This is a genomic window from Butyricicoccus pullicaecorum, assembly GCF_002160355.1.
In the GTDB taxonomy this organism is placed as follows: domain Bacteria; phylum Bacillota; class Clostridia; order Oscillospirales; family Butyricicoccaceae; genus Butyricicoccus; species Butyricicoccus pullicaecorum.
Genome location: NZ_NFKK01000003.1, coordinates 1 through 57,671, shown reverse-complemented (window position 1 = coordinate 57,671; position 57,671 = coordinate 1). Strand labels below are relative to the sequence as shown.

Below are 57,671 nucleotides of genomic sequence, written 5' to 3'. Positions count from 1 at the left end.
GCTGCGTCATCCGGCCGCGGCACTTTGGCAAGACCCAACATGATGCGTGTCATTTCCATCATCTGATGCTTATCCGCCTTGCCATATCCAACCACCGACTGTTTGACCTGAGACGGTGTATAGGATACAGGATGCAGTCCCTTTTGCGCGAGTGCCAGCAAAATGACACCGCGTGCCTGTGCGACCTGAATGCCGGTCGTGATATTCTGATTGAAAAATAATTCTTCCACCGCGGCAGCTTCCGGATGAAAGGTATCGATCAGCGTACACAGATCATCGTACAGTTCACACAAACGCAAGTGCATCGGTGCACCAATCTGTGTTGTGATCGCTCCATACTGAATCGGGGTAAACTTCCTGCCGTCATACCGGACAACACCGTAGCCGATGGTTCCATAACCAGGATCAATCCCGAGAATTACCATATTGTACTTGCTCCTTATTCTTTGGAAAGACCTGAATGCAGCACATTTATGTGTTGCTCTCCGGCTATTATACCACAGCTGTCCTTTTCAGAAAAGAAATTTTTCATATTTCCAGTCACATAAAAGGGACTCTGTTTTATTTGCAAAGACCGCTCTGAATCAATTTTTCAGCAGCGAGCAGAATACCGGCCTTACCCGACGGATAGGTCAAACCGCCCTGCATATAGCAGACATAAGGCTCACGCATGGGAGCATCTGCACTCAGCTCAATCGACGCACCCTGCACAAAAGCGCCGGCAGCCATGATAACCGGATCGTCATAACCGGGCATTGCCCAAGGCTCAGGCGTGACAAAGGAATCGACCGGCGCACCTGCCTGAATGCCCTCGCAGAAGCGACGCAGCGGATCGGGTGCACCGAATGCGATGGTCTGGATGATGTCGTAACGCGGTGCTTCGGGTTGCGGATCAACGGTAAAGCCCAGCAGCTGCATGACCTTTGCACAGAATACAGCGGTCTTGACAGCCTGTGCCGTCACATGCGGTGCAAGGAACAGTCCCTGATAGAGCAGACGATTCTGTCCCATCGTACAGCCGCATTCTCCACCGATACCCGGTGCAGTCAGGCGGTAAGCCGCACGCTCAACCAGATCCTTTCGTCCCACGATATAACCGCCCGTGGGTGCCAGTCCGCCGCCCGGGTTCTTAATCAGCGAACCTGCACACATGTCTGCGCCTACCTGAGTCGGCTCCAGCTCTTCGGTGAATTCGCCGTAGCAGTTATCGACCATGATGACTGCATTGGGATTGACACGGCGTACCACTGCACATGCCTCGCCAATCTCAGCGCAGGACAGCGTCTGACGTACCGCATAGCCGCGCGAGCGCTGTAAAAAGACCATCTTGACATCGTCTGCCGCAGCTGCCTTTTCGATCGCCTCCAGATCCAGACGGCCATCCTTTAAATCTACCTGTCGATAGCCAATGCCGTAGCGCTTCATGCTGCCCGGGCAGTCTCCCGTAACCGTGTTGAGCAGCGTATCATACGGTGCGCTGGTCACAGACAGCATAACGTCTCCCGGCTCCAATGCGCCAAACAGTGCGCACGACAGTGCATGGGTGCCATTGACAAAGCCCAAGCGTACCAAACCAGCCTCGGTACCGAACAGATCTGCATAGATCTCTTCCAGCGTGTCGCGGCCATGATCGTCGTAGCCATAGCCAGTCGTTCCGGCAAACATGGTGTCCGACACGCGATGTGCACGGAATGCTGCAAGCACCTTCTGCGTATTATAATCTGCAATCTCATCGATACGGGAGAAATACGGGGTGAGATACTGCTCTGCCTGCTTGCCCAGCTCTACGACCCGCTCCGACAGACCTAAAAAGTTTTCCTTCTTCAATTTACTGATCTCCTCTATTCAAAATACTGTATGCGCACGCGGCGCAAAATAATGAACTCTCTTTTTATGATACAAATACAAATCTATGGCCGGCACAACTCGGTGCCGGCCATAAGACATTAAGCGTCAACAAAAATTGTGTGATTTTGCCCGGGCAGCGTGAACAGATTATCCGCCGGACGCTCCAAACTCAAAACCGAAGTTTGGATAAACTGCGTTCGTGTTCCCTCCTGTGAAAAGCTTGCGCTATACAGCAGGCCGGTCACTGCGGATACGATATACTCTGCCGTGCGGCCATCCTGAACCGCTGTCACACGAATCATCGGCTGACCGGAAAGTTCGGTCAACTCGGCTTCCTGAATCTGGTCTGCCGGAAGCTCGCACACCGTTTCGTAGGTCGGCAGCATAGCTGCCTCTCCGGGAGAAAAGCTGCCAGCCTGACCGCTGTAATACGTGCTGCTGCCCGCATCCCATGCGTAGATCTTTCCATCGTACTGGAGCTGCACTTGCGTAATCACGCCATCCCCATTCAGCGTCTCGACGCGGTATGCGCCATCACGCGCATACTGCCTGCACTGTAAGGTTCCGGCACCGCCATCCCAATACAGGGTGTTGGTGACCGAGCAGCTATACGAACTTGGTCTGCTCAGCGAAGCGATGACCGCCTGTACATTACTGGGATCGACAGTGATCTGCGCAATTTTGCTCTCGTTTTGCTGGGCAAAATCTTCGGTTTGCTCGTCGATCATGCCTTGCTGCTCGGTATCACTCGGAAGTACCAAGGTGGATTTACCATCCTGAAACAAGTTGGACGATAAAATGAAGCTCAGTCCCAAAGTAACAATCATGGCAAACGCACACAGTGCGCCGATCAAAGCCGACTTTTGTTTATTCGGCATACTGTCCTCTCCTGCTCAGTCTTACGGACAAAAAGACTCGGGTGCATCCGCACGCAGACCAAAGTGATGCTCAATCGCCTGTACAATTCTTGCGCAGGTATGGCCATCACCATACGGATTGACCGCGTGCGCCATCTTTTCATACGCCTGTGCATCATCAAACAGCTCGCAGGCCATCTGAAAGATCTGGTCTTCTACGATGCCAGCCAGCTTGACCGTTCCAGCCTCAATTGCCTCGGGACGTTCGGTTTCATGGCGCAGCACCAGAACCGGCTTGCCCAGCGACGGAGCCTCTTCCTGAAGTCCGCCCGAATCGGTCATAATCAGATAGCAGCGCGCCATCAGATTGTGCATCTCATCTACTGCAAGCGGAGCAATCAGATGAACGCGGTCGCGTCCGCCCAAGAATTTCTCCGCAGTCTCACGAACGTACGGGCTCAGATGTACGGGATAGACAAAGTGTACATCCGGATAACGGTCGGACAGACGAGCAATCGCACGACAGATGTTCTCCATCGGCTCACCGTAATTTTCACGGCGATGTGCAGTCACAAGAACGACGCGGTCGTTCTTGAAATCCAGTGCCTGCAATGCAGGGTCACGGAACGCAAAATCATCACGCACGGTCATGTGAATCGCGTCTACCACCGTATTGCCGCAGACCAGAACGCCATCGGTGATCTGTTCACGTGCCAGATTGTCGCGATTGCGTGCGGTCGGTGCAAAATGCAGATCGGCAATCTGGCCGACCAGCTTGCGGTTCATCTCTTCCGGGAACGGAGAGTATTTATCGTAGGTGCGCAAACCGGCTTCTACATGTCCGACCGGGATCTTGTGATAAAATGCTGCAAGTGCACCGGCAAAGGTGGTCGAAGTGTCGCCATGTACCAGAACGATATCCGGCTTGGCCTCTTTCAGCACGGTATCCAAACCATGCAGCGACTTTTCGGTAATGGTTGCAAGCGTCTGACGCTGCTCCATGATATCCAGATCATAGTCGGGCTTGATATTGAAAATATCCAGCACCTGATCGAGCATCTGACGATGCTGTGCCGTTACACAGACAATGCTTTCTGTATGCTCATTCTGCTCCAGTGCGTGAACCAGAGGAGCCATCTTAATCGCTTCCGGACGGGTGCCGAAAACGGTCATGACTTTAATGTTTTTCATGGTCTTCCTGTTCCTTTCTTCCATGCGCGGATTTTTGCAGGCTCCACAGGATACGCCCGCCGACTGCCATCACCAGAATCACGGCCAGAATCAAGATCATTGCCTTAGCCTCGCCGCTGGTCGTCAGGATTACCGCCGTCAGTCCCAGCGTACCCGAAATGGCATACAAAATTGCAACCGCCTGCTTGACATTGAAGCCCATGTCAACCAGCTTATGATGTACGTGACCGCGGTCAGGGCTCATCGGGCTGCGGCCTTCCATCAGACGGCGCGTAATCGCCGAAGCGGTGTCGAAGATCGGCAGTCCCAGAATCAGGAACGGTACTGCAAACGAAATGACCGCATAGAACTTGAAGAAACCTTCAATCGACATTGTTGCCAGCATAAATCCCAGGAACGTCGATCCGGTATCACCCATAAAGATCTTAGCCGGATTGAAGTTGTACGGCAGGAAACCAATGCACGAGCCAGCCAGAGCTGCCATTGTGATAGCAACCATCACTTCGTTGGTCAGCAGACCGACCGCAAGCATGGTCATTGCTGCAATTGAGGATACACCAGCTGCCAGACCATCCAGACCGTCAATCAGATTGACCGCATTGGTAATGCCGACAATCCAAATGATGGTAACCGGAATGGATAAAACACCCAGAGAGAAATACGGGTCATTGGAAAACGGATTGAAACTGGTGAAAAACTCAATCTTCAGTCCACCGATACAAACCGGAATGGCTGCTGCAATGATTTGAATGCAGAATTTAAACTTCGCACCCAGTGCGACGATATCGTCGAAGATACCCAGCACAACGATGATCATTGCACCCAGCAGAATACTGAGCATCTGCGCATCCAGTCTTCCGAAGATCATCAGGGCTGCCATAAAGCCCATAAAAATTGCCAGACCACCCATGCGAGGGATTGGCTTTTTATGCATACGTCTGCTGTCGCGCGGCACATCCATTGCACCGACTTTATGCGCGAACTCACTGACATGCGGTGTCAGCCAGAAGGATAATACACCGGCAAGAATAAATGCGCCCAACACCAGCAGAACTACGATATATTCCTGTGCCATCGCAACCTCGCTTATCGCTTGATGAAACCGACCTTGCGGTATACCTTATCGAGCGTCTTTCTTGCCATGTAGGATGCGCGCTGTGCACCTTCGGTGTAAACCTGCTCCAGATAATCCTTGTTCTTGAGCAGATCCTCGGTCTTTTCACGGATGGGACGGAGCAGCTCGACAACCGCTTCACCGACAGCCGGCTTGAATTCTGCATAGCCCTTGCCAGCGAATGCTTCCTGTGCCTGCTCTACGGTCTGACCGGTAGCCAGTGCGTAGATCTGGAGCATGTTGGATACGCCCGGCTTGTTCTCCCAGTCCATGCGGATGCTGGCATCCGAATCGGTTACCGCACGCTTGAACTTACGCATGATATCTTCCGGCTTATCCATCAGCAAGATGAAACCATTCGCATTCTCGTCCGACTTGCTCATCTTGCGCGTCGGGTCCTGAAGCGACATGATCTTTGCGCCAGTCTTGGGGATATACGGCTCAGGCATAACGAAGGTATCCGAGTAGATGCCATTAAAACGCTGCGCAATGTTTCGGGTCAGCTCGATGTGCTGAAGCTGGTCAACACCAACCGGAACCATATCGGTCTGATACAGCAGGATATCTGCAGCCATCAGGACCGGGTAATCAAACAGACCAGCGTTAACGTTATCTGCATGCTTTGCCGACTTATCCTTAAACTGGGTCATGCGCGACAGCTCACCGAACATCGAGTAGCAGTTGAGTACCCAAGCAAGCTCTGCGTGTGCCGGTACATGGCTCTGGATAAACAGCGTGCTCTTCTGCGGGTCCAGTCCACAAGCAAGGTACTGTGCCAGAACTTCCAGCGTCTGACGGCGCAGATCTGCCGGATTCTGACGCACGGTGATTGCATGCAGGTCAACCACGCAGTACAGGCACTCGTATTCGTCCTGAAGCATGCCGAAGTTTCGGATTGCACCCAGATAATTACCCAGCGTCAGCTTACCAGACGGCTGTACGCCGGAAAAAATTCTCTTTTTCTTTTCGGTCGTTTCACTCATAAAAACTAACTTCCCTTTGAATTCAATTTTAGCGGTTGCAGAACCCGTCCGCAACCGTATATCTAAATGACATGATAGCACATTTTGACCGCGCTTGCAATGAACTTCTCTGCTTTTATCCCTGAATATACCGGATTGCACAGAATTGCGTCTTGGAGTCATTGACATTTTTTTCATTTCTTCGTATCATGAAAGAAAAGCGAGGCTATGTATAGCCACGGGAAATGAGGCGGAAGATGAAAAAATATCTGTTGGCGCTCGACCAGGGAACCACCTCATCGCGCGCGATCTTATTTGATCGAGATCAAAATATTTTAGCCATCTCACAGCGAGAATTGACCCAGATTTATCCGCATGAAGGTTGGGTAGAGCAAAATCCTATGGAGATTTACTCCTCCCAGTATGCAGTCATGGTAGAGGTTCTGGCCTCCTCGGGTATCGACCCCAACGAGGTTGCCGCAATCGGCATTACAAACCAGCGTGAAACCACAATCTTATGGGATAAAGAAACCGGCCGACCGATCTATAACGCTATCGTCTGGCAGTGCCGCCGTACCGCTCCGCTGGTACAGGAATTGCTGGATCAAGGACTTGGCGACCACATCCGCAAGACAACTGGTCTTGTACCCGACGCATATTTTTCCGCGACGAAGATCAAATGGATTCTTGACCATGTAGAAGGCGCACGCGAGCGGGCTGCCAAGGGTGAAATCTTATTCGGCACGGTAGATTGCTGGCTGACATGGAAACTCACTGGCGGCAAGGTGCATATCACCGACGCGACCAATGCCTCTCGTACCATGCTTTACGATATTCACAAACTCGATTGGGATGACACCCTGCTCAAAGCACTGGATATTCCCCGGGCAATGCTGCCCGAAGTCCGCTCTTCCAGCGAGGTTTACGGCTATGCTGCTCTGCCTGATGCACACATTCCCATTGCCGGCATTGCCGGAGATCAGCAGGCTGCTCTGTTCGGTCAGACCTGTTTTGCACCGGGTGATGCGAAAAACACGTATGGTACCGGCTGCTTCCTGCTGATGAATACCGGTACCCGTGCCATTGAAAGTAAAAACGGACTGCTCACAACGATTGCGGTAAAGCTTGGCGACACCGTCCAGTATGCTCTGGAGGGTTCGGTTTTTGTCGGCGGTGCTGTCATTCAATGGCTGCGCGACGAAATGCGCTTCTTTGGAGAAGCCCGGGATGCTGAATACTACGCACAAAAGGTCAAGGACACCGGCGGTGTTTATCTGGTTCCGGCATTTACCGGTTTGGGTGCACCGCACTGGGATATGTACGCGCGCGGCTGCCTCGTAGGCATCACCCGCGGCACAAAGCGTGAACACATCATTCGTGCAGCACAGGAGTCCATCGCGTACCAATCGAACGACCTGCTGCTGGCCATGCAGCGAGATTGCAACACGCAGCTTGCCGAGCTCAACGTAGACGGTGGCGCCAGCCGTGACGCGTTCCTGATGCAGTTCCAAGCGGACATTTCTGGCTGTCCGATTCGTCGTCCAGTCATTCGTGAAACCACGGCACTGGGCGCTGCCTATCTGGCAGGTCTTGCCGTTGGCGTATGGCAGGATCAGGACGAACTCAAGCAGCTCTGGCGCTGTGATACCGTTTTCCAGCCGGAAATGGACGATGCAACCAGAAAAATCAAACTGCACGGCTGGGATAAGGCGGTCGGCCGCAGCCTGCACTGGATGGAACCGGAAAAGGAGTCCTAAATGCCCTGGTGTCCACACTGCAAAACAGAATATCAGGCAGGTATCACAAAGTGCGCTGACTGCGGTGCTGATTTGGTAGATCATTTACCTCAAGAACAGCTAGTGTTTGACGGTCAGCCGGTATTTTTGACCGAAGTTCATCACGATGCCGAGGCGGTTTTGCTCGTACAGTTGCTGCAAGACAACGGCATTCCCGTTTTACAGCATGGATGCAACGAAGCCGACCATCTGTCCATGCTCTATACCGGTGCGACCCTGTGTGGACAGAAGTTATATGTAAGTTCTCATCAGTTGACACAGGCCAAAGAGATCGTACAGGCTTATCAGAGCAAAAAAGGTGACTTTCTCTATGATCCTGATGCGTTCACGCAATCTGATGACAGTGAATCTGTAAATATTGATGGCAAGGATGATAAAAGCAATCCTCACCCGCGCAAGTTGATTCGCCTCGCCATCATCTGCGCCATTAGCTTGCTGATAGGTTTTCAATCTCCTGTACGTGGTATTCTGGTTTTTCTTGTTTTGAGTTGTGCTGCATATCTCTTGTCCTAACGCTACAATCGAAAACTAAAACAGCAGGCAGACATTGAAATGTCTGCCTTCTTCTGTTTATGGATATAAAAAGGCATCCCGCAAGATACGGGATGCCTTCAATATTAGGCCTTTCTTAGCCCTTGATTACCTTATGGAAGGTCTTCTTGCCCTTCTTGATGATGCGCTCTTCTGCAAAATCTGCCACAGACAGCGTCATCTTAAAGTCTGCAACCTTTTCACCGTCAATCGACACGCCGCCGCCCTGAACGAGCTTACGTGCCTCACCGTTGGAAGCTGCCAGACCGCACTTTACAAGCAGAGTCAGCACACCGATGGTACCATCCTGGAAGTCGTCATCGGTCAGTGCCGTAGTAGGCATGTTTTCGCTCGACTGGCCGCCGCCGAAAATGCTCTTTGCAGCATCCTGTGCCTTGTCAGCCTCTTCCTTGCCATGAACCAGAGCGGTCAGCTCATACGCCAGAATCTCCTTTGCACGATTGAGCTGTGCACCTTCCCAAGCGTCCATCTCCTCAATCTGCTCGAGCGGCAGGAAGGTCAGCATGCGGATGCACTTGAGTACATCTGCATCATCGACGTTTCTCCAGTACTGGTAGAAATCGTAGGGGCTGGTCTTGTTCGGATCAAGCCATACTGCACCGGATGCAGTCTTGCCCATCTTCTTGCCCTCGGAGTTGAGCAGCAGCGTGATGGTCATTGCATGCGCATCCTTACCCAACTTACGGCGAATCAGCTCGGTGCCGCCCAGCATGTTCGACCACTGATCGTTGCCGCCAAACTGCATGTTGCAGCCGTAGTGCTGGAACAGGTAGTAGAAGTCGTAGGACTGCATGATCATGTAGTTGAACTCAAGGAAGGACAGGCCCTTTTCCATACGCTGCTTGTAGCACTCTGCGCGCAGCATATTATTGACCGAGAAGCATGCACCGACTTCGCGCAGCAGATCAACATAGTTGAGGTCCAGCAGCCAATCTGCATTGTTGACCATCTGTGCCTTGCCTTCGCCGAACTCAATGAAGCGCTCCATCTGCTTCTTGAAGCAGTCACAGTTGTGCTGAATGGTCTCCGGGGTCATCATCGAGCGCATATCGGTACGGCCAGAGGGATCTCCGATGTAGCCGGTACCGCCGCCAACCAGCGCGATCGGCTTGTTGCCTGCCATCTGCAAACGCTTCATCAGGCAGAGCGCCATGAAGTGACCAACATGCAGGCTGTCTGCGGTGGGGTCAAAGCCGATATAGAAGGTGGCCTTGCCGTTGTTGATCATTTCACTGATTTCCTGCTCGTTGGTAACCTGTGCGATCAGGCCACGCGCTTTGAGCTCATCATATAATTTCATTGGTTTCAAACCCTTTCTATGTTCAAATTGCAGTATATCAGAGAGATATCCTGCATTCAGGGAGCGCGCTCCTTGAAATTTTCATGAAAAATTCTCATGCCGTCCCCTTTTTCAGTGCTTCCGCATGTGCAAGCAGCTCTTGCGCATTGGTTCGTGTATTCTCCGTGATCTCTTCACCGGCAAGCATGCGCGCAATCTCATCTACGCGCTGGCCATCAGCAATCGGAACCACCGAAGTATAGGTGCGTTCCCCTTCCACCGATTTGGAAATCAGCAGATGATGGTCGCCCATCGCGGCGATCTGCGGCAGATGAGTAACACACAGTGTTTGCTTTTGTGCACCGATCTGCTTGAGCTTTTTGGCAATCTTCTGTGCTGCTCGTCCGCTTACACCGGTATCAATCTCATCAAAGATGAGTGTACCAACCGGTTCGCGTGCCGTCAAGACATTTTTCATTGCCAGCATAACACGAGAAAGCTCGCCGCCTGAGGCAACCTTGGACAAAGGCTTGAGATCTTCGCCCGGATTGACCGAAATCAGGAAGGACACGGTATCCAGTCCGCGGATGGTAAGCTTGGTGCCGGTCTCTACCTGAACGGCAAGCCGAACCTTGGCCATGTCCAATTCAGACAGCTCAGCGACAATTCGTTCTTCCAAGCGTGCTGCCGCGTCCTTTCTGCATCTGGAAAGTTCCTGTGCCAATTCCTTGGCCTGAGACAGCAGCTGACGATACTCAACGCGCAGCGCGTCTCTGCGCTCATCCGCAGATTGCAGGGTTTCCAGCTCAGCTCGGCACGACGCTGCATAGGCCAGCACCTCACCAATTGTCGCACCATACTTCTGCTCCAGACGATAGATTTCATCCAGTCGGCTTTCTACCAATTCCTGCTCGCTGGGTGAAAATTCAATGCGTCCCTGCTCTTCTGCAATCGCGTCACGCAGGTCGCAGACCAAATACTTGAGTTCTTCGGCCTTGTCTGCAATATTCTTTAGTCCATCGGACACATCGCCAACATCCAACAGCGTATTGGAAGCCTGCTCCATGAGCGTACACACACCGCTGTCTTCATCATCCAGCGCATCCCGCGCTTCGGCCAGCGCACGCGCCAATCGACCCGCATTGTCAAAGAAGTGTTTACGTTCGGTCAGCGTCTCCTCTTCCCCATCGGTCAGATCGGCCTCTTCAATTTCTTCCAAGTGGAAGGATAACAGGTCGATCCGCTCCAAACGATCGTGCTCACTGCGCTCGAGTTCGTTAATCTGCCGTTTCATTGCAAGCAACTTGTGATAGAGCGGCTGATATTCCGCTAAAATGCTCCCGACCTCGGCAAAGCTATCCAAAAACTCAATGTGATAATCGTCATCCATGAGCTTTTGTCCATCGTGCTGACCATGAATGTTGATGAGATAGGGTGATAACTCTCGCAAAACCGAAACCGATACTGGCTTCATATTGACACGGCATACGGTCTTTCCGTCGGCTGACAGCTGACGCTGAATGTGTACGCTGTCTGGCTCTTCTCCGTCCAGTCCATATTCCTGCAATTTTTCGGTCAGTTCCTGCGGCAGATCGTTGAAAATCGCGCTGACAAATCCTTTTGACGCACCGGCACGCACCAGATCGCGGCTGGTTCTGCGTCCCAAAATCGCACCCATCGAGTCGATGATGATAGACTTACCAGCGCCGGTTTCACCGGACAGCACAGTTAATCCGTCTGAAAACTCGATATCCGCCTGCTCAATGACTGCAATGTTTTCGATGTGTAATAAACTTAGCACCTTCGCCTGTCTCCCCTCAGGACAACATCAAATGTGCTTCCGCACAGAAGCTCTCTGCCGCTTCGTTATCCTTCATTACGATAAATACCGTATCGTCGCCGCCCAGCGAACCGACAACCGCCTTATTGCGCATTGCGTCGATTGCCATTGCAGCTGCCTGACCCAAGCCCGGCAGCGTTTTGATGACCACGATGTTCTGTGCGGTATTGATATCGGTTACGCACTCTTTGAAGATATTGCGCAGACGAGTCGTAAAGCTGCTCTCCACTTCAGAAGATGCGACCGCATATTTGTATTTACCGGTCTCAGCCGAAAGGATTTTGATTAAGCGAAGCTCCTTAATATCACGGGATACCGTCGCCTGAGTGGTGTTGTATCCCATGTTTCGCAGCTGCTCGGACAATTCCTCCTGGGTCTCTATTTCATGTTTATCAATCAGATCCAAAATCTTGGCCTGTCGCTGAAATTTCATTGTTTTTCGCCTCCATCGGAAAGTTTGTGCCGGAGTATCTGATAGAAGTTCCGATTTTTCACCCGAATCAGCCGTGCCGGGTGCTCTGCCCGAACCACAGCAATGATATCTCCCGGGTGCATTTCAAATCCAGGCCTGCCATCGGCAGAAACACAGGACATGCCGCCGTCGACGCCGTATGCCTGCACGGTCAGACGACGCTGCGGAGAAAAGACCAACGGCTTCGCTCCAATCGTAAACGGACAAATCGGGGTAACCGCGATATTTTCAGCAGTTGGTTCAATAATCGGGCCACCAGCTGAATGTGAATAAGCTGTCGTACCGGTCGGTGTGGCTAAAATCAGGCCATCGCCCTTGAAATCGGTCACGATCTCACCGTCCGACCGCAAAACCATTCGGATGATATGGAATGGATGACTCTTGGACACCATTACTTCGTTGAGTGCAGTGCTTTCGTACACGCATTTGCCATCCCGCAAGACCTGTGCAGACAGCATCATGCGGTTGTCAATTTGATATTCTCCTGTGCACAGACGCGACACGAGAGAAATTTCTCCGGGTTCCAGCTCGGTCATAAAGCCGACATGACCCATATTTACACCCAAGATCGGCGTGCCATACTGCGCAGCGAGTCCGGCGATTCGAAGAATCGTGCCGTCACCGCCAAGTACGACCATAGCATCGGCTTCGTCCACGCCGTGCTCTAAGTCCAGATAGCGGATGGGCAGCGCTTCCTCGCCGAGCATCGCAGCTTCTCGCGGCATCAAAACCTCTGCACCATGGGAAGTCAGAATTTCACAGGTCTGCCGCACGGCATCCCCAATTCCTCTTTTTCGCAAATTCGGACTGATCAGAATTTTTGTCATACAACCTCCCGGTTATGCGTCCAACTCCGCATGTGCTTGCTGCACGATGTCATCGATGTCGATTTCGTTCTCTTCCAGTGTCTTACCCAGATAGCCCAAAAACTCAATGTTGCCTTCCGGTCCCTTGATGGGAGAGAACGTCATGTCATGTACATGCATGCCTGCTGCATGCGCGTTTTCAATGAAAGCAGCCAATACCTCGCGATGGATCTCCGGGTCACGGACAACACCCTTCTTTCCAACCTTTCCCTTACCCGCTTCGAACTGCGGCTTGATCAGGCAGGCGATACGTCCGGTATCGTCAAGCAGACCGGCGACGACCGGCAGCACCAGCTTGAGCGAGATAAAAGATACGTCAATGACCGCGAGAGAAGGCGTCTCTTCCAGCATATCCGGTGTCACATATCGAATGTTGGTGCGTTCCATGCACTTGACACGCGGATCAATGCGCAGCTGGTATGCCAGCTGGCCGTATCCGACATCGATCGAATACACCTTTACCGCACCGCGCTGCAGCAGGCAGTCGGTAAATCCACCGGTCGATGCGCCGACATCCATGACAACCAGACCAGCCGGGTCGATCTCAAAATGACCGAGTGCCTTCTCGATTTTCTTGCCGCCGCGCGATACAAACTGCTTGGCATTGGAACGTACTTCGATTGCAGCGTCTTCGGCAACCATCGTACCTGCTTTATCGGCCTTCTGTCCGTTGACATACACCAGACCTTCCATAATGGTAGTCTTGGCACGTTCCCGGGACGGAACCAAGCCCTGTTCAAAAATCAAAACATCCAATCTTTTTTTAGCCAATGGATTCGTCCTTTCCGCATTTCAAGATGTCTGCAAGCGACTGTGCGACGCTTGCGCCATCAATTCCACATAACTGATAAATCTCGCGCACCGAACCGTGCGGCAAGAATTGATTTCCTACGTTATAGCAATGCACCTGACAGGTATGTCCGGTTTGTTCGGCTGCACGTACAATGGCTTCGGAAAAAGAGCCGTTTTGCACGACATCCTCCAGCACCGCAACATGCGGTGCGAATCTGCTGACCAAATCGCTGCATAACTGTTCGGTTTTTGCACTAATTTCGTTAATCTTCCAGAGATCAACCTGATATCCCTGTTGTTTTAAGCTGTCAGCGGCCGTGATCGCTTCGTTAATCAGGATACCATACGTCACGATCGTCACATCCGGCTTGTCCGACTGCCGAATATGGCTCACCCACTCGGCTGCCGTATTCTCCTGAAACGCACCTTCTCCGCCGCGCGGATAGCGAATCGCCATTGCGCCGCCGGTTTCATTGTGGTAAATGGCCCGGGTCATCATCGTCCGCAGTTCGGCAAAATTCGCCGGACAGAGAATGGTCATGCCCGGAATGGTGCGCAGAAACGGAACGTCAAACGTACCGTTATGGGTTGCACCATCTGCACCGACAATGCCAGCACGATCAATGGCAAAGACTGCCGGGATATCTGCTGCGATTGCAACGTCATGAATGAGCTGATCGTAGGCACGCTGCAAAAAAGTCGCATACAGCGCACACACCGGTCTCAGTCCCTGTTTTGCCATACCAGCGGTCATTGCAACCGCATGCTCTTCCGCGATGCCTACATCGAAGAACCGCTCAGGAAATTCTCGGGAAAAGCCAGACAGACCGGTACCTGATGGCATTGCTGCCGTAATCGCACAGATTCGCGCATCTTTCCGCGCTAATTTCGCAAGTTCTGCACCAAATACCGCGGAGAATCCCGGCGTTGAACCGGGCAGCTGTCCAGATACCGGATCGAACTTGGATACACCGTGATACTTGTCCGGTGCATGCTCCGCATAGCTGTATCCCTTTCCTTTTTTGGTCATCGCATGGATCAAAACCGGACATTTCAGCCGCTTTGCCAGCTGTAAATGAAAGGACAGCGCCTGCAAATCGTGTCCGTCTACCGGTCCCATATAAGTAAATCCCATTTGCTCAAACATGGAGCTTGGCAGTACGACCGACTTAATCGCTTTTTTCAGCTTGGTGCCCTTTGCGATCACCGATTTACCGCCCGGAACATGGGAAAGCGTCTTACGCAAGCCATTCTTCGCGCTCAGGTATCTCGGAGACACACGGAGCTTTGCCAAATGGCGTGCCATACCACCAACGTTCTTGTCGATGGACATATTGTTGTCATTGAGTACGACGATCAACGGCTCGCCGCTTGCACCGGCATCGTTAAGCGCCTCATACGCCATACCACCGGTCAGCGCACCGTCACCGATAATGGCGACGACATGATACTTTTCGCCCCGAATGGAGCGCGCGTGCGCCATGCCCAGCGCGACCGATACCGAACTGGAGGCATGACCGGTGACGCACGGGTCTGCGGGGCTCTCATCCGGCTTCATAAAGCCGCAAAGTCCCCCGTACATACGCAGTCGATCAAACGCTTCTTTTCGTCCGGTTAAGATTTTATGGACATAGCACTGATGACCAACATCATAAATCAGTCGATCTTTGTTGGAATCAAATTCCCGTTCGAGTGCAACCGCCAATTCCACGATACCAAGATTAGAAGCCAGATGACCGCCAGTCTCCGAAACATGATCGACGATAAATTCCCGTAATGCTTGGCACAGTTCCTCTTGCAAGTCAAATGACATATCTCGCAGGTCTTCTGCACCCGAAATACGATCTAATATACCGTATCGATTTGTAGTATTATTCACTATGAATTCACCGTTTCTTTTCCAGCGGAAGATGCAGAACAGCCAAAATACGGCCCGCTGTATGAATGATTGCGACACTGTTGGAAATACCAAACGCCTTGCCGGTCGCCTTGCCGCCGATGGTCATGGCAGCAATACAGCCGGTGATGGTCAATGAAATCACCGTTGTCGGCAGAGGCGATAACCCCTGGGTGACGTTTGCAATGATGACCGCACCGGTCGCACCGGAAATGATGCCCGAAATATCGCCTACGACATCGTTACAGATGCTGGCGACCTTTTCGGCATTTCGGGACAGCCACACCGCCTGTTTTGCACCTTTCACCTTCTTTGCTGCCATGGAGTGCAGCTCCTTTTCAGTTACCGAAGTTGCTGCGACACCCACAATATCAAACACGATACCCAGCAGGATGAACAGGAGCAAAATAAAAAATGCGGCGATGTTATTGACCGACGAAAGCGCTTCATTGGATAAGTAGGACATGGAAATCGAGATCAGGAACGATAAAATTGTGATCGTTCCCACCCATTTCCAGTTCACCTTACTCAAAAAACTGGTTTTCTGCTTCTTCCTTTGTTTATCTGTCGCGTCCAATTCTCGTCTCCTCAAAAATCAGGTATGCAAACTGCAAAGAATGCCCGAAACGACAGGTTTCAGGCATTGCATCAAATCGTTAAAAATGTGACAGCGGGGGTGGTAAATCTTGCGGCTTAGGTTCGGTTGGATTTCCCCACAGACTACCGTGCGTCGCCGCCCCGGCGGTTTCCCATTAAAGCCTGTACCGGAGTGTTACCACATCCGGGACCGAATTGCCACTGAGTCCGCACTGCAATCCCACGCCCGCCCTTTTGGGACAGTCTAGGTGATTTCCACGGCAGGTTCGATTCTCTCCTTAGCCTCTTTTGCAGCCATGGTTTCAGAAATCAATGCCCTCGAAGCTATGGCCATAGCCTCTCGGGTGGGTATCTCATCCACCATAACCACGCAAGGCAGGCTACGCTGTACACAGCACGTTGAGGCGCCGCACGGGCCCGACTGGCCGGTCAGTTCCCGCACGTCTTTCGCTGCACCGCATTACAGGTTTCACCCCGGTCCGTAGGACATCCATCAATTCAGAACGAATGCTATAGGTGTCCCACAGAGTCGGGTCTCCACGGCAATCGGGTCGGTATTTCATGCCATTGAAACGCGCCCGAAAGCCTTAACCTCCAGCACCCACCCCAAACTGGGCGTAAGAAGCAAGCACCAGAGACTTCATCGATGTGCCCTTCGATGGCTTTTTAGGTCCATCCTGGGGAGAGATCGCCTGACTAGAATACTGCGTCACACGGATAAGTTACCACAACCGCCTGCTTTTTTCAAGCGGTTGTATGTAAATTTTATGCGAACGCTACAACTTTATTCATTTTTTCCGGCCTACGAGGCTCTCCGCAAGCTGTACAAGGAAGTCTGACTCGGGTAAAGTTTTTACCGCACAAACAGCCTCGTCGGTCAAATCCTGTACCATTTTGCGACAGGTTTCTACGCCCATCAGGCCAGGAAATGTGGACTTTCCGCTTTTTTCATCCGATCCGATCGGTTTACCGAAGATAGCCTCGTCGCCCTCGATATCCAAAATATCATCCTGAATCTGGAAGGCAAGTCCCAAGCGGTTTGCATAAGTTTTCGCTGCTTCCCGTTGTTCCTCGGTCGCATAGCCCAGAACACAACCCATCTCAGCCGCTGCGCGAATCAGTCCGCCGGTCTTTTTATCCTGTAAGTTGACCAGCTCCTCATACGTCAAGGTCTGATGCTCTGCGGCAAGATCAAGAACCTGACCGCCGATCATGCCATAGTATCCTGCCTCATGTGCCAGAATTCCAATCGCCTCGACTGCCTGCTGGGCAGTCACGTCAGACCCATTCATGCCACGTGCTGCGGTCTCGAACGCGTACGTCAAAAGCGAGTCACCTGCCAAAACTGCCAGTCCCTCGCCATACACCTTATGGTTGGTCGGCTTGCCGCGGCGTAGATCGTCGTTGTCCATGCAGGGCAGATCATCATGAATCAAAGAATACGTGTGAATCATTTCCAGCGCACAGGCAAACGGAAGCGCTGCATACGGATCTCCGCCCACTGCTCTGCAAAATTCCATCGTAAGCACCGGACGCAGGCGTTTTCCACCGGCCAGTGCCGAGTAGCGCATAGCCTCGACAATTTTTTCCTGTCCGTTGCATCCAAACGTCATCAAATATTGATCCAACGCCTGTTCAATCTCTTCGACATAGCGACTCAGTCGTTCCTGAAATTGCATTTAGGCATCCTCCTGTACGTCAAAAGGCTGCTCTTCGACCGTTCCATCGGACATCGTCATCATCTGCGTCACCTTCTGTTCGGCCTTATCCAGCTGCGTATGCAGGGATGCCGCAAGCTTTGCGCCCTCTTCAAACAGGTGCAAGCTCTCATCCAGCGGCGCATCGCCTTTTTCCAGCAGTCTGACAATCTCTTCCAAGCGCTGCATGGACTGCTCAAATGTCTGTTTTTTTGCCATAGTTATTTCCTCGATTTCTGCACGGATGTAATCTGAGCCTTTGCTGTGCCCTGCGCAAAGCGCAGCGTCACTGCATCGTCCGTTTGTAAATCCGCACTGTCGGTAATAATCTTGTTCTGTGCATCGGTGACAACCGAAAATCCTCGTGCCAGTACACGCAATGGACTGAGTGCGTCCAGCTGTCCCGACAAAGACTGCAACTTCCCGCGCCGACGTTCTAATAAAACGCTCGGCATATCTCGTAATTTCTTTTCATGGTAAGAAAAGTCAGTCTTCAAGCTGTCGATTTTGCGCAGCTGCGCCAATCGCATCCGCTCGATCAGTTCTTCGGTTCGGCGGCGACGCTCGGCGACGTACTGCGCCGGTGTGCAGCGCGCCAAGCGGTCTTCCTGGGCTTGCAGTCGGTTTGCAAGTCCGTTCAGCCGATTTTCCAGTGCAGTCATCAAACGTTCCTGCTCTCGGTCAATCAAGATGCTCAGCTCTCCCCGATCAGGTACGGCAAGCTCAGCCGCACCTGACGGTGTCGGTGCACGCAGATCGGCCACGAAATCGGCAATCGTGACGTCAGGTTCATGACCAACCGCCGAAATCACAGGAATTTTGCTGTTATAAATCGCGCGTGCTACGATTTCTTCATTAAATGCCCACAGATCTTCGAGCGATCCACCGCCGCGTCCAACGATCATCACATCCGCCTGTCCGTGCGCGTTGACACGCGCAATCGTTTTGGCGATGTCTGCCGCTGCATTTTCGCCCTGCACCAATACAGGCCACAGCTGCACCTCGGCAAGCGGGTACCGTCTGCCCAAAATGCGAATCATATCACGCACGGCTGCACCGGTCGGTGAAGTCACAAGTGCGATGGTACGCGGCATGCGCGGAATTTCCTGCTTGTGAGACGGGTCAAACAGCCCTTCGGCGTAGAGCTTTGACTTAAGTTGCTCAAACGCAAGATGCAGCGCGCCGGTTCCGTCCGGCATCAAATCAGCCAGGTACAGCTGTACCTGGCCGGTCTTCGGAAAAGAACTTACCCGTCCACGCGCAATCACTTTCATACCGTTCATCAAGCGAAAGCGCAGCCGTGCGGCATCGGCGCGGAACAATACCGCGCTGATGGCTCCGTCCGCGTCCTTGAGCGTCATGTAGTGATGCCCTGACGTATGCTGCTTATAATTGGAGATTTCACCCTGCACAAAAATATTGCGGAAACTCGGGTTGCTCTCCAGCATTCCCTTGATCTGCTGATTGAGTTGTGTGACTGTGTAAATCATAACAGTGTTTCTCCATGCTGCACCGCAGCGAGTACCGCAGCGCCAACTGCGTTATCTCCCGAAAGAACGGGTTCTGCAAAGCGGGCACCAAATCGCTCGTGCATACGGCGCTGAATCAATCGATTGCTCATCACACCGCCCGCACACAGCACAGGCAATTTTTTGCGTTCCATCGCTTGTGCGGTTGCCCGCTCGACTGCTGCACAGATCGTACGCACGGTAAACGATGCGACATCCTCAGGTGCCGTACCACGCGCACAAAGATCACGGATCTTGTTTTCCATGCCGGAAAGCGAGAATCGGCAGTCGGTGACCTTGGGCTGGAAGCGTTCTTTGCTCTGCGACTGTTTGGCGAGCTGCTCCAATGCTTCTCCTGCCGGGAAATGCAGTCCTAAGAGCGCACCGGCACGATCGACCAGCTGTCCAGCTGCCAAATCGGCTGTGCCGCCGATGCATTCCGCGACAGGCAAACCATTTGCGCCCGGAGCTACATGCAGCAGCTCAGTCGTACCACCAGACAAGTGCCACGCGTAAAACTCCTGGGTACCGAGCCAGGAAAGTGCCTGTGCAGATAAAGCTGCCGCAGCTAAGTGTCCCTGCTGATGCGAACAGGTATAGAGCGACACACCCAGAAGATGCGCGACGCTTCGTGCGACGTTCTCGCCTGCCAGAAAGCAGGGCATATACGAGCCTTCCACCGCACGGGGTCTGGTAGACACGCACACTGCCTGAATTTCCTTGCCGATACCACTCGGCAGTCCGGCAATCATTTCATGCAAGTGCAGTGTGTGCTGAAAAAGCGCATCCGACTGACGCAGTCCGATTGCGCCGTCCGGCACATCGAGCAGCCGACCGCTATTTTGCCATTCTACATGCTCTGCATCAAAGATCGCAGCCGATGTACGGTAATTGGAGGTATCAATCCCCAGATACCAGCGGCTCATTCCTGTTCAGACTCCATCTTGCGCGCAACTGCACCCAAAACACCGTTGATGAACGAAGCTGCTTCGTCCGAGTCGTAAACCTTTGCCAGCTCGACTGCCTCATTGATTGCAGCGCCGACCGGAACGTCCTCGACATAGTACATTTCGTAAATCGCCAGACGCAGGATCGCAATGGTAATGCGAGACAGGCGCGACAGCGTCCAGCCCTTCGCATTGTTCTCGATGTATGCGTCCAGCTCTTCCAGATGCTCCGCAACGCCCTTGACAGCAGATACGATGTACTTGGTCTGTGCTTCGTCCAGCTTGCCCGCGTAGAGTGCAATATCGCCGCTGATCGACTGCATGATCTCTTCGCCGAGACGATCGGTCATCACATTTTCAGCCTCAAACGCGCCAAAGCCCATCTCAAAAACCAGATGCAGGGCAATCTCTCTTGCCTGCTTTCTACTTACAGTATTGTTCACGGTATTCCTCCGACATCTTTTCTATCAGAATTTTTATATCATTCCAGTATATTTTATTTTACCTGATTCGCTATATAAATGCAAGACAGGTACATACGATCAATTAAAGATTTCGCCGTGATCGTTTCGGAACATGCGCTCTACCCGCTCGCGCAATGCAGGGTGTGCCTGCAAAGTCGGATCATCTGACAACAGCTTTTCAGCCTCTTCTTTCGCCGACTGCATCAATGCCAAATCGCCTGCAATGTCTGCCATTTTGAGCATCGGCAAGCCATGCTGCCGTTTACCAAAGAAATCGCCCGGGCCGCGCTGTGCCAGATCGGCTCGTGCAATCTCAAATCCATCATTGGTTTGGCACAGAATTTTGAGTCGCTGTTTAGCCTGTTCGCCCTTATCTGCGCCAAAACAAACACAGTAAGACTTTCGTTTGCCTCGTCCGACGCGTCCGCGCAGCTGATGCAGCTGGGACAGGCCAAAACGGTCGGCATCTTCGATCACCATCAAACAGGCATTGGGTACATTGACACCGACTTCAATAACGGTCGTCGCAACCAGTATGTCAAGTTCTCCTGCTGCAAAGGCATTCATCACCACATCTTTTTCTGCCGGTCTCATCTTGCCATGCAGGATACCAATGCGGCGATGCGGCAAAATCTTTTGTAAAGCTGCGCCGTGCTCCTCGGCACTTTTGAGCGGCAACTCTCCATCTTCCACGAGCGGACAAACCACATAGACCTGTCCGCCTTCGGCAATCTGCTTGTCAATAAAGGCATAAATGCGTTGGTGCATCTTTTCACCCACGGCAAAGGTTTCCACCAGCGTACGTCCGGGCGGCAATTCATCGACAATCGATACATCGAGATCACCGTATAGAATCAGCGCCAAAGTACGCGGAATCGGAGTCGCCGACATGACCAGCGTATGCGGTCGCTCGCCTTTTTCATGCAGGGTTGCGCGTTGGTCAACGCCAAAGCGATGCTGTTCATCGGCAACGACTGCGCCAAGCCGATGGAAGGTGACATCCTTTTGAATCAAGGCATGCGTACCAATGACGACCTGGATCTCTCCCGCCGCAATCTTTTCCTTGCACTCTCTTTTCTGCTTTGGCGTCATAGAACCGGACAATACTGCACAGGTAATACCCTGCTGCGCAAAGATTGGGCCAAGTGATTCCATGTGCTGGGAAGCCAAAATTTCGGTTGGCGCCATAATCGCCGCCTGATATCCATTCTGTACCGCCAGATAGCAGAGCACCGCGGCAAGCACGGTTTTACCAGAGCCTACGTCACCCTGCACCAATCGATTCATGGGCTTACCACTGCGAATGTCGTTCCAGATTTCCTGTGCCGCACGCTTCTGTGCACCAGTTGGTGCAAACGGAAGCAATTTCCAAAATGCATCCGGCGTACCCTCACGCATGGCAATACCAGCTTCGTCTGCGCGACGTTCTTTGAGTCGAGCCAGTCCGCAGCAGAGTAAAAACAATTCTTCAAAAATAATGCGCTGTCTGGCCTGTTCAACATCGCCCAGCGATTGCGGTCGGTGAATGCACTGTACTGCCTGTGTTTGTGTCAGCAGTTCATATTCCCGTGCAATCTCCTCCGGCATCCAGTCCCGCTCGCCTGCATTCTGTTCTCCCAGTGCAGCCGTTGTCACGCGCAGTAAATCTTTTTGTGTCAGTCCTGCAGTCAATGGATAAACCGGTACGACACGCTGCGGCGGAGGCATTCCGGGCAGCACCGCCTCGCACGCCGGCGAGACCATCGTTCTCTGTGCACCCTGACCTTGTATGCGGCCATAAAACAGATATTCCTGTCCTTCCTGCAAGGCTGCCGCTGTGTAGCGATTGTTGTAATAGGTAATCCACAATGCGCCGGAGGTGTCAAATACACGGAATTTGGTAATTTCCATGCCTTTGCGAATGCGACGGGTAACCGGCTGGGTACCAACCACCGCGCACACGGCAATCTTTTGCCCTTCCTTGGCCGCAGCAACCGGGATAATATGAGTACGATCTTCATAATCGCGCGGATAGCAGTCAAGTGCGTCCTGCATGGTTTCTATGGACAGCTTTTGGAAGAGTGCAATTTTTTTCGGACCAATGCCCTTGATTTTGGCAATCGAATCTGAAAGTGCCATTATGCGAAGTAATCCCGATGCAGTGCAGTTACGACGCCAAGAATGACCGCGCCTTCACCGTCAATCGGGGAATAATCCGGGTTTTCCGGCATGAGCCATACATGACCGTCATCCTCAATTTTGAGTGTCTTGCAGGTCGCCTCGTCTTCAATCATCGCTACAACGATCTGTCCGGGAGTCGCCGTATTCTGCTGACGCACGATGATGTAGTCTCCGTTGAGGATACCCGCGCCGATCATAGAATCACCCTTGATGCGCAGTGCAAAGTATTCGCCGTATCCGCTTGCCTGCTCATACGGCAAATAACCCTCAATGTCTTCTACTGCGAGAATCGGCATACCCGCTGTGACCTGTCCCAAAATCGGGACCTGCGGCACACTTGCCGCTGCACCTTTTACGACCAATGCACGCGTCTTGTGGTCATCTTTTTCCAAATATCCCTTTTCACGCAGTTTAATCAGCTGGGCATGTACGGAAGAAGACGAACTCAGGCCAACATGCTTGCCAATTTCGCGCACAGAAGGCGGATAGCCCTGCGCGGCGGTTGCTTCTGCTATATATTCGAGAATCCGTCTTTGCTTCTCGCTCAACTTTTTCATTGTGACACCATCCTAAAAAATAGCCAATTATCTCCAACACCTCACGCATGGAGAAACATTTGTTTGTTTTTTATTCAATTATATCTGAATTTACTGGAAAAATCAAACGTTTGTTGCAGTGCGATGTAAAAATAATCTGCTCTCAAAAGTCCCCTCACAAATCCAATAATTTGTCACCCATAACACAGTTTTGCAGAAAATATATCTTGTTTATTCGCGCAAACTATTATAGAATAGAGAATAAGTATAGAATGACTTCTGAACGGTTTGGTTTGCTGGAGGTATTTTATGAGAATCAACAACGAATTTGGATATATTGAGATTGCCCCCGACGTGATTGCCGGGATTGCCGGCTATGCCGCTTCTTCTTGTTTTGGCGTTAAGGGCATGACCGTCCGTTCGGTCGCAGATGGTGTTGCGCATCTTTTGCGCCGTGAAAACATGAGCCGCGGTGTCAAAATCACCGAAGCGCCCGACGGCGGCATCAACATCGATCTGCACATCGCGGTCGATCACGGAATCAATATTGCCTCGGTTTGCCGTTCAATCATCAGCGAAGTCCGCTACCACGTGGAGCAGCTGACCGGCATTGATGTCAAAAACATCGATATCTACGTCGAAAGCATCAAGGCCGATTGACAGAAACGAAGGAGTAACGTAAGACATGAACGAACAAAAAATCACCGGGTCACTGTTTCAGCGCATGGTTATTGAAGGTGCGCTTGCGATCGCCGAAAAAAAGGAAGCTGCCAATGAGCTCAATGTCTTCCCGGTGCCCGACGGCGATACCGGTACCAATATGTATATGACCATGCACGCCGCACAGGAAGAAATGGAACGCCTGACCGAACCTACCCTGCGCAAAGCAGTCGATCAAACGGCGTCTGCTCTGCTGCGCGGCGCCCGCGGCAACTCAGGTGTTATTCTCTCCCTGCTTTTCCGCGGCATGGCAAAAAAACTGCGTGAAAAGGAAGAAGCTGGCGGCTGTGATTTTGCACTCGCGCTGCGCGAAGGCGTAGATACTGCGTACAAGGCTGTCATGAAGCCAGCAGAGGGTACCATCCTCACGGTCACCAGAGTTTCTGCACAGCACGCAGTCGAGCTGTGTCAGGCCGATCCGCAGCTGTCGGTTGAACAGGTCTTTTCTGCCGTGCTCGAGCGTGGTCAGACCGCTTTGCAGGAAACCATGTCCCAGAATCCGGTTCTGGAAAAGGCTGGTGTCGTTGATGCCGGAGGCTTTGGCTTCCTGACTATCTTCGAGGGTATGTTCGATGCCTTCCGCGGCATCCACAAGGAGCGCGTCATTGAAGAAGCTCCGGCTGCCAAGAGCGCAGCGGATTTCAGCGCAATTGCAGATGAAGATATCACCTTCACTTACTGCACCGAGTTTATCGCAGAGCGCAAGGACAAGGCGCGCAACGTCGGTCGTATGCGTTCTCTGCTGAGCGAAATCGGTGACTCTCTGGTTGTCGTTGAAGACGATGACATCGTAAAGGTCCATGTACACACCGATCAGCCCAACAAGGCACTGGAAGAGGGCTTGAAGTTCGGTCCCCTGCTGACGGTCAAGATTGAGAACATGCGTCAGCAGCACACCGCAAAGGTCATCGAGGGCACGGTAGCACCGGAACATCGTGAAATCTGCCCGCCTGAGAAGAAGTACGGTTTTGTCTGTGTTGCTGCTGGTGACGGTCTGCACACGGTATTCACCGACCTCGGCTGCGATCAGGTCGTACAGGGCGGTCAAACCATGAACCCCTCGACCGAAGATATCCTGCGCGCTGTCGATCAGACGCCCGCAGAGATCGTCTACGTCTTCCCCAATAACAAGAACATTATCATGGCGGCTCAGCAGGCTGCTGCACTGTGCGAAGACAAGCAGGTCGTTGTCATGCCCTCCAAGAACATCCCGCAGGGTATCTCGGCAATGCTGGTCTTCGATGCCGATGCAGAGCAGGAGGATAACACCGCTGCGATGAACGAAGCGATGGAAGCCGTTCGCGCGGGTCAGGTCACCTACGCTGCACGTAACTCCGATTTTGACGGCAAGAAGATCAAGGAAGGCGAATACCTTGGTCTGTGCGAGGGCAAGCTGGCTGCAAACAGCAAGCGTCAGCACGATGTCCTCAAAAAGCTCATCCGTGAGCTGGTATCCGCAGACAGCACCTTTGCTACGATCATCTACGGCGAAGGCGTAACCGAAGAGGAAGCTGCGAAGGTTGAGGAGCTGTTCCGCAAGGAAAATCATGACCTGGAAATCACGGTCATTCATGGCGGTCAGCCGGTCTACTACTATATTCTGTCAGTTGAATAAATCATTTAAAAGCTCCCCTTTTGGGGAGCTTTTTAGAGGAGATTCCCAATGTCTATTTTTGATATCTTTGCAAAGTTGGAACAGGAGCGCAAACAGCAGGACTCTTCTGCCGGCCCGATCGAGTGGCTGGTTGTCGGTCTTGGCAATCCCGGTTCCAAATATGAAAACACCCGACACAACGCTGGTTTCCGCGCACTGGATTCCTACTGTCAGAAAACCGGTCAGCGTATCGACCGCATGAAGTTCAAGGCGCTGGTCGGCGAGGGTACATTCGGCGGAAAACGCGTTCTGTTCATGAAGCCGCAGACCTTTATGAATCTGTCCGGTGAGGCTGTGCGCGATGCCGCAGATTTCTACAAGATCCCGCCCGAGCGCATTGTCGTTTTGTTTGACGATATTTCGCTGGATGTCGGCCGTCTGCGCGTACGCGCAAAGGGCTCTGCTGGTGGTCAGAACGGTGTCAAGAACATCATCTATCAGCTGTCCTCCGACCAGTTCCCGCGTGTCAAGATCGGTATTGGTGCAAAGCCCCATCCCGATTACGATCTGGCCGACTGGGTACTGTCCAAATTCCAAGGCGAGGATGAAACCAAGATTCAGGAAGCAGCTCAGCATGCAATGGAAGCTGCGGAAGAAATCGTCCGCAACGGCCCTGCGGCTGCGGCACAAAAATTTAACGGTAAATAAAGCAAAAGAGCTGGTTCAATCAGAACCAGCTCTTTTTTAAATCGGTGTAATGCTCATCGCCGTTAAAACAATCAGATAAATAATCAAAAGTAAAATTGGCGGTGAGGTCATTAGCAGTTTTACTGTTTTCTTTTCGGCATAACCCTGTCGGGCATACGCGCGAATCGGTTGATGCAGCTTGGTGATACACAAAAACAGCGCAATGAGTCCAAATGCAAACAGTGCCTGATTGACACCTGCTGCAGCTACCTCATCGGCATCTCCTAGCCGCGCCAGAATCTCTGCGGTCAAGTTGGTCAGCGCATGCAGAACCATGGAGGCCGAAAGCGAATATTCTACCGCAATATAGCCGAACAACACACCGCATAATAATGCCATCGGCAGCTGAATGATATTGCCGTGCATCAGTCCAAAAATAACAGCTGCAAACAAAATCGCAAAGGTATTGCCGTAGGGCTTTAAATATTCCAGCACAAAGCCGCGGTACATGAGCTCTTCACAGAATGGTGCAATCAACACACTGTACAGCAGCATAGATGCGGTCTGTGAGGCAGCGGTCGCACTCGCATGTGCACTGTAAAACGATCCGCCCAGCAAGTTTGCGGTGACTTCCACCGGAATGGTGAGCAGAGACGCAATGTTTTGCAATCCCATAACCAGCAGGAAGCAAAATACCATGATAGTGCCGCCGATCCGCTGATTCTTTTTGCCGAAAAAAGCAGGCAGCTGTTTCGGGTGTTCGGTCAGCTTAAGCGCGAGACACGGCGTCAGGCCTGCCAGCGCACCTACAATCAGCCACACGCCGCTGTCCTGCAATTTGTGCATGAGCTCGACGGCTCCAATCATTGGATCTCTGGCAATGAGCCATCGGATATAGAGTTCTTCTCCTGCCCAGACCACTGCCATCATCAGCACCTGAGAAGCGATCAGTACCCATCCCAATTTGGCAAAGGTTTGTTTATATGTACTTTCCCGGGATGCTTCCATATCATCTCTCCTTGCCGAGTACGGGGATTCTTACAGGCAGGCGATTCTCCGAAACCACCAGTCCCAACAGAACCAACACCGTTCCCAGCACAGACTGCGCCGACATGCGCTCATGCAGCACGATCGCAGCACACAAAATGGTAATGACAGGTGACAGATAAATATAGACGCTGGTCTTAATCGCTCCCAGCTTCTTAACCGCAGTATTCCAGGTCACAAAGCACGCTGCACTTGCCAGAAAACTCAAAAATGCGAGCGTCAGCAAATTAGAGGGCTGCTTGAGCGCGTCGAGCGACGGAGAAAATCCCATCTTCCAGGCAACCGGCAGCATAAACACGACACCATACAGAAAGACATGGCGCGTCATCGCGATCGACGGATAACCGAACTCGCCCAATCTGCGAATCAGTACCGAGTAGATACCCCACGCAACAGCGGCGGCCAGCGCCAATACATCACCGATGGGGTTAATCTGCATGCGCTCGGTACCGCTGAATGAGATAAACGCGATGCCGCTGATGGCAATGGCAAAACCGATGATAAAATGCAATTGCAGGCGCTCCCGCGATGCGATTGCCCAAAAGATTGCCGTGAACATCGGCGCACAGGATACCACAACGCCAATATTGGACGCGGTCGAATATCCAAGTGCAATATTCTCCAGCAGATAATAAATCAATACGCCGGTCAGACCTGCGCCTGCAAAATACAGCTCATGCCGCTTATCTTTGAGCCGCAGTCGCTTGGGACAGGCAATACTCAGCGCTGTAAATCCCAACACAAAGCGGATGAGCAGAATTTCTACCGCCGTAAAATGCTCGAGCAGGACTTTTGTCGCAATAAAGGTCGTACCCCACACGCACACCGTTCCGAGCGCAAGGGCATGACCAATCCATTCTTTTTCCTGTTTCATAGCTTCCCCTTTATCCATCGATAAAACCGCCGCCAATCACGATCTCGCCATCATAAAAGACCGCAAATTGTCCGGCAGCCGGTGCACGAACGGGCTGTACAAAAGTGACCTCTGCCTGTCCGTTTCCGAGCAGTCGAACGGTTGCCGGATCACTATGCTTGGAATAGCGCACACGCGCCTGACAGTCAAACGATCCGCTCTCTGCGTACTCCGGTGCGCACAGGTTCAGTCCGCTGACCGTGATTTTCTCACGGAACACGTCGGAAAGCGAAAGTACAACCTCATTGGTATCCTGCCGCAGCTCATGCACGAACAGGCGACCGGTGGACGCAATGCCCAGTCCCTTACGCTGGCCGACCGTATAATGGTGCAGTCCCTTATGTCGACCCAGCACTCGACCGGTTTCATCTACAAAGTTGCCTTCCGGCAGAGCTGCGCCGCGCGACTCCAGCCACGCGCTGTAATCGCCGTCCTGGATAAAGCAGACATCCATGCTGTCTTTCTTCTCCGCAACCGGAATTTGGCTCTCACGTGCCAGTGCACGCACCTCCGCCTTGTCTGCCGCCTCGCCGAGCGGGAATACGCAGCGCTCCAGTACCGAACGGGGCAAATTGGCCAACATGTACGACTGATCCTTCGGAGAACGCGCACGCATGAGCAGTGCCCTGCCCTGCGCATCGTGACCAATCCGTGCATAATGTCCAGTCGCGATATACTGTGCGCCGATCTCATCGGCATACTGACACAGAGAAACGAACTTTACCTTGCGGTTGCATACGACACAGGGGTTCGGCGTGCGTGCTGATTCATACTCGTGCTGAAAGTACGAGCGCACCTCCCGCTCGAACGTTTCCTCCTGATGGGCGATATACAGCGGGACATTGATTGCATCTGCAACGCGCTGTGCTTCGGCTGCGCCGTCTAATCCAACATCCATGTACAGGCCGTATACCTCATATCCCTGCTCTCTCAGCAGGCGGGCGGATACCGCGGAATCGACACCGCCCGAAAGTCCTAATACAACTTTTTTCATCCAAGCCTCCATTCATTGGGTGTCCAGAAGATATTATAAGGTCTTGGGCTGAAGCCGGTCAGCAGACCGCTGCGCACAATGACCTGATTGCGTTCAAACGCCAAAGGCAGAATGGGCATTTTACTCAGGAAATATTCATAGAAATCGGTCTCTGCCTGTTCCAGTGCGTCCGCAGATGCCGCCCGGACAAACATAATCTTGCTGTCCAGTGTGGCATCCGTGATTCTGCCGTAATTGAGCGAACCACCCGACATCAAAAGCGCACGTACATCAAAGTCAGGGGTCAAAATGACATCGCCGTAGTACAGATCAAAGTTTCCACTGTTCAGCGCCTGCTGGTACTGATCGAAAGGCAAGCTGTTAATGTTGAGCTGAATGCCAATCTGGCTGAATGCGGTGACCAACTGGCTGCACACGTTGCTCTTAAAGCTGTTTTCCGAATTGCACAGCAGGGTCAGCGTGATTTCCTCGCCCGAGCTGGTCTCTACCTTGCCGTCGCCGTCAATATCTCGAATACCCATCTGTGCCAGATAGGTATTCGCCTGTTCCAAGGCACCGGTCAAGCGGCTGTCTTCCAGCATTTCCGGCTGCGGATTGACCGGCAGAACGGCGGGATCTGCAAAGGTTTGCAGGGACGAGCGGCAAATCGAAGATCGATCGATAGCCAGGCTCAGCGCCTTACGAAAATTCTCATTGGATAAGAGCGGATGGGACATACGAACACCGAGATAGTGCAGTTCGGTGGTCGGCGTCTGGTAAACATCGACTGCACCCTTGATGGTTGCCGGGTCATCACTGATACGCTCAGCGCGTGTCAGCGAGATATCACCCGCCGCAAAGCTGCTGATGACCGCATCGGCACGTACGGTACCAACCAGATTGATCTGCGGTACGTTGGAAACCTTACCGCCATGCCAATTCTCATTGGGCAGCAGCAGGTAATCGGTATCACTCTGCGATGCTACAAACGGTCCGGTACCGATCGAAAACGTCTGATTCTCTGTTCCTTCTTTGAAAATCGGAATATCCAGAAGGCTCAGGAAGTGACTGTTCGGTGCACTCAGCGTAATCTGAATGGTTCGACTGTCGGTTGCACGAATGGAAGACATATAGGATGCGCGATTGTAATACATAGAGGTCGCAGTCGACTTTGCCAGACGATAGCTGTACACAACGTCGTCCGCGGTCACGTCCGAACCATCGGAAAATTTCAGTCCCTCTTTGAGTACCAGCGTGCAGCTGGTACCGCTCAGTTCATAGCTCTCACACAGAACCGGTTCGGGTTCGAACTTGTCGTTTAAGCAGAACAGTCCCTCATACAGTGCCTCACAGATGATGCGATTGATGGTAGAGCTCGAAGTGATCGGGTTGACCTTCTCGGCTGTATAATACGCGAGAGACACCTGACCGACCTGACGCTGACTGTCCGAAGTCATATTGGTCAGTGTTGAAGTTGTCTCATCCAGACGTTCGGTCAGCGTGCATCCGCACAGCAGGGACAGTGCCAAACCGCACGCGGTTACGCGCAGCAGTATTTTACCGGCCTTCTTCACAGACAAATCACCCCCGCTTGTACGCCCCGGTGTCCGTTGGTCGCACGGTGTGACCAGAAGACATCGGACATGCACTTGGTGCACAGGCCGCTGTTTATGATATTCTCCGGGGCAAGTCCAACCGATTGCAGCGTCATCTGCTGGATGCCCTGTAAGTCAACGTGATACTTCTTCCCTCTCGTCTGGATGAACGGTGCAACCCGTTCGCCCATCTGCGCACGCATAGCGTCCGGAACATCCGCATCGGTCTCAAAGCAGTCTTGGCAGATGGACGGTCCGATGACCGCAATCGTCGTTTCCCGGCATGCGCCGAGCGATACCATTTTCTCGACCGTCTTACCCGCGATTTCCTGCGCTGTGCCGCGCCAGCCTGAATGACAGACCGCGCACACCTTGGCGGTCGGATCGTAGAACAGCGTTACTACACAGTCCGCGTAAAAGCCCGCGATCGGCGTGTCCGGCAGAGCGGTGACCAGACCGTCCACTTTCCAGTCCATCGGCTGATGCAAACCGGTTCCCACATCTGCTTCCTTGACAATCTGTACACGGCTTTCGTGCACCTGCTGGGTCAGGGTAAAGCGCTCAAACGGAATGTGCAATGTGTCCGCGAGAATCTGATAATTGCGCCGGACGTTCTCCGGATCATCCCCGCGGTTAAACCCGAAATTCAGGCTTTCACAATCTCCGTGACTGACACCGCCCGATTTGGTCGTGAACGCATGGCGCACCGGCAGCCGGTCACAGGTATAATAAATCAAATCACCGCATCGTCTGCGGCGCATGGAGCTATGCATGGCTTTCCTCCTAAGGATCTTGCGGACGCGCAGGCCAAAGCCAGACGTGTCATATTTTGCAGTTTCCTGTCCGTTTTTTCACCGTATGAAACATAAACAGTGCATTGCGGGACAAGAATGGTTTAACTATGTTATTATACTACAATTATCCCGCTCTCTACAAGGGTTCTCCCCTGCTTTCCCTTTCTGTTTGTCAGGGTGTATAAATACATGTCAAAATTGTGCCTGCTCCTTGACAGGAAAGACAAAAGGCTATACAATATTTGTGGTAATACCTTTTGTAATATTCATCGGCGCCCAGGCCGTGAAACTTATGGTGGGTTATTATTACTTTGCAGATTTCTAAAAGTCAAAAATCCTGGAGGTGTTTCACAGAAATCATGATTGATACCATAATCACTCTGATCGTCGGTGTTGTCGGATTGGTTATTGGTGTGATCGTTGGCTGCCTGTATCGCAAAAAGGTAGCCGAAAAGGAAATCGGCAGTGCCGAACAAGAAGCCACCCGCATCATCAACGATGCAATCAAGGCTGGCGAAACCAAAAAACGTGAAGCGATTCTTGAGGCGAAAGACGAGATTCACAGAAGCCGTACCGAGGCTGAGCGTGAGATCAAGGAACGCCGCAACGAAACGCAGAAGCTCGAGCGCCGTCTGACCCAGAAGGAAGAAGCGCTCGACCGTAAAACAGATGCCCTGGATCAGAAGAATGAAGAGCTCAATCGCAAGCTCGCACAGGTTCAGAAGACCCAGGAATCGTGCGACCAGCTCAAAAATGAGCAGATTGCTGCGCTTGAGCGCATTTCCGGCTTGACCCGCGAAGAGGCGAAGGACTATCTGGTCTCCTCCATCGAGCAGGAAGCACAGCACGATGCAGCTGTTAAACTTCGAGAAATCAATCAGCGCACCAAGGAAGAAGCAGAAGCGACTGCCCGTGAGCTGATTTCTATTGCTATTCAGCGCTGCGCCGCTGACCACGTCGCTGAGGCAACCGTATCAGTTGTACCGCTGCCTAACGACGAGATGAAGGGACGCATCATCGGCCGCGAAGGCCGTAATATCCGCACGCTTGAAACGCTGACCGGTGTCGATCTGATCATCGACGACACCCCGGAGGCAATTACGCTGTCCTCTTTCGATCCGGTACGCCGCGAGGTTGCTCGCATGGCGCTGGAAAAGCTGATCGCAGACGGCCGCATCCATCCTTCCCGCATTGAAGAGATGGTTGAAAAGTCCAAGCGTGAGATCGACCAGATCATCAAGAGCGAAGGCGAACGCGCCATGTTCGAGACCGGTATCCACGGTCTGCATCCTGAGCTTGTCAAGCTGCTCGGTCGCCTCCGTTACCGTACGAGCTACGGACAGAACGTTCTGCTCCACTCGATCGAGGTTGCGCACGTCGCAGGTATGCTCGCTTCCGAGCTGGGTCTTGACCCGGTGCCCGCGCGCAGAGCTGGGCTTCTGCATGATATCGGCAAGGCAGTCGATCATGAGGTCGAAGGCTCTCATGTCAGCATCGGTGTCGATCTGGCCAAGAAGTACAAGGAAAATCCCCAGATTGTTCATGCAATCGCAGCGCATCACGGCGACGTAGAGCCGCAGACCGTCATCGCTTGCCTCGTACAGGCAGCGGACGCAATCTCTGCCGCTCGTCCGGGTGCACGCCGCGAGAATCTGGAAAACTACATCAAGCGTCTGGAAAAGCTGGAAGAGATTGCAAACACCACGTCCGGTGTTTCCAGCTCCTATGCAATCCAGGCTGGACGCGAGATCCGCATTATCGTCAAGCCCGATGAGGTTTCTGACGATAAGATGATCCTGCTTGCCCGCGATATCGCAAAGCATATCGAGGACGAGCTGGACTACCCGGGTCAGATCAAGATCAATATGATCCGCGAGACCCGCGCAGTAGACTACGCAAAATAACAAAAATTCCGACAACACCGCTAAAAGGGAGAAGCACACAGCTTCTCCCTTTTTTATGCCCCAAAACAAAAACGCACCGCGTATGCAGTGCGTTTACTTGTTCTCATCATGCACTCTTTCGGCAGCTGAGCAAGATCACTTGTCGCTTGCGTCCAAGCTCCTTGAGCAGTGCAATGCCCCGCTCGGTGCGGGCATCGTCCGACGTCAGGAACGGATCATCCAGAATCAGAGGCGCTTCCTTGGCGCCTGCCAGAGTCTCACAGACTGCAAGACGCAATGCCAAATACAGCTGATCGCGTGCACCCGAAGACAGCTGACGCTCGTTTAACAGCTGGCCGTCGGCTCCCGCAGTCCGTGCGCGGAACTGATCGTCCAGACGAATTTCCTGGTAGTTATCCGCAGTCAAATATGCCAGATAGGACTGTGCCAAACTGGTGATCTGCGGCGATACCCTTGCCTGCAAAGCTGCGTTTTCAGAAGACACGATCTGGCGTGCGTGCTCTACCGCCTGATACTGCTTTTGCAGCTGCACAATGCGCTCCTTACATGCGGACAGCTTTGCGCGAATCTCTTCCATCGTTCCGATCATGTCTGCCTGTCCCTGCAAGCGAGAGAGCTGTTCTCGCGCAGCGTCCAGCACACGGCGTGCCTCAGACTGTCTTGCACCCAGTGCATCCAGCTGCTGTCTGACCGCATCCGCTTCTTCGTCGTCTTCCGGGCCGCGCTGGATTTCCAAAATGACATCACCCAATGCACTCTGTTCGCGTCGGATGAGCTGCAAGTCTGCCATCGCCGAGCGAATGACCTCGGCTGCTTCCTCTACGTTCGTTACCCGCGAAGATAGCTTTTTGCCTGCGTCAATCACGCGGTCACGTTCCTCAAGCAGTACCGATGCTGCCATGCGCTGTTCGTCCAGAATGCGCTGGTACTCGATTTCGAGCTGCTTTTTTTCTTCATCCATATCAGGAAGCGGTGCAGGCGGCTTCTGTACACTGCCAAGGAAGGTCAGCAGCAAGCACACAATCGCGAGTGCAGAAAGCACCATCGGCAAGGCGCTGGTATTGAGCATACCGGCCACGTTCTCCATCTCCGGGAACCACTCGACCTGCATAATACCGGTTGCTGCGGCCAGTACACCAAAGATAAAGGCAAAAACACCGGCGACCCATCGAATCTTGGGTCTGGTCGTTCGATCGACCTCGATCTCACGGTCATGCTGTGCCTTTTCCATGCGCTCGATGGCCTCACGGCGGCGTGTTTCAACTGCCGGCATGTTTTCGCGCTTCTCGCGTTCCAGTCGCACCGCACCTTCGTAGCCGTACAGCACCTCAGCTGCTTCCCTGACCAAAGCTTCATCAGGTACACGGTTCTTGATCTCCCGGATACGCTGCTCGCGCTCCTCTCTTAGCACGCGTCTGCGGCTTTCCTGATCGGCCTGCTGTTCGGTAAACGCCTGATAACTGCGCTCATAGGCATCCTGTGCCTTTTGCGCTTCGCGTTCCAGGCTGCGGCACTTCTCTTTTTGCTTGGCAATGTCATGAGACAGGCTTTCCAGCTGTTCCAGCTGCTCTTCCAGCTTGGTCTGTTCGCTCTGTGCCTCGGGCAGCTCGCCGTGTCCCCTGCCTGAACGGATATCCAATCGCCAGCGATCCAGTCGCGCCAGCGCCTTGGCTGCGCTTCCGGTCGCGTCGCCGGTCTGTGCCATCGAGCTGAGCAGCTCCTGCAATTCTTCCGACGGACGGTTCATGTCCTCGCCGTCTACCATCATACTGGACAGGAATGCATCCTCACCCATGCCGAGCAGCACCTGACCGCAGTTTTTCGCGGTCAGCAATCTGCACTTTTCTCCGGTGTCGGTATAGAACGCGTCGAAATCCTGCATCGGCCCACCCTTGCCGGTCTGGCGCACGATGGTGACCGCTCTGCCGTTCCACTCAATTTCCAGTCTGCCGCTCATCGCGTGCCCGTCCTGCGGCACATAGCGGGTTTTATCCGAAAGTGCCTGCTGGGTGTCGCGCCGCGCGGTGTTGAGTCCGTACAGCATCACACGCAAAAATGCGCACAGTGTGGATTTTCCCCAGCCATTCGGCAGAACCAAATGAGAAAATCCATCCGCAAATTCTATTTTTCGGCCGTTCATATTGCCGAAATGTCCTTGCAATGATCGTAATTTCATCTCTTGCTCCGTTTATCTTTAACATTATCATGAAAACTTTATACAATCGTATATCAGTATAGCATACTTTCACTTTTCCCTCAAGCATCATACCAATTTCTGCGTTTGTAAATTCGTCCGCTGTACGTGGAAAGTTTACGCGTTTTTCCTCTTGACTTTGCTATGTTAAAGTGGTAGACTAATGCTACAAACTTACAGAGGCTGGTTATGATTGCCCACCTTATCGATTTGCACCGGGTTTTAACCCGATGACTTGGAAAGAAAAAGGAGATATCCCTATGAAGAAGAACAGACTGTTCGCCCTGCTGTGCGCAGGCGCTCTTTCTGCCTCTATGCTGACTGCCTGCGGTGGCAGCCAGGATTCCTCTGCCAATAACGCATCGTCTGACGCGTCCACCGACTCGACCGAAACCGCGGAAGACACGACTTCGCTCAAGTACATTCAGGACAAGGGCACTCTGGTACTGGGTCTGGACGACCAGCTCCCTCCCATGGGCTTCCTGGATGAGTCCGGTACGATCGTTGGATTCGATATCGATGTCGCTGAAAAGGTCTGCGAGAAGCTGGGTGTTGAGCTGGTAACCCAGCCCATCAACTGGGATTCCAAGCAGATGGAGCTGGACACCAAGAACATCGACTGCATCTGGAACGGTCTGTCCTGGTCGGAAGAACGCGACGAGGCAATGACGCTCAGCATCCCCTATCTGGAAAACCACATGGTCCTGGTCGTACCGACCGATTCCACTTACCAGACCATGGATGATCTGTCCGGCAAGAACATCGCGCTCCAGTCCGGTTCTACCGCACAGGAAGCATTCGATGCCGAGCCCAAGCTCAAGGACAACACCACCATGATCGGTATGGACAACAATATGTCCTGTCTGCTCGACGTTGAAAGCGGTGCTTCTGATGCCGCTCTGATGGATGAGACCGTTGCAAACTACCTGATCGAAACCGGCGGCAGAAACCTGCGCGTCATGGATGATTTCCTCTATGCAGAAACCTACGTCATCGGCTTCCGTAAGGGCGAAACCCAGCTGGCAGATGCGGTAAACAATGCGCTGGTTGAGCTTAAGGCTGACGGTACGCTGGCTGAGATCTCTACCAAGTGGTTCGGCTCCGACATCACGACCGTTGAAGCTCCGGCTGAAAACGCAGATAGCGCAGCTTAACCTTGTTATACCTGCACAAACTAAGAGCGGATTTTTATCCGCTCTTTTTCTGCGGCAGGGCTTTCTTTTACGCTTTCCTATGTTATAATGTTATCTGCGTAATTTCCAACTACAACCAGGGAGGAACACATGATCTTTGATACAACCGCAGTCACTGAACTCATTGATAAAATTATAGGCATGATGCCTGTCTTATTGGACGGCACCGTTGACGTCATCAAAATCTTTTTCTGGACCGTCATCCTTTCCGTGCCGCTCGGCTTTCTCGTTGCACTCGGCCGCAATCTCCGCTTGGGATTCCGGATCGGCCGCTTTGATGTCCGCCCGATCTCCTGGATCGTCCAGCTCTACCAGCTCATTATGCGCGGCACGCCGCTCATGCTGCAGCTGATGTTCATTATGTATGCGCCGTACTACCTGTGGCACGTTAGCATGAACCGCTTTACAGCAACGATCTTCGCGTTTGCAATCAACTATGCCGCTTACTTCGGCGAGATCTTCCGCTCGGGCATTGATTCCATTCCGCGCGGTCAGTACGAGGCGGCAAAAATGCTGGGCTACACCAAGACCCAGACCTTCTTCCGCATCATTCTGCCTCAGGTCGTCAAGCGCGTCATCCCGCCCACCGGCTCGGAATTCATGGTACTGATTAAAGACTCTGCGCTGGCAAACGTCATCGGACAGCCTCAGCTGTTCGATTCGGCAAAGAAGTTAATGTCGAGCAGCTCCAGCATTCTTCCGCTGGTCATTGCCGGTGTCATCTTCCTGATTCTGAATGCAGTGGTCGAATATGCCTTCAAACTGTGCGAGAAAAAGCTCAACTACTATAAAGGGTAATCATATATGAATCTGATCGAAGCAAAAAAGATTAAAAAGTCATTTGGACGACTGGAAGTCCTCAAGGGTATCTCTTTACAGGTTTCTGAGGGACAGGTCGTTTCCATTATCGGCCCTTCGGGCTCGGGTAAATCCACGCTGCTGCGCTGCCTCACCCAGCTCGAAACCGCCGATCAGGGTGAAATCACGGTATGCGGTGAAAAAATGATGTGGACCGAGTCCGGTCGTGCGGTATACGCGAACAAGAACACGCTGCACAACATCATTTTGAATGTCGGACTGGTATTCCAGAACTTCAATCTGTTCCCGCATTTCTCGGTTCTGGAAAACCTGATCGATGCGCCGATTCGCATTCGCGGTGTCTCCCGTGAAGAAGCAACGCAGCGTGCGCGTGAGCTGCTGCGCAAGATGGATCTGGCATCCAAAGAGAATTCTTATCCCTGCGAGCTGTCCGGCGGTCAGCAGCAGCGCGTCGCAATCGCACGCGCCCTCGCCATGCAGCCCCGCATCCTGTTCTTTGACGAACCGACTTCGGCGCTCGACCCCGAGCTCACCGGTGAGATCCTCAAGGTCATTCGTGAACTGGCACAGGAACACATGACCATGGTAATTGTCACACATGAGATGGCTTTTGCACGAGATGTGGCAGATCATGTCATCTTTATGGCAGATGGTGTAATCATTGAGGAAGGAACGCCTCAACAAGTGTTCGAAAATACTCAAAATGCACGCACACAGGCCTTTTTGAGCAGGTTTTCACAGAATTCCTAATTATCCTCCGTTTTCCATCCGCTATTCTGGACACTTTTCATAAAAAAGAGTTTACAACGTCTCAAAAATGCGCTAAAATAAGGGTAAGGTCAGTATTTCCGGCCTTGCCCTTTTGTTTTGTTCACTCCTGAAAAAAATGGTATGTTTTTTGTTATTTCCTGTTGAACTTGTGCTTGGTTTTTGGTACAATCATTACAGGACAAATTTGTGCGGTTCCCGCATGGATTTCTCTGCGGGAAAACACCGGCTATCCCCGGTTTAATTCCCAGTAAAAAAATTTTTTTAATGGAGATGTTTCACATGGATTCTTTTAGCGCTTCTCTGATGAAGGATAAGAGAGAGATCATTATCGCTCCCACCATCTATAAGTTCCAGAACTTCGGCGAGTTCGCTCAGGAGTTCGCACTCGGCGAGCGTGATGTCGTTCTGACCAACGAGTTCATCTACAAGCCCTTTATGGAGCAGTACAATCTGGCTTGCACCTATGTCTTCCAGGAGACCTTCGGCGCTGGCGAGCCTTCCGAGGCTATGATCGAGACCATGTACGAGCGCATCCCGTACGATTCCTATGACCGTGTCATCGCAATCGGCGGCGGCGCTATCATGGACCTGTGCAAGCTGCTCGGCTGCAAGCGCCCCTCTTCCGTACATGAGCTGTACTTCAAGAGAGAGCCTGTTGTACATGAGAAGGAAGTTATCGCAATCCCCACCACCTGCGGCACCGGTTCTGAGGTTACCAACATTTCCGTTGCGATCGTTAAGGACGAGAAGGACGGCAAGCTGACCGGCGGCGAGACCAAGCTCGGTCTGGTTTCCGACGACATCATCCCCAACAAGGTTTGCCTCATCCCCGATCTGCTCAAGACCCTGCCCTACAAGCCCTTCGCTGCTTCCGCAATCGACGCGCTGATTCATGCGACCGAGTCTTTCCTGTCTCCCCATCGTAAGACCGTTACCTCTGAGATGTACTCGGTCAAGGCTATGGAGATGATCCTCGAAGGCTTCCGCCGCATCGCTCTGGAAGGCCCCGACGCTCGTCTGGATTACCTCGGCGAGTACGTTACCGCTTCCTTGTACGCTGGTATCGCTTTCCTGAAGGCTGGCTGCGCTACCGTTCACGGTATGTCCTTCCCCCTCGGCGGCACCTACCATGTACCGCACGGCGAGTCTAACTACGCTCTGTTCAGCAAGATCCTCGAAGTTTACGACGAGTATCAGCCGGACGGCGAGCTGGGCAAGTTCAAGGAAATCGTTGCTCGCTGCCTGGGCTGCACCAAGGACGACGCTCTGCGCACCCTGAATGTAACCCTGGAGAAGGTTCTGCCCCTCAAGCCCCTGCATGAGTACGGCTTTACCGAGGCTGACATCACTGGTTTCCCGGTATCCGTTATGGAGAACCAGCAGCGCCTGATCACCAACTCTTACCGTCCGATGACCAAGGAGCTTATGGAGCGCATCTATCGCGAGTGCTTCTAATCTAAACTCTTATTCCTCACGGATGCGAACAACGGAGTCGATTCCCTCTCGGGATCGACTCCATCTATGCAGCGGCTCCGGTCTTTCATAAGACCGGATTCTCTGCTGATTCCGATTCCGAATTATTTGAAAGAAAGGATACTGTTTCTGTTATGATGACCAAGGACCAGTACATTGAATCCCTGCGCAAGCTGAACCTCAACCTCTGGATGTTCGGCAAGAAGATCGAAAATCCGGTCGATGACCCGGTAATCCGTCCCTCGCTCAACTCCTTCGCTGCTACCTACGAGCTGGCTGAGGATCCCCAGTACGAGGACCTGATGACCGCTACTTCTCACATCACCGGCAAGAAGATCAACCGCTTCACCCACATGCATCAGTCCACCGACGACCTCATCAAGAAGGTTAAGATGCAGCGTCTGCTCGGTCAGAAGACCGCTGCTTGCTTCCAGCGCTGCGTTGGTATGGATGCCATGAACGCTGTCTTCTCCTCTACCTACGAGATCGACGAGGCTTGCGGCACCAAGTACCACGAGAACTTCGTTAAGTTCCTGACCCGCGTTCAGGACGAGGACCTCGCTGTTGACGGCGCTATGACCGACGTTAAGGGTGACCGCGGTCTGGCTCCCTCCAAGCAGGCTGATCCCGATCTGTTCCTTCATGTCGTTGAGCGTACCCCCGAGGGCGTTTACGTCACCGGTGCAAAGGCTCATCAGACTGGCTTCGTAAACTCTCACGAAGTTCTGGTTATGCCCACCATCGCAATGCGCGAGGGCGACGAGGATTACGCAATCTCCTTTGCAATCCCCACCGACTCCGAGGGCATCACCCTGATCTACGGCCGTCAGTCCTGCGATACCCGTAAGCTCGAAGAGTACAACGATATCGACGTCGGCAACAAGGTTTATGGCGGTCACGAAGTTCTGGTCATCTTTGATCACGTTTTCGTTCCGAACGATCGCATCTTCCTCAACGGTGAGGTTAAGTTCGCCGGCATGATCGTTGAGCGTTTCGCTGGCTATCACCGTCAGTCTTACGGCGGCTGCAAGGTCGGCGTAGGCGACGTTCTGATCGGTGCTACCGCTCTGTCGGTTGACATGGCTGGCTGCGCAAAGGCTTCCCACGTCAAGGACAAGCTCATCGAGATGGTTCACCTCAACGAGACCCTGTACTGCTGCGGTATCGCTTGCTCTTCTCAGGGCTCCAAGACCAAGTCCGGTAACTACCTGATCGACCTGCTGCTGGCAAACGTCTGCAAGCAGAACGTTACCCGCTTCCCCTACGACATCGCTCGTCTGGCTCAGGACCTGGCTGGCGGCGCGATGGTTACCCTGCCGTCCGAGGCTGACTTCCGTCACCCCGAACTGCACGCTTACATCGACAAGTACTTCAAGGGCGTCGCTTCGGTTTCCACCGAGGACCGTATGCGTGTCCTCCGACTGATCGAGAACATGACCATGGGTACCGCTGCTGTCGGCTACCTGCCCGAGTCCATGCACGGCGCTGGTTCGCCGCAGGCTCAGCGCATCATGATCTCCCGTCAGTGCAATATGGAGATGAAGAAGGAGCTTGCCAAGAAGATCGCTCGTATCGACTAAGAGATCCGTTTTCTTTCAGAAAGGCACTCTGCACCGAGTGCCTTTCTCCTTATCAAATTGTTTTTCGCCGGTTCTCCCCGTTCCGGCTCGCTGGAGGTTCTCCCGATGCGTAAAGTCGCTGTCAAGTTCTGTGGCGGCTGCAATCCCGGCTACGACCGCGGTGCCGCTTATCAAAAAATCCGGGAAGCCGTTGCCGACCGCGCGCAGATCTCTCTGCCCGCCGAGGGTGAGTCCTATGATGCGCTGCTCATTATCCGCGGCTGCACCGGCTGCCCCTATCTCTACGAGGAGATCGACGCAAACGAACGCATTCTTTGCGTCAAACAAGATGACATCCCGGAAGTCATTGAAAAAATCCGGAACCTATAAAGAAATATTTTATTGAGGATGATACTTCATGAAGAAAGTAAGGATTCTGTCTCCCGATGAGGCTGCCCTGCTCGTACAGGACGGCGACACGATTGCTACCGGTGGTTTCGTAAGCTGTGCTTGCCCTGAGACCCTGTCCAAGGCGCTCGAAAAGCGTTTCCTGGAAACCGGTCATCCGAAGGATCTGACCCTGTTCTTTGCTGCTGGTCAGGGCCACCGCGACGGTACCGGCGGCGACCACTACGGTCACGAAGGTATGGTTAAGCGCGTTATCGGCGGTCACTGGGACCGTGCTCCCCGTCTGGGCGAGCTGGCGCTGGCAAACAAGATCGAGGCTTACAACCTGCCTCAGGGCGTTATCTCTCACATGTACCGTGATATCGCCGCGCACAACATCGGCACCATCACCCATGTTGGTCTGAAGACCTTCGCTGACCCCCGCAACGGCGGCGGTAAGCTCAACGAGTGCACCAAGGAAGATCTGGTCAAGATCGTAAACATCGAAGGTCAGGAGCGCCTGCTGTACAAGGGCTTCCCGATCAACGTCGTTTTCCTGCGCGCTTCCTACTGCGATGAGTACGGCAACTGCACCGTGCATCGCGAGATCGGCCCCCTCGACGTTACCGCTATGGCACAGGCCTGCAAGAACTCCGGCGGCCGCGTTATCGTTCAGGTCGAGAAGATCGTTCAGGGCGGTTCGCTCGATCCCAAGCTGGTTGCAATTCCCGGCATCTATGTTGACTCGGTTGTTATCGGCACCGAGGAAGAGAACATGCAGTGCCTGGGCATGCCGTACGACGGCGCACTGACCGGTGAGTTTCGCATCCCGGTTGATGCAATCCCGCCCATCCCGATGGACGCAAAGAAGATCATCGCTCGTCGTGCTGCTATGGAGCTTCCGCCCGATGCAATCGTTAACCTGGGCACCGGCGCTCCTGAGAAGATCGCAAACGTTGCTGCTGAGGAAGGTATCTCGGACAAGATGACCCTGACCGTTGAGGCTGGTTCCATCGCAGGCGTTCCCTACGGCGGCACCCAGTTCGGTGCAGCTGCAAACGCTATGTGCATCATCCCCCACAACGTACAGTTCGACTTCTATCAGGGCGGCGGCCTGGATGTCGCTTTCCTCGGTCTGGCTGAGACCGCTCCCAACGGTGACCTGAACGTTTCCAAGTTCGGTACCCGTCTGGCTGGTGCTGGCGGATTCATCGACATCACCCAGAATGCAAAGAAGGTCGTTTACTGCGGTACCTTCACCGCAAAGGGCCTCAAGACCGAGTGCAAGGACGGCAAGCTGGTCATCACCCAGGAAGGTGCAAAGAAGAAGTTCGTCAAGCAGGTTGAGCACATCACCTTCTCCGGCGATTACGCAAACGAAGTACATCAGCCTGTTCTGTACATCACCGAGCGCGCTGTCTTTGAACTGCGCCCCGAAGGCGTTACCCTCATCGAGATCGCTCCCGGCATCGACATGCAGACTCAGGTTCTCGATCAGATGGATTTTGTTCCCAAGATTGCTGACGAAGTGAAGCTGATGGATGCCCGCATTTTCCGTGAGGAAAAGATGGGCCTCGCAAACGACTAAAAGCAAATTGTTAAATTTTTATCATATTAAGACCTTTGTTTGGTTTTTCCTGGTAAAAATTTGGCGTTTCGCACGAAAAAATTTTGAGAAATCTTATTTTTTCTCTTCCATTTTGCTGAAAAGTTTGATAAAATTATAACGAAGTGAAGGGCGGCTCGCCCGCCCTTTCTAATCCATCCTGGCAGCGGCAATTACCTGCCGTTACCTTGATCGAAACAAAAAGGAGAGTTTCCAATGAACGTGTACATTTGTTCTGCAGCCCGTACTGCTATTGGTACTTACGGCGGCACCCTGCGTGACGTGCATTCCTCTGTGCTGGGCACTGCTGCAGCGAAGGCTGCAATCGAGCGCGCTGGCGTTGACAAGGAAGCCATTGACGAGGTCGTTTTCGGCCAGGTTCTTCAGGGCGGTGTCGGCCAGAACGTAGCCCGTCAGGTTATGGTCGGTGCTGGTCTGCCTCTGACCACCCCCGCTATGACCCTCAACAAGGTCTGCGCTTCCTCCATGCGTGCTATCTCCCTCGGCTCTCAGATCATCCGTTCCGGCGAGAATCAGCTGATGCTGGTCGGCGGTTGTGAGTCGATGTCCGGTGCTCCCTACATCTCCCGCAATATGCGTTGGGGCGCTCGCATGAACGATGTCAAGCTGGTAGACATGATGGTTTACGACGGCGTATTTGACGTGTTCAATCAGTACCACATGGGTATCACCGCTGAGAACGTTGCTGAACAGTACGGCATCACCCGTGAGATGCAGGACCAGATCGGCTACGAGTCTCAGATGAAGGCTGCTAAGGCTATCTCCTCCGGTCGCTTCAAGGACGAAATCGTCCCGATTGAGGTCAAGAAGAAGAAGGAAACCATTATTTTCGATACCGACGAGCATTGCCGTCCGGGCACCACTCTCGAGGGTCTGGCTAAGCTGCGTCCCGCATTCAAGAAGGACGGCACCGTTACCGCTGGTAACGCTTCCGGCATCAACGACGCCGGCGCTGCTATGATCATCGCTTCTGAGGACTACGTCCGTGCACACGGCCTCAAGCCCCTCGCAAAGATCCGCTCCTTCGGTTCTGTCGGCTGCGATCCCTCCATCATGGGTATCGGCCCGATCGAGTCCAGCCGTCAGGCTCTCAAGCGTGCTGGCCTGACCGTTGCTGACCTCGACCTCGTCGAGTCCAACGAGGCTTTCGCTGCTCAGGCTGCTGCTGTTAACCGCGAGCTCGGCTTCGACATGGATAAGGTTAACGTAAACGGCGGCGCGATCGCTCTGGGTCACCCGATCGGTGCTGCTGGCTGCCGTATCACCACCACCCTGATCTATGAGATGATCAAGCGTGACGCAACCCTCGGTCTGGCTACCATGTGCATTGGCGGCGGTATGGGCGAGGCTCTCATCGTTGAGCGCGATGAGCTGTGCAAGTAAAATAATTAACTTCCCAATTGTGGCAGTCGGGACGGCTCCCCGCCGTCCCCCCTACCCAAACTGACCTCAAAGGAGATTTTTTATCATGACTGATGTAGTAGTTGAGAAAAAGGGTCATGTTGCCATCGTTAAGATCGAGCACATGAAGGCCATGAACGCGCTGTCTACCGATATGTACGCACAGCTCGAAGAGGCTTTTGACGAAGTCGGCAAGATGGACGACGTTTACTGTGTCATCCTCACCGGTTCCTCTACCGTCAATAAGAAGGGCAAGACCGTTAACTCCTTCGTTGCTGGCGCTGACATCGCTCAGATGTCTACCATGACCGTTGCTGAAGGCAAGGCATTCGGTAACGATTCTAACCGCGTTTGCTGGAAGATCGAGAACTTCAAGCGCCCGGTTATCGCTGCAATCAACGGCTTCTGCCTGGGCGGCGGCTGCGAGCTGGCTATGTCCTGTGACATCCGTCTGGCTTCCGACAACGCTCTGTTCGGTCAGCCCGAAGTTGGTCTGGGCATCACCCCGGGCTGCGGCGGCACCCAGCGTCTGGCTCGCCTGATCGGCATGGGCAAGGCGAAGGAACTGCTCTACACCGCTCGCGGCAACTACACCGCACAGGACGCTCTGGCTATGGGCCTGGTCAACTACGTTTATCCGCTCGATCAGCTGATGGACGAGGCTATGAAGCTGGCTGAAGAAATCGCAGCACAGGCTCCGATCGCTGTTTCGCTGGTTAAGGAAGCTGTCAACGTTGGCATGCAGACCGACCTCAACTCTGCTCTGAAGCTCGAAGGCAACTGCTTCGGCGAGTGCTTCGCAACCGAGGATCAGAAGTACGGCATGGCTTGGTTCCTGGACAAGAACCGCGACAAGCCTGCTAAGGAGTTCAAGAATAAGTAAGCGTTCCGGGGCCGCTCCGGCGGCTATTACTTGCGCATTTTTGCGTCAATTGTTAGAGGAGAGAGAGTAACATGAAAGTTTGTGTATTCGGCGCCGGCAATATGGGTGCGCGCATCGCAGAAGTTTTCCTGACCCATGATCACGAAGTAACTATGGTCGACATCAAGGACGAGTTCCTTGCTGGCGGCGTAAAGCGCATTGAGGGCGACCTGAATTTCCTGGTTCGCAAGGAAAAGATGACCGCAGAGCGCGTTGCTGATCTGCTGGGCAACCACCTGAAGACTTCTACCGACCGCAATGTTGCCAGCGATGCTGACTTCGTTATCGAAGTTATCCTGGAAAACATGGAGCTCAAGAAGGATCTGCTGCGCGATCTGGACAAGATCTGCCCCGAGCACACCATCTTCGCTTCCAACACTTCGGCTCTGTCGATCACCGAGATGGCTGCTTCCATCCCGCATCGCTCCGATAAGTTCATTGGCTGCCACTTCTTCAACCCGGCTCAGATCATGAAGCTCGTTGAGGTTACCCGCGCTATGCAGACCTCCGACGAGACCTTCAAGTTCGCTTACGATCTGATGACCTCGCTTGACAAGATTCCGGTTGCTGTACACGAAGGCCCTGGCTTCGTTGTAAACCGCATCCTCATCCCGATGATGAACGAGGCAATCGGTATCTACGCTGACGGTCTGGCTTCCCCGTCCGACATCGATATCGCTATGCAGAACGGCGCTGGCATGAAGTCCGGCCCGCTCCATACCGCTGACCTGGTTGGCCACGACGTTAACCTGGCAATCATGGAGACCCTGTACCGCGAGACCGGTGACCCGAAGTATCGTCCCCATCCGCTGCTCCGCAAGATGGTTCGCGCTGGCTGGCTGGGCCAGAAGACCGGTAAGGGCTTCTTCACCTACGACGGCCCCTTCGGCAAGGAAGTTCCCGGCGGCGATCTGACCGTTCGCTAAACCAAAAAACTCTCCATTTCAAACTGTGCTGACCGCGCAGTTTGAAACATAGAAAATCCCCTGGTGATTGCACCAGGGGATTTTTTTCGCTTAATTTGCGCCAAAGAACAGTCGGACAAAAAAGGCAGATGAGACAAAGGCGGTCAAATCTCCGATGAGTGCCGCCGGTACTGCGTATCGCGTGCTCTTGAGTCCCAAACTGCCCGCGTACAGGCTGATGGTGTAAATACTGGCTTCCGATGCCCCCAACATGACCGCTGCCACACGTCCGGCATAGCTGTCCGCGCCTGCGCGCTGCATGATATCGGCTCCGAGTGCCAGTCCACCGCCGCCGCTGATCGGTTTTAACAGCACCAGCGGTGCACACGCCTCAGGAATGCCCAGGCACGAGAAAATCGGACGCATCATCGCGCCAAGCCAATCAATCGCTCCCGATGCGCGCAGCATATAGACCGCAGTCAGCAGTCCAACCATAGTCGGTGCAATCGCAGCCGCGGTCTTAGCTCCCTTTTTCGCGCCCTCCAGAAAATTTGAAAATACGTCTACGCCCCGTATCTGCGCAAACATCGTCACGCACGCCAGCAGCGCAGGTACCAGCCATTCTGCCATTTTTTCTCCTTTCCTCCCGGTGTCTCGCGAAAAATCTTACCCTCTCGACCGCGTTCGACAGAACTTTTCCACCGTTTTATGCGATAATACCGTTGGAAGACCGGTCATCTGTCCTGCCTTGGACAATCCGGAAACAATGGCCGCAGGCAGCGCGCCGCAAACAGCGCTGCCGCTACTGAGAGTATGGATGCACCCCAAACAGCCGGCATAATGTCAAATGGCGCCTGCGCACCCATCCCGGCACGGAGCGCGGCCACCGTCGTCGGAATCAGCTGTATGGATGTCGTGTTGAGAATGATGAGCGTCAGCACGCGGTCGGGACTGCCGCGCCGTCCCGCAGTCTCATACAGCCGATCGGCCGCACGCAGCCCCAACGGTGTCGCGGCGTTGGACAATCCCAGCACATTCGCCGTGATACTCGCGCCAACCAGCTCCATACTCTCCCGATCGTTCCCTGCTCGCCCAAACAGCGGCCGCAAGATTGGCCGCAAGATATGTGCGATTCCAGAACCCAACCCGGATGCGGATACCACAGACATAAATCCAGACCAGAACATCATCAGGCCGATCATCTCAATCAGCAGCTTGATCGCCTGTCCGGCTCCCTGTGCCGCCGCCTGTGAGACCTCCGCCATCCGTCCCGATGCCATTGCTCCAATCCAGGCAATGCATAAAAACGCTGTCCAGATCTTTGACAGCACTTCGACCGCCTCCTTACTATCCCAGCCCCGTTTTTCAGAGGAGAGTTACAACATGAATCAGAAATCTAGCGGCATCGTCCGCAAAATCGATGATCTCGGGCGTATCGTTCTGCCCGCCGAGATGCGCCGTGCACTCGAACTCAGTGTACAGGATCCTGTCGAAATTCAAGTGCAAGGGGATCACATCATTCTCAGAAAACATACCTCTGCCTGCGCGTTCTGCGGCGCGGTCGGACAACTTACCACCTTCCGTGGAAAGTATGTCTGTCCCGACTGTATCCGCTCACTGCGCTGTCTCTGACTCTTTCTGCCGCGTACCCTCTTGGGCTGCGCGGTATTTTTCTTTGGTCGCCATTCCGCCGCGAATGTGCCGTTCCCGCTTATTTTTCCCCAAAACCTCCTGTACTTCGGTATATAACACGCCGTTGAGCTGACGCAGACGCGCCGTAATATCCTTATGTACCGTCGACTTGCTGACACCAAACTTCTTCGCCGCCTGCCGCACGGTCGCTCCTTCCTCTACGATGTACTGTCCCAGTCGTATCGCCCGTTCTTCCGGCAAGCCTTTCATGTCCGTCCCCTCCGCATTCAATCTTGTGCTTCCAGCTTATGCGCTTCGCCCTGCTTTTAGGACTGCTTTTTTCTGTGGATTTGCCTAGTGCGGTCACCTGATTTATCTCTCGGTCATAGGCTGACTTGAGGCCACGCCTCAAATCCACAGTATTGGAGCGATGACTATGTTCTATGACCCCCTTGCACCCTGCCGTGATGCCAGGGATGGCTGCGAAACGCCTCCCACCGATGAGGACAACGGCAACCAGAATGGAGGCAACGGAAACAATGAACCTTCTACCCCCGATCTCACCCCGCCGATCTCCCCGACACCGCCAGACGATGACCAGGACGAGAATGGGCAGAATGGTACCCTGCCAGTCGATGCAATCGACCCCAGACTTCTTGCGCTCGCAATGGGCTTCGTCCCCTACCAGTCTTGGGAAACGCCCTATGCGACCGATGTCGCCCTCTCCCGCGGCACCATCTTCCCCGGTCTCGACAAACCCTTCCTCGGCGAACGCCCCGTCTTCGATTCGCCGTCTCTCAGATGGGGGGGCTGATCCGATGACCGAACGCCAAAACATGCTGCGCACCGTCCAGATGCACGATTTTGCCCTACTTGAAGCCGCAGAATACCTGGACGCTTATCCCCAGAACGCCGATGCACTCGCCTATTTCAAAACCCAGCAGGCACTCTATCAGGCCGCTGTTGATGCCTACACCCAGAAATATGGCCCGCTGCAATACAAAAACGGCAAGTATGACAATATGTGGTCTTGGGTCGACGACCCCTGGCCCTGGGAAGGAGCGGATCAATAACCATGTGGACTTACGAGAAAAAATTACAGTATCCCGTCAAGATCAAAACCCCCAATCCGGCAATGGCAAAGCTCATCATCACTCAGCTGGGCGGCCCGGATGGTGAAATGGGCGCGACTACGCGTTATATGAATCAGCGATATACCATGCCTTATGCCATTGGCAAGGCTGTGCTCACGGATATCGCCACGGAGGAAATGGCGCACCAGGAGATGATTGCGGCCATTGTTTACCAGTTGACCCGTAATCTCACCCCGGAACAGATCAAGGAAGGCGGCTTTGACGCCTATTTCGTTGACCACACGACCGGTATCTACCCGCAGTCCGCGGCTGGCAATCCGTTTACTGCGGCTGCGCTGCAGTCTAAGGGCGACGCGATCACCGATCTGTTTGAAGACCTTGCAGCAGATGGTGCATGGTCTGGCGCACAACTCAAAACCGCCAATGAATGCATACGGGCACCGTTCGGCTGCCCGGTGCGCGTCGTCCGACCTCGATTCGCTGGATGAGCAGCTGCACGGCATACCCAGTTAAGGTACGCAGTGGTCGGCAGGTGTGTTTGGTCTGTGCAGGCCCTTCCGACTCGGTCTGCGGCGCACGCAAGCGTGCAAGATCTCGTTTGAGCTGCTCGGTCAGCGTCTGGGCTTCGCTCTCCGAAATGCGTCCGGCGGCGCGATCGAGATACAACAGGCGCAGACTTCTTCGGTACTGCTCCTGCATACGTGCGCGCAGCTCATCAAGATTGGTCTGGTCTGCCTGCTCAGCTGAATGCAGGTCAATTTGCACGTTGTATGTGTTTATAAGGGTATTGATCTGCTGCAAGACTGCATTTTGCAGCGCCTCTTCGGATAGAAAAGCACCCGTACAGGCCGCTTTTGCGGCATGCCGGGTGGAACATTGCAGATATCGTTTGCCCCGTGTGGTGGTTACGCACAGAAGTGCGCCACAGGTACGGCAAAACACCCGACCAGCAAACGGACTGGGTGGATTTTTACCAATCGTATGACTGGTATGGTGTAGTCGCTCCTGTACCACGTCCCACAGCGTCTGCGAAATCAGAGGTGCGTGAGTATCCGGCACCTTGTACCACAGAGACGGTGGACGTGAGATATTTTTCCGCGTCTTATATGACTGACTGCCGTATCTGCCCTGCACCAGCACGCCGCGATACATTTCGTTGCGCAGCATTGTGCCGACTGTCGAAGCGCTCCAAGGGTGTTCCCCGCGTCCTTTTCGTGCTGCCGGGCTGGGTTCGCCTCGTGCGGTGAGCATGCTTGCGATGGCTTTTTGGCTGCGTCCTGCCGCGTACTCTGTGAAAATTTCCTGCACGACTGGTGCGGTCAGCGGATCGGGCAGCAAATGTCCGCGCATATCCGGGTCTTTCCGATAGCCGTACAAGGCCGTTGAGCCGATATGCAGACCGCGCTTTCTGCGACTGGTCAGCACGGCGCGGATGTTCTCGGACAAATCCTCTAAGTACCACTCGTTAATCAGTCCGTTGATCTGGCGAGCTTTTTTATTGTGCCGCACAGCGGTGTCAGCATGGTCGACCACGCTGACAAAGCGCACGCCCCATCGCGGAAAGCGATCGTGCAGATAGTGCTCGACCATCTCGATCTCACGGGTAAAACGTGACTGCGTCTTGCACAGCACGATATCATACGTGCCGCGTTCAGCCTCGTACAACAGCTGCCGAAATCCTGGTCGGTTACGGTCGGCGCCCGCCCAGTCGTCGTCGATCCACTCGGCTACCACCTCCCAATTTCGGTCGGCGGCGTACTGCCGCAGCATTTCCCGCTGGTTCTGAATGCTCTGGCTGTCCGGCCCGTCCTTTTCCCGGTCTTCCTCGGACAATCTGCAATAGATCGCGACACGTTCACGCACGTTCTTCCCTCCTCCGCTCTCGTTCGCACAAGGTCAGCAGTTCGGTCAGCTTTGCAAGATCGGGTCCATCTTCCGATAAAAATTTCTGTGTAACTGCAATTTCACAGGTTCTTGCCATTTGTGCATCCCTCCTGCGTCCATGTTATGATGCCTTTGGCACGGGATATGTTCGGTTTACACCATCTGACCCTTTTCCATTTGACTTTCTGCTCAAAAAGAGGTATCCTATGATTAGAACATTAGCCTAGGAGGCATATTTTATCATGAAAATTGCAGTTACATACGAAAACGGTCAAGTTTTCCAGCATTTTGGTCATTGCAAGCTGTTCTGTCTGGCAGACACCGAAACCGGCTCCCGTGAGCTCATCGACCCGATGGGCGAAGGTCACGGCGCACTGGCTGGCTTCCTGCAGGCGCATGGTGTCGACGCACTGATCTGTGGTGGTATCGGCGGCGGTGCGCGTGTTGCACTGGCACAAGCTGGCATCACCCTGTATCCCGGTGTGACCGGCGATGTTGAGGCCGCTATTGCTGCGCTCCAGAACGGTACGCTGAACTACAACCCGGACACCGTCTGCAACCACCATCACGACCACGGTGAAGGTCACTCGTGCGGCAGCCACGCCTGCGGCGAGGATAAGCACGGCTGCGGCGGCAATTAAAACAAATGCAAAAAGACCCGCTCCCTTTCGGAGCGGGTCTTATCTTTTTACTGTACTTCGGGTTCGCGGAACCAATGGTGACCGTCCTGTTCAAGCAGGGCATCGGCCTCACGCGGCCCTGCGGTATCCGGTGCGTAGGCTGCCGGGGTGCGATCTCCCCAGAGTTCTTCCAGACGATCGACGTACTTCCAGCTGGTCTCGATCTGATCCCACTGGGAAAACCACGAGCGTTCTCCGTGGAAGCAAGCTGATAGCAGGCGTTCGTACGCCTCCGGAGTGTTGATTCGGTTGGCAATCGAGCAGCTCTGGCAGAAATCCATCTTGACCGGCATGATATCCTCGAAATCGCCCGGCCGCTTGATGTTAAACTGCAAATACACGCCCTCGGTCGGCTGGAACTTGACCAACAGTACGGTCGGTGCAATATCCGGGGACGGCGACTTGAAGACTACCGCAACCTCCATTTCCCGTCTGCCCAGCTTCTTACCGGTACGGATGTAAAACGGCATATCGCGCCAGCGGTCGTTATCGACAAACACCTTGAGTGCCGCGTAGGTCTCGGTCTTGGAATCGGGTGCGACGTTCGTCTCTTCGCGATAGCCGTCGTACTGTCCCAGTACCACCTGATCGGCAATGCTTTCTTCGGTCAGCGGACGCAGCGCACGCAGCACGCGCAGCTGCTCTTCGTGCATGGCCTCGGGTGTAAACGCCGCAGGCCGCTCCATTGCCAGAATGGACAGAATCTGGAACAAGTGATTCTGCACCATATCGCGCAGTGCGCCGCTGTGGTCATAATATCCGCCGCGCGTCTCGACGCCCACGTCCTCAAGTGCCGAAATCTGAATGCACGCGATGTGCTTTGCGTCCCAAGCGTCGGCAAAAATCGGGTTAGTGAAACGAATGGTCTGCACGTTGCGCACCATTTCCTTGCCCAGATAATGGTCGATGCGATAGATATTTTCCGCACCGAACGCCGCTTCCAAGCGCGCATTGAGCGCTCTTGCATCGTCCAGACTTTCACCGAACGGCTTTTCCAGAATCACCTGACTGCCCTGCGCATGGCCGATCTGGAACAAGCCCTCGGCAATGGTCGCGAAAAAGCGCGGCGCAACCGCAAAGTAAAAGACACAGGTTTCAATGCCCTGTTCATCTAAGAAAGTATCCAGTGCTGGATAGGCTTCCAGATTGGTGAAGTCCATGCGATAATAGCGAATGGATTGGGCAAAGGTTTCAAAGGTCTCCTCGCGATAGGGCAGGCGTGCGAACTTCTTGACCCACTCGCGAGCCTTTTCCCGATACTCGGCATCGGTATAGGCACGGCGGCCAATGATGATAATATCCTGGCCGTCCGGTGCCGAGCCGGACAGCATGCGATTATACAGTGCGGGCAGCAATTTACGGAAGGTCAGATCGCCCGTGCCGCCAAAAATCGTGATTGCAGGACGCTTACCGTTCATGGCTCTGCCCCCATTCGTGGTGAAACACGCCCTCACGGTCGGTTCTGCGATAGGTGTGTGCACCGAAGCAATCACGCTGTGCCTGAATCAGGTTTGCACCGACCGGTGCACCGCGCAGGCCGTCCAGATAGGAAACCGCGCTGGTCATAACCGGCATGGGTACGCCGTTGCAGATACCCTGTGCAGCCGTGCGGCGAAGCGAGGGATGACCCTTGCGCACGCGTGCGGCAAAGGCATCGTCAAGCAGCAGGTTGCTGAGGTCAGGATTGCGTGCAAACGCTGCCATAATATCACCGAGCAGCGCCGCCTGAATGATGCAGCCCGCACGGAAGACCGATGCGATGCTGCCCAAGTCAAGCGACCACTCATAGCGCGCCGACGCATCACGCAGCATAGCAAAGCCCTGTGCGTAAGCAATCAGCTTGCCAATATACAGACCCTCGCGGACGGTCTCGGCAAAGGCTGCACGATCCTGCGCCAGCTGCACGACCGGGGTTCCCAGATCGGCCTGGGTACGCACCGGGTCGCCCGACAGGATACGCGCACCGACCGCGCCCGTAATCATAGATAGGTCGATGCCCTGATGCAGCGCTTCAATGCTTGTCCAGCGGCCGGTGCCCTTCTGTCCAGCTGCGTCCTCGATATGATCGACCAGATCGCCCTCGGCAAGGTCATCGGCTTCGCGCAGCACGTCGGCGGTAATGCCGATCAGGTAACTGCGCAGCTCGCCGGTATTCCACTGAGCGAACAGGTCTGCAATTTCATGATTGGTAAAGCCGCCGACCGTCTTGAGCACCAGATAGCTCTCGGCAATCAGCTGCATATCGGCATATTCAATGCCATTATGCACCATCTTAACAAAATGTCCTGCGCCGTCCGGGCCCATATAGGCACAGCACGGTGCGCCGTCCTCGGTCTTCGCCGCGATTGCTTCCAGAATGGGTGCAATCTGCGCATAGCCCTCGCGATTACCGCCCGGCATGATCGCGGGGCCAAAGCGTGCACCGGTCTCACCGCCCGATACGCCCACACCGAAATAGTGCAGACCGTGTGCAGACAGACGCTCAGCGCGGCGGCGGGTATCGGCAAAGAACGAGTTGCCGCCGTCCAGTACCATGTCACCCGGCTCCATAAGCGGAATGAGCTGGTCGAGCATCTGATCGACCGGATCGCCTGCCTTAATCATCAGCAGCACACGGCGCGGCTTCTTGAGCGACGCCATCAGCTCGGTCAGCGAAAAGACCGGATGCAGGTTTGCATTGGGTTCTTCCTCCATAACGGCACGCGTTACGTCGGGGTTGCGATTAAAACCGGCTACCTGAAAGCCGTGATCGGCAATATTACGTGCAAGGCCGCGGCCCATAACCGACAGGCCGATTACGCCGATATCACACAGAATTGACATAAGAAAAGTCCTCCTGGATCGTTAAATTTTATAATACGCTCCCCCGATCCCTTTTTGTTTACAAGCAGATACTGCTGCCCTCCGGTACATGGATATGTGAAACAATCTCGCCAAGCTTACCGGTCTCTGCATCCCGCGGGAAACTGAACAGATCGTCCGAATCCCGGCACAGCACCAACACATACCGGCCATCATCAGACAAAATGAAGTCACGCGGATGCTTACCGCCGCAGGGCACCTGCTGAATTAAGTGTGCGCCATCTGCATCGAGTGCAAACACGCTCATAATATCAGCGCCGCGCGTCGATGTATACAGGAATCGGCCGTCCGGCGACAGTCGGATGGCTGCGGTTGTAGATGCAGCGTATTCCGGGTGATCCTTGGGCAGAATGCTGACCTGCTGGAGCAGCTGATAGCGTGTATCCGCATAATTAAAGTGATACAGCTCATGACTGCGCTCGGTTACCATCCACAGAGTGCGATCCTTGGGATGGAAAATACCGTGTCTCGGTCCACTGCCCGCCGGGAACAGAATGACGCCACGCGGCGAGAACTTACGGTCAAAAATACGCACCTGATCCTGTTCCAAGCAGGGTACCAGGATAAAGCCACGTCGTCCGAGCGACTGGTGACAGCCTGCCTTTTCCCCACAGGCAATCTGCGTCGCGCAGGACAGATTATGGCTATCGGTACGATAGACCGTGAACAATCCTTCGTGGTAATTGGCCGCCAACAGGCTGGAACCCGAAAAACGAAGGTGACACGGTGTCTGCTTCTCCGGACAGCACATCGAAAACGGCGGCGTGCACGGGTGTCTTGCGTCCCAAAGCGCTACACCTGCGCGGCCTTCCAGCTCGATCGCAGAAGCCAATATGCTGCCCTTGCGTGCCACACACTTCGGATTGCGCACAGCAGCGAACAGAACCGGCTCGGACAAAGCACCGGTATCCGGATCAAACGTGAACCGGTAAATACCCTGGCTGCGTCCTGTCGTATAAGTACCTATATATCCATGCATCCTATCATCCTCCCTTGTAAGGTCATTATACCGAGATAAAACTTGAAAATCAAGCACAATCGCGCAGAAATTTGAAAATATACCAAATAAATATAAATTTAACGATCTGTCGCTTGACTGCAATACAGTAATTTGTCAATTTGCACCGATTTCCTACCTTTTATTTGCACTCATCTTATACTTTTTCTCTAAATTTTTCAATGTGTGACATTGTCTCTTTTTTCAATCTACGCAGTGGTTTTTGCTCCGTGGCTTACAGAATACATGGAAACAATTCTCAGTTAAGAGTAATAGATTTTATCATATTTTTATGCATATTTATTATTATGTAACTTTTCTTATCTACTTATACATTGCATCCGCACGCAGACAGGCGTATAATGGTATACACATACAACTGTGCTGTTACAAGGAGAGATACAAATGACGTGTAAATTGATCGTGTTCAGCCCCACTGGCGGTACACAGCGTGCGGCAGAACTGCTTGCAGAACCCTTCCAGCCCATCGCAGAAACCATCGATCTGTGCGCAATGCATACCGATTTTTCCAAAACAACACTGACAAGCGATGATTTGTGCATCGTGGTAGTTCCTTCCTTCGCTGGCCGTGTTCCTGCGACCGCAGTCGAACGTCTGCGCCAGATGCAAGGGAATGGTGCACGCGCTGTACTGGTTGCGGTATATGGCAATCGTGCGTTTGAAGACACCCTGGTAGAGCTGCAGGATGTACTGACCGAACAGGGATTTCACTGTATTGCCGGTGTCGGTGCACTGGCGGAACACTCCATTGCACGACAGTTTGCAGCTGGTCGTCCGGATGCGCAGGATGCAGCTGTTTTGGCTGACTTTGGAAGAAAGATTGCGGATAAACTGGCAAATCATGATGATTCCATTCCTACCTTCCCCGGAAATCGTCCGTATCGTCCTTACACGCCCTCTCCTATGCATCCGCAGGGTAATGCAGAGGTTTGTACCAAGTGCGGCGCTTGCGTTGTAGCTTGCCCGGTTGGCGCGATTGCCAGCGATAAGCCTTATGAGACACAGGAACATTGCATTTCCTGTATGCGCTGCGTGAAGGTTTGCCCGCGGCATACTCGTACGTTGAATCTTGTTATGTTAGCAGGTTTGACGCAGAAGCTGTCGGCTGTGTGCGAAGGTCGAAAGGAAAATGAGCTGTTCTTGTAAGTTTTAGCACCGCACCAATCACTGAAAGTTTCGCCAGCCTTTTCAAAGGCTGCGGGTTCTCAGGGCAGAGCCCTGAGTCGCCCGTCGCAACGGGCGAAATCCCCTTTTGATTTTCCCGATCTCCCGCGAGGGAAAATCAACTAAAATAAAAAATAATCGCTCGCCGCAGCGAGCGAAATTCTCTTCGCGCACAAAGTGCGCTCATGGGAAAGACCGTCCGAAGGGACGGTCTTTCCTTTTTGGCTTGTTTTGATTGAAACCCGGGGCGGACACCGGGTTTCAAAAGGGGAGTTTCGGACTCTGCGGAGTCCGACTCAGGGCTCTGCCCTGAGAACCCGCAAGCCTTTTGAAAAAGGCTTGACCGAAAACTTCAATTAGGGGTGCGGTGCTTATCGTTACAAAAAAATCCCCGGGGATTTCTCCTCGGGGATTTTCGATTCAATCTTACTTGCCAGCCTTTGCAGCGCGGATTGCCTCGATCATCAGCGGAACTACCTTGAAC

Annotated in this window: 56 protein-coding genes (1 of these 56 running past the window's edge); 22 read left to right on the top strand and 34 right to left on the bottom strand. The window is 53.4% G+C overall.

The genetic code is table 11. The features are described 5' to 3' along the window. The 6 genes from ruvC to trpS all read right to left on the bottom strand — a co-directional run. Window positions 1-425, bottom strand: partial view of a crossover junction endodeoxyribonuclease RuvC gene (gene ruvC / locus B5F17_RS03435; protein WP_016146814.1) — the 5' portion only. 67 nt of this gene lie to the left of the window's left edge; the window shows 425 of its 492 coding nt (coding positions 1-425); it begins with the start codon at window positions 423-425; its stop codon lies off the left edge, out of view. Between the two features lie 136 nt (window positions 426-561). After that, on the bottom strand, window positions 562-1,827 hold the full coding sequence (locus tag B5F17_RS03430; RefSeq protein WP_087370833.1) for a methionine gamma-lyase family protein: 1,266 nt from the start codon (window positions 1,825-1,827) through the stop codon (window positions 562-564). A 119-nt stretch (window positions 1,828-1,946) separates the two neighbouring features. Next, complete coding sequence (locus tag B5F17_RS03425; RefSeq protein ID WP_087370829.1) at window positions 1,947-2,726, bottom strand: hypothetical protein; 780 nt, start codon at window positions 2,724-2,726, stop codon at window positions 1,947-1,949. A 21-nt stretch (window positions 2,727-2,747) separates the two neighbouring features. Further along, window positions 2,748-3,896 carry a non-hydrolyzing UDP-N-acetylglucosamine 2-epimerase gene (gene wecB, locus B5F17_RS03420; protein WP_087370825.1) on the bottom strand — a complete coding sequence of 383 codons (1,149 nt, stop codon included), beginning with the start codon at window positions 3,894-3,896 and terminating at the stop codon, window positions 2,748-2,750. Beyond that, a complete protein-coding gene (locus B5F17_RS03415) occupies window positions 3,883-4,971 on the bottom strand; it encodes an MraY family glycosyltransferase (protein ID WP_087370821.1) in 1,089 nt (362 codons plus the stop codon). Before B5F17_RS03415 ends, wecB begins: the two co-directional genes overlap by 14 nt. An 11-nt stretch (window positions 4,972-4,982) precedes the next feature. Beyond that, window positions 4,983-5,993: a tryptophan--tRNA ligase gene (gene trpS / locus B5F17_RS03410; protein WP_016146819.1), complete on the bottom strand. Its 1,011-nt coding sequence runs from the start codon at window positions 5,991-5,993 to the stop codon at window positions 4,983-4,985. A gap of 236 nt (window positions 5,994-6,229) precedes the next feature. Here trpS and glpK point away from each other — a divergent pair, with 236 nt between their 5' ends. Then, window positions 6,230-7,729 (top strand): glycerol kinase GlpK, encoded by a 1,500-nt coding sequence (gene glpK / locus B5F17_RS03405; protein ID WP_087370818.1) that lies wholly within the window; start codon window positions 6,230-6,232, stop codon window positions 7,727-7,729. 72 nt (window positions 7,730-7,801) lie between these two features. After that, the gene (locus tag B5F17_RS03400) at window positions 7,802-8,281 is read left to right on the top strand and encodes a hypothetical protein (protein ID WP_143287662.1); all 480 of its coding nucleotides are present in this window, start codon (window positions 7,802-7,804) and stop codon (window positions 8,279-8,281) included. 115 nt (window positions 8,282-8,396) lie between these two features. Here the strand turns inward: B5F17_RS03400 and tyrS are convergent, their stop codons facing one another. The 14 genes from tyrS to lexA form a co-directional block, all read right to left on the bottom strand. Continuing rightward, complete coding sequence (gene tyrS / locus B5F17_RS03395; RefSeq protein WP_016146822.1) at window positions 8,397-9,620, bottom strand: tyrosine--tRNA ligase; 1,224 nt, start codon at window positions 9,618-9,620, stop codon at window positions 8,397-8,399. Window positions 9,621-9,714: 94 nt separating this feature from the next. After that, a complete protein-coding gene (recN, locus tag B5F17_RS03390) occupies window positions 9,715-11,400 on the bottom strand; it encodes a DNA repair protein RecN (protein WP_087370812.1) in 1,686 nt (561 codons plus the stop codon). Window positions 11,401-11,416: 16 nt separating this feature from the next. Further along, window positions 11,417-11,872 carry an arginine repressor gene (locus B5F17_RS03385; protein WP_016146824.1) on the bottom strand — a complete coding sequence of 152 codons (456 nt, stop codon included), beginning with the start codon at window positions 11,870-11,872 and terminating at the stop codon, window positions 11,417-11,419. Then, window positions 11,869-12,738 (bottom strand): NAD(+)/NADH kinase, encoded by an 870-nt coding sequence (locus B5F17_RS03380; protein WP_087370808.1) that lies wholly within the window; start codon window positions 12,736-12,738, stop codon window positions 11,869-11,871. Before B5F17_RS03380 ends, B5F17_RS03385 begins: the two co-directional genes overlap by 4 nt. Before the next feature lie 12 nt (window positions 12,739-12,750). Next, the gene (locus B5F17_RS03375) at window positions 12,751-13,548 is read right to left on the bottom strand and encodes a TlyA family RNA methyltransferase (protein ID WP_087370805.1); all 798 of its coding nucleotides are present in this window, start codon (window positions 13,546-13,548) and stop codon (window positions 12,751-12,753) included. Beyond that, the gene (gene dxs, locus B5F17_RS03370) at window positions 13,541-15,448 is read right to left on the bottom strand and encodes a 1-deoxy-D-xylulose-5-phosphate synthase (protein ID WP_275532108.1); all 1,908 of its coding nucleotides are present in this window, start codon (window positions 15,446-15,448) and stop codon (window positions 13,541-13,543) included. The genes B5F17_RS03375 and dxs overlap by 8 nt, the downstream gene beginning before the upstream one ends. 7 nt (window positions 15,449-15,455) lie before the next feature. Further along, entirely contained in the window at window positions 15,456-15,989 is a 534-nt protein-coding gene (locus B5F17_RS03365; protein ID WP_242825614.1) for a hypothetical protein, read from the bottom strand. A gap of 862 nt (window positions 15,990-16,851) precedes the next feature. Next, window positions 16,852-17,742: a polyprenyl synthetase family protein gene (locus B5F17_RS03360; RefSeq protein WP_087370801.1), complete on the bottom strand. Its 891-nt coding sequence runs from the start codon at window positions 17,740-17,742 to the stop codon at window positions 16,852-16,854. Beyond that, window positions 17,743-17,979, bottom strand: coding sequence for an exodeoxyribonuclease VII small subunit (gene xseB / locus B5F17_RS03355; RefSeq protein ID WP_016146830.1), 237 nt, complete (start codon window positions 17,977-17,979; stop codon window positions 17,743-17,745). A 2-nt stretch (window positions 17,980-17,981) separates the two neighbouring features. After that, window positions 17,982-19,250 (bottom strand): exodeoxyribonuclease VII large subunit, encoded by a 1,269-nt coding sequence (xseA, locus tag B5F17_RS03350; RefSeq protein ID WP_087370798.1) that lies wholly within the window; start codon window positions 19,248-19,250, stop codon window positions 17,982-17,984. Next, entirely contained in the window at window positions 19,247-20,194 is a 948-nt protein-coding gene (locus B5F17_RS03345) for a Kae1-like domain-containing protein (RefSeq protein WP_087370795.1), read from the bottom strand. Before B5F17_RS03345 ends, xseA begins: the two co-directional genes overlap by 4 nt. Continuing rightward, window positions 20,191-20,658: a transcription antitermination factor NusB gene (gene nusB / locus B5F17_RS03340; RefSeq protein WP_087370791.1), complete on the bottom strand. Its 468-nt coding sequence runs from the start codon at window positions 20,656-20,658 to the stop codon at window positions 20,191-20,193. The genes B5F17_RS03345 and nusB overlap by 4 nt, the downstream gene beginning before the upstream one ends. A gap of 99 nt (window positions 20,659-20,757) precedes the next feature. Beyond that, on the bottom strand, window positions 20,758-22,797 hold the full coding sequence (recG, locus tag B5F17_RS03335) for an ATP-dependent DNA helicase RecG (RefSeq protein WP_087370788.1): 2,040 nt from the start codon (window positions 22,795-22,797) through the stop codon (window positions 20,758-20,760). Then, on the bottom strand, window positions 22,797-23,396 hold the full coding sequence (lexA, locus tag B5F17_RS03330; RefSeq protein ID WP_087370787.1) for a transcriptional repressor LexA: 600 nt from the start codon (window positions 23,394-23,396) through the stop codon (window positions 22,797-22,799). Before lexA ends, recG begins: the two co-directional genes overlap by 1 nt. Before the next feature lie 288 nt (window positions 23,397-23,684). On the opposite strand from lexA, the gene B5F17_RS03325 reads away from it, so the two are divergent. Genes B5F17_RS03325 through pth form a run of 3 tightly spaced genes read left to right on the top strand, consistent with a single transcriptional unit; the run spans window position 23,685 to window position 26,397 of the window. Continuing rightward, complete coding sequence (locus tag B5F17_RS03325) at window positions 23,685-24,035, top strand: Asp23/Gls24 family envelope stress response protein (RefSeq protein WP_087370784.1); 351 nt, start codon at window positions 23,685-23,687, stop codon at window positions 24,033-24,035. Window positions 24,036-24,060: 25 nt separating this feature from the next. Further along, window positions 24,061-25,710, top strand: a complete 1,650-nt coding sequence (locus tag B5F17_RS03320) for a fatty acid kinase ATP-binding subunit FakA (protein WP_016146837.1) — start codon at window positions 24,061-24,063, stop codon at window positions 25,708-25,710. A 48-nt stretch (window positions 25,711-25,758) separates the two neighbouring features. Beyond that, window positions 25,759-26,397 (top strand): aminoacyl-tRNA hydrolase, encoded by a 639-nt coding sequence (gene pth / locus B5F17_RS03315; RefSeq protein ID WP_087370780.1) that lies wholly within the window; start codon window positions 25,759-25,761, stop codon window positions 26,395-26,397. Window positions 26,398-26,433: 36 nt separating this feature from the next. Here the strand turns inward: pth and B5F17_RS03310 are convergent, their stop codons facing one another. From B5F17_RS03310 to pgeF, 5 genes are read right to left on the bottom strand one after another with little or no spacing between them, the layout of a single operon-like run. After that, window positions 26,434-27,384, bottom strand: a complete 951-nt coding sequence (locus B5F17_RS03310) for a CPBP family intramembrane glutamic endopeptidase (protein WP_087370777.1) — start codon at window positions 27,382-27,384, stop codon at window positions 26,434-26,436. Window position 27,385: 1 nt separating this feature from the next. Next, window positions 27,386-28,297, bottom strand: coding sequence for a DMT family transporter (locus B5F17_RS03305; RefSeq protein WP_087370774.1), 912 nt, complete (start codon window positions 28,295-28,297; stop codon window positions 27,386-27,388). Window positions 28,298-28,307: 10 nt separating this feature from the next. Continuing rightward, window positions 28,308-29,330 (bottom strand): tRNA 2-thiouridine(34) synthase MnmA, encoded by a 1,023-nt coding sequence (gene mnmA, locus B5F17_RS03300; protein WP_087370769.1) that lies wholly within the window; start codon window positions 29,328-29,330, stop codon window positions 28,308-28,310. Further along, the gene (locus B5F17_RS03295) at window positions 29,327-30,883 is read right to left on the bottom strand and encodes an ABC transporter substrate-binding protein (RefSeq protein ID WP_087370766.1); all 1,557 of its coding nucleotides are present in this window, start codon (window positions 30,881-30,883) and stop codon (window positions 29,327-29,329) included. Before B5F17_RS03295 ends, mnmA begins: the two co-directional genes overlap by 4 nt. Next, window positions 30,880-31,677, bottom strand: coding sequence for a peptidoglycan editing factor PgeF (gene pgeF / locus B5F17_RS03290; RefSeq protein ID WP_087370763.1), 798 nt, complete (start codon window positions 31,675-31,677; stop codon window positions 30,880-30,882). Before pgeF ends, B5F17_RS03295 begins: the two co-directional genes overlap by 4 nt. 380 nt (window positions 31,678-32,057) lie before the next feature. On the opposite strand from pgeF, the gene rny reads away from it, so the two are divergent. After that, window positions 32,058-33,602, top strand: a complete 1,545-nt coding sequence (rny, locus tag B5F17_RS03285; protein WP_087370760.1) for a ribonuclease Y — start codon at window positions 32,058-32,060, stop codon at window positions 33,600-33,602. 106 nt (window positions 33,603-33,708) lie between these two features. On the opposite strand, the gene B5F17_RS03280 is transcribed toward rny, so the two are convergent. Further along, entirely contained in the window at window positions 33,709-35,778 is a 2,070-nt protein-coding gene (locus tag B5F17_RS03280; protein WP_162608062.1) for an ATP-binding protein, read from the bottom strand. A 278-nt stretch (window positions 35,779-36,056) separates the two neighbouring features. Between B5F17_RS03280 and B5F17_RS03275 the strand changes: the two genes are divergently transcribed. The 10 genes from B5F17_RS03275 to B5F17_RS03230 all read left to right on the top strand — a co-directional run bounded on the left by B5F17_RS03275 (window position 36,057) and on the right by B5F17_RS03230 (window position 46,874). Continuing rightward, window positions 36,057-36,950 (top strand): amino acid ABC transporter substrate-binding protein, encoded by an 894-nt coding sequence (locus tag B5F17_RS03275; protein ID WP_087370754.1) that lies wholly within the window; start codon window positions 36,057-36,059, stop codon window positions 36,948-36,950. Between the two features lie 129 nt (window positions 36,951-37,079). Continuing rightward, a complete protein-coding gene (locus B5F17_RS03270) occupies window positions 37,080-37,787 on the top strand; it encodes an amino acid ABC transporter permease (RefSeq protein WP_407922585.1) in 708 nt (235 codons plus the stop codon). Window positions 37,788-37,793: 6 nt separating this feature from the next. Next, window positions 37,794-38,558, top strand: a complete 765-nt coding sequence (locus tag B5F17_RS03265) for an amino acid ABC transporter ATP-binding protein (protein WP_087370751.1) — start codon at window positions 37,794-37,796, stop codon at window positions 38,556-38,558. A 300-nt stretch (window positions 38,559-38,858) separates the two neighbouring features. Continuing rightward, the gene (locus B5F17_RS03260; protein ID WP_087370748.1) at window positions 38,859-40,034 is read left to right on the top strand and encodes a 4-hydroxybutyrate dehydrogenase; all 1,176 of its coding nucleotides are present in this window, start codon (window positions 38,859-38,861) and stop codon (window positions 40,032-40,034) included. A gap of 152 nt (window positions 40,035-40,186) precedes the next feature. Further along, a complete protein-coding gene (locus B5F17_RS03255; RefSeq protein ID WP_016146850.1) occupies window positions 40,187-41,632 on the top strand; it encodes a 4-hydroxyphenylacetate 3-hydroxylase family protein in 1,446 nt (481 codons plus the stop codon). 105 nt (window positions 41,633-41,737) lie between these two features. Next, entirely contained in the window at window positions 41,738-42,001 is a 264-nt protein-coding gene (locus tag B5F17_RS03250) for a hypothetical protein (protein WP_016146851.1), read from the top strand. Between the two features lie 28 nt (window positions 42,002-42,029). After that, a complete protein-coding gene (locus tag B5F17_RS03245; protein WP_016146852.1) occupies window positions 42,030-43,586 on the top strand; it encodes an acyl CoA:acetate/3-ketoacid CoA transferase in 1,557 nt (518 codons plus the stop codon). 234 nt (window positions 43,587-43,820) lie between these two features. Beyond that, window positions 43,821-45,008 carry an acetyl-CoA C-acetyltransferase gene (locus tag B5F17_RS03240; protein WP_016146853.1) on the top strand — a complete coding sequence of 396 codons (1,188 nt, stop codon included), beginning with the start codon at window positions 43,821-43,823 and terminating at the stop codon, window positions 45,006-45,008. 85 nt (window positions 45,009-45,093) lie between these two features. Continuing rightward, window positions 45,094-45,909 (top strand): enoyl-CoA hydratase-related protein, encoded by an 816-nt coding sequence (locus B5F17_RS03235; protein ID WP_016146854.1) that lies wholly within the window; start codon window positions 45,094-45,096, stop codon window positions 45,907-45,909. Between the two features lie 71 nt (window positions 45,910-45,980). Then, complete coding sequence (locus B5F17_RS03230) at window positions 45,981-46,874, top strand: 3-hydroxyacyl-CoA dehydrogenase family protein (protein ID WP_087370745.1); 894 nt, start codon at window positions 45,981-45,983, stop codon at window positions 46,872-46,874. 90 nt (window positions 46,875-46,964) lie between these two features. On the opposite strand, the gene B5F17_RS03225 is transcribed toward B5F17_RS03230, so the two are convergent. Continuing rightward, window positions 46,965-47,483, bottom strand: a complete 519-nt coding sequence (locus tag B5F17_RS03225; protein ID WP_087370743.1) for a nucleoside recognition domain-containing protein — start codon at window positions 47,481-47,483, stop codon at window positions 46,965-46,967. 104 nt (window positions 47,484-47,587) lie between these two features. After that, window positions 47,588-48,184 carry a hypothetical protein gene (locus tag B5F17_RS03220; protein WP_016146857.1) on the bottom strand — a complete coding sequence of 199 codons (597 nt, stop codon included), beginning with the start codon at window positions 48,182-48,184 and terminating at the stop codon, window positions 47,588-47,590. Between the two features lie 52 nt (window positions 48,185-48,236). Here B5F17_RS03220 and B5F17_RS03215 point away from each other — a divergent pair, with 52 nt between their 5' ends. Further along, on the top strand, window positions 48,237-48,485 hold the full coding sequence (locus B5F17_RS03215) for an AbrB/MazE/SpoVT family DNA-binding domain-containing protein (RefSeq protein ID WP_087370740.1): 249 nt from the start codon (window positions 48,237-48,239) through the stop codon (window positions 48,483-48,485). Here B5F17_RS03215 and B5F17_RS03210 read toward each other — a convergent pair. Then, the gene (locus B5F17_RS03210) at window positions 48,468-48,755 is read right to left on the bottom strand and encodes a sporulation transcriptional regulator SpoIIID (RefSeq protein WP_016146859.1); all 288 of its coding nucleotides are present in this window, start codon (window positions 48,753-48,755) and stop codon (window positions 48,468-48,470) included. The two genes, B5F17_RS03215 and B5F17_RS03210, sit on opposite strands and share 18 nt — an antisense overlap. Window positions 48,756-48,915: 160 nt before the next feature. Here B5F17_RS03210 and B5F17_RS14590 point away from each other — a divergent pair, with 160 nt between their 5' ends. From B5F17_RS14590 to B5F17_RS03195, 3 genes are read left to right on the top strand one after another with little or no spacing between them, the layout of a single operon-like run. Beyond that, on the top strand, window positions 48,916-49,299 hold the full coding sequence (locus B5F17_RS14590; protein ID WP_242968694.1) for a spore coat associated protein CotJA: 384 nt from the start codon (window positions 48,916-48,918) through the stop codon (window positions 49,297-49,299). A 4-nt stretch (window positions 49,300-49,303) separates the two neighbouring features. Continuing rightward, a complete protein-coding gene (locus tag B5F17_RS03200) occupies window positions 49,304-49,558 on the top strand; it encodes a spore coat protein CotJB (protein ID WP_162608061.1) in 255 nt (84 codons plus the stop codon). A 2-nt stretch (window positions 49,559-49,560) separates the two neighbouring features. Next, on the top strand, window positions 49,561-50,067 hold the full coding sequence (locus B5F17_RS03195; RefSeq protein WP_242968693.1) for a manganese catalase family protein: 507 nt from the start codon (window positions 49,561-49,563) through the stop codon (window positions 50,065-50,067). On the opposite strand, the gene B5F17_RS03190 is transcribed toward B5F17_RS03195, so the two are convergent. Beyond that, a complete protein-coding gene (locus B5F17_RS03190) occupies window positions 49,991-51,442 on the bottom strand; it encodes a recombinase family protein (RefSeq protein WP_087370736.1) in 1,452 nt (483 codons plus the stop codon). The genes B5F17_RS03195 and B5F17_RS03190 overlap by 77 nt on opposite strands. Next, complete coding sequence (locus B5F17_RS15210; protein ID WP_016146864.1) at window positions 51,435-51,560, bottom strand: hypothetical protein; 126 nt, start codon at window positions 51,558-51,560, stop codon at window positions 51,435-51,437. The genes B5F17_RS03190 and B5F17_RS15210 overlap by 8 nt, the downstream gene beginning before the upstream one ends. Before the next feature lie 145 nt (window positions 51,561-51,705). Here B5F17_RS15210 and B5F17_RS03185 point away from each other — a divergent pair, with 145 nt between their 5' ends. After that, a complete protein-coding gene (locus B5F17_RS03185) occupies window positions 51,706-52,104 on the top strand; it encodes a NifB/NifX family molybdenum-iron cluster-binding protein (protein ID WP_016146865.1) in 399 nt (132 codons plus the stop codon). 47 nt (window positions 52,105-52,151) lie between these two features. Here the strand turns inward: B5F17_RS03185 and zwf are convergent, their stop codons facing one another. The 3 genes from zwf to B5F17_RS03170 are packed head-to-tail and all read right to left on the bottom strand — an operon-like array spanning window position 52,152 to window position 55,984. Continuing rightward, window positions 52,152-53,561, bottom strand: a complete 1,410-nt coding sequence (zwf, locus tag B5F17_RS03180) for a glucose-6-phosphate dehydrogenase (RefSeq protein ID WP_087370733.1) — start codon at window positions 53,559-53,561, stop codon at window positions 52,152-52,154. Next, a complete protein-coding gene (gndA, locus tag B5F17_RS03175; protein WP_087370730.1) occupies window positions 53,551-54,966 on the bottom strand; it encodes an NADP-dependent phosphogluconate dehydrogenase in 1,416 nt (471 codons plus the stop codon). Before gndA ends, zwf begins: the two co-directional genes overlap by 11 nt. Window positions 54,967-55,024: 58 nt before the next feature. Beyond that, complete coding sequence (locus B5F17_RS03170; RefSeq protein ID WP_087370727.1) at window positions 55,025-55,984, bottom strand: lactonase family protein; 960 nt, start codon at window positions 55,982-55,984, stop codon at window positions 55,025-55,027. 423 nt (window positions 55,985-56,407) lie between these two features. Here B5F17_RS03170 and B5F17_RS03165 point away from each other — a divergent pair, with 423 nt between their 5' ends. Continuing rightward, the gene (locus tag B5F17_RS03165; protein ID WP_087370726.1) at window positions 56,408-57,169 is read left to right on the top strand and encodes a 4Fe-4S binding protein; all 762 of its coding nucleotides are present in this window, start codon (window positions 56,408-56,410) and stop codon (window positions 57,167-57,169) included. Window positions 57,170-57,671 lie beyond the last annotated feature (502 nt).

Bases quoted from the DNA above. Each gene is read 5' to 3' on its own strand.
- glpK (WP_087370818.1), top strand. From the start codon at position 6,230: ATGAAAAAATATCTGTTGGCGCTCGACCAGGGAACCACCTCATCGCGC.
- B5F17_RS03265 (WP_087370751.1), top strand. From the start codon at position 37,794: ATGAATCTGATCGAAGCAAAAAAGATTAAAAAGTCATTTGGACGACTG.
- B5F17_RS03270 (WP_407922585.1), top strand. From the start codon at position 37,080: ATGATCTTTGATACAACCGCAGTCACTGAACTCATTGATAAAATTATA.
- B5F17_RS03225 (WP_087370743.1), bottom strand. From the start codon at position 47,483: ATGGCAGAATGGCTGGTACCTGCGCTGCTGGCGTGCGTGACGATGTTT.
- B5F17_RS03230 (WP_087370745.1), top strand. From the start codon at position 45,981: ATGAAAGTTTGTGTATTCGGCGCCGGCAATATGGGTGCGCGCATCGCA.
- tyrS (WP_016146822.1), bottom strand. From the start codon at position 9,620: ATGAAATTATATGATGAGCTCAAAGCGCGTGGCCTGATCGCACAGGTT.
- B5F17_RS15210 (WP_016146864.1), bottom strand. From the start codon at position 51,560: ATGGCAAGAACCTGTGAAATTGCAGTTACACAGAAATTTTTATCGGAA.
- xseB (WP_016146830.1), bottom strand. From the start codon at position 17,979: ATGGCAAAAAAACAGACATTTGAGCAGTCCATGCAGCGCTTGGAAGAG.
- B5F17_RS03200 (WP_162608061.1), top strand. From the start codon at position 49,304: ATGACCGAACGCCAAAACATGCTGCGCACCGTCCAGATGCACGATTTT.
- B5F17_RS03380 (WP_087370808.1), bottom strand. From the start codon at position 12,738: ATGACAAAAATTCTGATCAGTCCGAATTTGCGAAAAAGAGGAATTGGG.
- B5F17_RS03320 (WP_016146837.1), top strand. From the start codon at position 24,061: ATGAACGAACAAAAAATCACCGGGTCACTGTTTCAGCGCATGGTTATT.
- B5F17_RS03360 (WP_087370801.1), bottom strand. From the start codon at position 17,742: ATGCAATTTCAGGAACGACTGAGTCGCTATGTCGAAGAGATTGAACAG.
- B5F17_RS03415 (WP_087370821.1), bottom strand. From the start codon at position 4,971: ATGGCACAGGAATATATCGTAGTTCTGCTGGTGTTGGGCGCATTTATT.
- gndA (WP_087370730.1), bottom strand. From the start codon at position 54,966: ATGTCAATTCTGTGTGATATCGGCGTAATCGGCCTGTCGGTTATGGGC.
- B5F17_RS03240 (WP_016146853.1), top strand. From the start codon at position 43,821: ATGAACGTGTACATTTGTTCTGCAGCCCGTACTGCTATTGGTACTTAC.
- B5F17_RS03185 (WP_016146865.1), top strand. From the start codon at position 51,706: ATGAAAATTGCAGTTACATACGAAAACGGTCAAGTTTTCCAGCATTTT.
- B5F17_RS14590 (WP_242968694.1), top strand. From the start codon at position 48,916: ATGACTATGTTCTATGACCCCCTTGCACCCTGCCGTGATGCCAGGGAT.
- B5F17_RS03345 (WP_087370795.1), bottom strand. From the start codon at position 20,194: ATGAGCCGCTGGTATCTGGGGATTGATACCTCCAATTACCGTACATCG.
- trpS (WP_016146819.1), bottom strand. From the start codon at position 5,993: ATGAGTGAAACGACCGAAAAGAAAAAGAGAATTTTTTCCGGCGTACAG.
- B5F17_RS03245 (WP_016146852.1), top strand. From the start codon at position 42,030: ATGAAGAAAGTAAGGATTCTGTCTCCCGATGAGGCTGCCCTGCTCGTA.
- lexA (WP_087370787.1), bottom strand. From the start codon at position 23,396: ATGAAAAAGTTGAGCGAGAAGCAAAGACGGATTCTCGAATATATAGCA.
- B5F17_RS03165 (WP_087370726.1), top strand. From the start codon at position 56,408: ATGACGTGTAAATTGATCGTGTTCAGCCCCACTGGCGGTACACAGCGT.
- B5F17_RS03260 (WP_087370748.1), top strand. From the start codon at position 38,859: ATGGATTCTTTTAGCGCTTCTCTGATGAAGGATAAGAGAGAGATCATT.
- rny (WP_087370760.1), top strand. From the start codon at position 32,058: ATGATTGATACCATAATCACTCTGATCGTCGGTGTTGTCGGATTGGTT.
- xseA (WP_087370798.1), bottom strand. From the start codon at position 19,250: ATGATTTACACAGTCACACAACTCAATCAGCAGATCAAGGGAATGCTG.
- B5F17_RS03310 (WP_087370777.1), bottom strand. From the start codon at position 27,384: ATGGAAGCATCCCGGGAAAGTACATATAAACAAACCTTTGCCAAATTG.
- B5F17_RS03195 (WP_242968693.1), top strand. From the start codon at position 49,561: ATGTGGACTTACGAGAAAAAATTACAGTATCCCGTCAAGATCAAAACC.
- B5F17_RS03275 (WP_087370754.1), top strand. From the start codon at position 36,057: ATGAAGAAGAACAGACTGTTCGCCCTGCTGTGCGCAGGCGCTCTTTCT.
- pgeF (WP_087370763.1), bottom strand. From the start codon at position 31,677: ATGCATAGCTCCATGCGCCGCAGACGATGCGGTGATTTGATTTATTAT.
- zwf (WP_087370733.1), bottom strand. From the start codon at position 53,561: ATGAACGGTAAGCGTCCTGCAATCACGATTTTTGGCGGCACGGGCGAT.
- mnmA (WP_087370769.1), bottom strand. From the start codon at position 29,330: ATGAAAAAAGTTGTATTAGGACTTTCGGGCGGTGTCGATTCCGCGGTA.
- B5F17_RS03255 (WP_016146850.1), top strand. From the start codon at position 40,187: ATGATGACCAAGGACCAGTACATTGAATCCCTGCGCAAGCTGAACCTC.
- recG (WP_087370788.1), bottom strand. From the start codon at position 22,797: ATGGCACTTTCAGATTCGATTGCCAAAATCAAGGGCATTGGTCCGAAA.
- B5F17_RS03210 (WP_016146859.1), bottom strand. From the start codon at position 48,755: ATGAAAGGCTTGCCGGAAGAACGGGCGATACGACTGGGACAGTACATC.
- B5F17_RS03385 (WP_016146824.1), bottom strand. From the start codon at position 11,872: ATGAAATTTCAGCGACAGGCCAAGATTTTGGATCTGATTGATAAACAT.
- B5F17_RS03250 (WP_016146851.1), top strand. From the start codon at position 41,738: ATGCGTAAAGTCGCTGTCAAGTTCTGTGGCGGCTGCAATCCCGGCTAC.
- B5F17_RS03325 (WP_087370784.1), top strand. From the start codon at position 23,685: ATGAGAATCAACAACGAATTTGGATATATTGAGATTGCCCCCGACGTG.
- B5F17_RS03305 (WP_087370774.1), bottom strand. From the start codon at position 28,297: ATGAAACAGGAAAAAGAATGGATTGGTCATGCCCTTGCGCTCGGAACG.
- B5F17_RS03215 (WP_087370740.1), top strand. From the start codon at position 48,237: ATGAATCAGAAATCTAGCGGCATCGTCCGCAAAATCGATGATCTCGGG.
- B5F17_RS03170 (WP_087370727.1), bottom strand. From the start codon at position 55,984: ATGCATGGATATATAGGTACTTATACGACAGGACGCAGCCAGGGTATT.
- B5F17_RS03280 (WP_162608062.1), bottom strand. From the start codon at position 35,778: ATGAAATTACGATCATTGCAAGGACATTTCGGCAATATGAACGGCCGA.
- B5F17_RS03235 (WP_016146854.1), top strand. From the start codon at position 45,094: ATGACTGATGTAGTAGTTGAGAAAAAGGGTCATGTTGCCATCGTTAAG.
- B5F17_RS03425 (WP_087370829.1), bottom strand. From the start codon at position 2,726: ATGCCGAATAAACAAAAGTCGGCTTTGATCGGCGCACTGTGTGCGTTT.
- wecB (WP_087370825.1), bottom strand. From the start codon at position 3,896: ATGAAAAACATTAAAGTCATGACCGTTTTCGGCACCCGTCCGGAAGCG.
- pth (WP_087370780.1), top strand. From the start codon at position 25,759: ATGTCTATTTTTGATATCTTTGCAAAGTTGGAACAGGAGCGCAAACAG.